Genomic DNA, 53,605 nt, shown 5'->3' on the forward strand with positions numbered 1-53,605 from the left:
TCGAAGCTGGCGCGGCAATGGTCACGCTCGATCGGCCGGAAGATCATGTCGGATCAGCGGGCGCAGGATGCGGCCGGCGAGCTTCCTTGGCGCTCCATCCGCCAGGCAGCCGCGCTGACTGTTTCGTCCGGCAGACCATCGCCCAGCGTGAGCGCCACCCACAGCAGTTGATCCATCGCGATGAGCAGGTGCTGGACGCGCGCCGCGTAAAGGGTGTGCTCATAGCGTCCGCAAGCCCGAAGATGTCCATCCGCCCGCGCCGGGCGTCAGCCCGAGCGCTGGCAGCATAGCCTCCACCATGGGGTGCGCGCGCTGATGGTCAGTGCGAACTCCCACCAGTCCTGCACGTCAGTGGCCTGCCGTGAGACGCCGCCTCCACCGCATCCCGCAGCCCAGCACGGTTCAGCGCCTGCCGGATCTGGCGCGGCGTGACGGCATCCGGCACCGGGACGGGCGCTGGCGGCAGCGGGTAGGCGAGCATGGTCCATTCCACGCCGGTCCAATTGGGGCTGTCCGTCCGGCCACGGGGCCGGTGGTGGGGCGATGGGCGTCTGGCGGCCCGCGATCGGCTGGTCGGACAGGAATCCATAATCATCGTAGCTGTACACGTTTCATCACGCCACCCGCATGTAATACGTACCTGGCGCTGCAGACAGCGCCGGCAGATACCTGTAGCCCGGCCGCGAGCGCGGCAGTCCAATCAGCGATGTGCCTGACGGCAGCTCAGACCATCGCCTCCTCCACGAGAGGCTGGTAGGCGACGGTGCCGCCCACCGACATCGGCAGTGACCATGTGATACCGCTGGCTCGCTGCTGGCGGTACGCCATGCTGACGCTAGTTTCACCCAGCGCCCGTCCGCATAGGTCAGCAGGGTCATGTACCCCAGCGTATGACTGCGCGCCGTCCAGGTGATGCCGTCGGGGCTGACACGCCACGTTTTGCCCCACCGCCATCAGCTCGCTCCCGACCAGGCGATGGCCTGCGGCGTCTGCGTCGTGCCGCTGCTACACTCGCCGTCCAGGTGATGCCATCGGGGCTGGTGATGAGCGTTCCTGCGCTGCCCACGGCCACGAACAGCCCCAGGCCCGCCACCCACACCACGCTGTTGAGCGTCTGCGTCGTGCCGCTGCTGCGCGCCGTCCAGGTGATGCCATCGGGGCTGGTGATGAGCGTTCCTGCGCGCCCACGGCCACGAACAGCCCACGCGCCGACGACCACGTCACGCTTGTAGAGCGCTGTGTCGTGCCGCTGCTGCGCGCCGTCCAGGTGATGCCGTCGGCGCTGGTGACGAGCGTTCCATTGTTGCCCACCGCCACCAGCAGCGCACCTGACCATGCCGTGGCGCGTAGAGGTTATAGCTGGTCCCCGATGTGCGGGTCGTCCAGGTCACGACGTCCTGCGCTGCGTGCACGACGCCGACACCCCCGGTCGCCACATATAGCGCCCCTACCCCTTGATCACCGGAATAAATCGACGCCCCGCTGCGGGTAGTGAACACCGCGCCAAGGGGCGGATCGTTCACCCCGGTCAGCGCCGGAACTGCGCAAGGTCCAGATACTGGCCGGCCATCGGCGCCACCCCGATGGTAATGCAGACCCAGGATGGGCGATCACGCCGCCCACGGGCACGCCGACTCCGGTGGGCGCCGCCTGCTGCCGGGGCCGTACAGGCTGCCTGCCAGATCGTAGAGGGCCATGGGTCACCTCGATGCCGTCAGGGTCACCGCATAGCCGGGTCGGTGATACCTGCCGCACCCAGACATACCCAGGCCCCAGCAGCCCACGGCCTCCAGCTGCGCGGCGGGCAGCACGAACCCGCGCACGGACGGCGGCGTCGGCGCATCGGTGGTGGCTCACCGAGCCGCATACGATCCGCCGCCCTGCGCCAGGAACCCCGCATCGGTATCCGCCGCCACCTGCACCCAGCCGCTATCCGGCAGCGGGACGTTGAGCGTCGCCATCGCTTATCCCTGCATGATCAACCGGCCAAACTGGCCGAGCGGGCCTGCGGCATCCTTGCTCACATCCGCCAGCACCCGGCCGGAGAGCTCGAAGCGCTGAAGTTCATCCGAGATCAGCGACAGGTCCTTGGTCGGGTTGAGCGCCACGCGGTGAGAGATCGAGGACGACAGGCTTGTTGCCGTCCGCCGTGTTGATGCCGTCGAAGCGCGCCGCCCCGGCTGCGGCGACTTGAACATCGCCGTGCGCTTGGCCGCACCAAAGCTGTAATCGACCCTTGAACGGCTGGGTGAAGCCGGTGACGTTGAACTCGATCGCGCCCTGCGCGGCAGGCACCTTGTAGTCGGTGCCGGCCGCGAGGGTCGCCGGCGTACTCGCCGAATCCGTGACCAGTACCGCCGACACGAACTGATTGGCCAGCAGCCGCACCTCCGCCTGCCACGATGCCGGTCGGCGCGTCTCGTCGGTCACCGTGCCGGCGGTCACGCTGGAGGTCTGGCCGAAGAGCGAGAGCTCCAGGTTCTCGGTGGAAATCTCGCCGAGCGTGTGGGAAAACTCCCCGTCTTGCTCTTGATCAGCTGCAGTCGGTGAGCCGCTGGCCGGAGTGGGACTCGCCAGTGCTCGATGGTCTCCACGTTGAGCGAGACCCTTCAGATCCGGCACGTTGCCCACCCAGCGCAAGGCGAGCGGGTTGCCGTTGGTATCGCGGGCGGCGAGATAGACGCGCCCCTGTCCGAAAAGTAGCTCATGACTTACTCCTTGCGGTTGATGATGTGGATGGCCTCGAATGCCAGCGGGTGAGCAGCACGCCGGTGGCGTAGTCCGGCTTCGAGTGGAGCGGCTGCCATCAGCGGCTTGTGGCCTGGCGGCTGCCAGCGGTACAGGCGCGCCATGACCTCGGTCGCCAGATCGGAGGCCGCATCGCGCGCGGCCGAGCCGCCTGGCGTCGCCCACATGGCGCACGGCCACGATGACCAGCCAGCGGCTGGCCACGGCGATGGCGCCGGGCGATTTGTCGTCCTCGACGCGGTAGCCGTCGGCACCGACGAACAGGGCCGGAAGCGCCCGCCCTGCCACGGCCTCCATGGACAGCTCGGCGACCGATGACACGCCGCCCGGCACGTCCGGGATGGCGGCCAGGCGGTCGCGGATCAGGCGCTCGATGGCCAGCATCACCAGCCCTCCATGCCGTCGCGTCCGAAACACCGGCGCCGGCCCGCTCTTGGCGGCGGCGAGCGACAGCGCCGGCTGGCTCGCGGGCGGAAGAACGGCCGGCAGGCCCAGACTCACGATGCCCTTGGCGATCGCCTCCAGCAGCTTGCGCGCATCCTCGTAGCGCGGCGCACATCGTCGGAGGCGACGTCCTCCCATAGCCGGTAGCGCGCGACGTCGCAGGCAATGCGCGCGAGCGCTGCCGGCACGGTCGGCAGCGGCAGCTTGTAGCGGCTGGCGATATAGCCGTCGATCTCGGCCTGCGCGTCGTCGAGGCGCACGCTGGGCCACGGCGGCATCGACCACGCTTGAGCCGGTGCGGTCGGTGCGCTGGGCGACTCTCATCCTCTACCGTAGCGGGTGATGAGGTCGGGCGAGCGTGGCGTAGGCCATGCCTTAATCCTTGACCTCGGCCACGGCCAGCATCGGATCTGCGCGCAGCGCCTCGCCTGCCAGGGCTCGGCCTCGATGAGCTTCGAAACGCGGCCGAAGGGGCCGATTGGCGCGGTAGCGCGGCATATCGCCCAGCGCCGCCACGGTGCGCACCGCATCAGGCGCACGGTGGAGGCGGCGGGCTGGGCGGCGGTTTTATCGGCGCGGGCCATGAGTCACCCTTAGCCAGCCACGGCGAGACGATGACCTCGACCGCGCGGTGGTAATCTGGGTTGCTCTCGCCGCCGGTGATCTGCGCCTCGATGAGCGAGGCGCCTGCGCGCGCAGGGTGGACGGCACCACCCCCTAGATGCGTGGGCTTGACGCCCATCGGCGGCCGCCGTCGGCCTTGATGCCCATCATCGCGGCCATCGCGGCGTTGAAGTTGGCGGCATCGAGCGCGGCCTTGCTCTTGTAGGCCAGCTGCCAGAAGCCAAAGCCGGCGTTGCAGCGATAGCGGATGCCGTAGCCGTACTCGTCGCCGCGCATGAACACGCCCTCGTCCTGGGGAGCTGGTCATGGACGCGACTCCGGCGGTGGTGCGCTCCTGGAAGATCAGCGGCTCTTCAGCGCCCGGCTGGCGTCGAGCAGATACCAGGCAGGATCGGTGCCGGCTTGCAGGTTGGCAACCAGCGCCGCCGTGCCGGTGCCGTCCACGTTCGGATAGACCGGGTGGTCGGTGTCGAAGAAGTTCTGGCCATCGAAGCACAGCGTCGTCTCGCCGGCGGCCAGCAGGGCGAAGACCAGTTCATCGGCGTGTGCCTTCGCCGCGCGCCCCATCTCGGCGAACAGTGGCGTATAGACGCCGACGTTGTCATCCTCGATGTCGGTGCGCTTGACCGCGACGGTGCCCTCGTAGAGACTTGTTCTGCACCTGGTAGGCGCTGGGAGGCCATGTCCTTGCCCAGCCGCGGTCGCCCACCCATTCGCGCAGCTTCGGGAACTGGGTTGAGCCAGCCGTAGGTGTTCGAGGTGTTTGAAGACGGAACGCGGGTTGCGATCTTCTCCCAATCGGTGGGGGTCGCGGCCAGCGCGTCCTGAAGGCTTTCGAGAAGCCGGTGCGCAGACTGATGATCAGCGCGGGGGTGATGATGACCATGCCTGTTTCTCCTTTGCGGTGGATTTCCGAGATGGGCGCAGCCTGCGCCGGTGATGCGGTAGCGGTCGCCGTCGCGGCGCACGAGCCCCTGCTCGGCCAGGGTGGCGAGCAGGAAGTCCACATGCGCGGCCAGGATCGGCCAGCGCGCGGCGCGGATGAAGCCGCCCACCTCCTGCTGGCTGGCGGCCATGCGCTCGACGTGAGGCCGCTCTAGAATCAGGCGGCGGCCTGCGTCGTTGTCGCGTTATGAATTTCACGCACGGGCGATCTCCTGCTTGTGCGCGGCGAACTCGGCCTCGCTCATGCCGAGCAGCTGGCAGGCGATGCGATCCTCCTCGGTGAGCCAGGGTGACCGTGCTCGCAGCCGAGGCGACGGAATGCGCATCCTTGTCCGGCGGCGACGATCACCGGCGCGGCCTTGGCGAGGCGGCGAAGCCCTGCGGGTCGCGGCTGGCGTAGGCGATGGCTTTCAGTCTTTCCAGTGCCGGGGGCGAGCTTGCCCGCGCTCATGGCGGCGTGCTCACTGCGGCCTCGGCCTTCTCCGCGGCGACATCCATCTGGAGCTTCGAAAGCTCCTCGGCCACCCTTTGTGCTGGCTCATGGGCACCCACTGCGCCCGGTCCGGCGCGGCCGGCTGCGCGGACTGCGCCGCCTGCGCGGCGGCCTCGGCGGCAGTGAGGCGGTCGACCAGCTTCTGCAGCTCGGCGGCCACCTCGTCGGCGTGGTCGCCGTGACCGGCAGGTTGAGCATGTAGATCAGGCGTTCCAGCAGTTCATCCACGGCACGAGCCTGCAGTTGGGCGCGCGGCGGCCGCGCGCAGGTGCAGGTTGGGGGTATGGGTCAGGCCGGCGCCGACCAGCTCGACGATGGCGCCGTCCTGGCGATGCATGAACACCGGCGGAGGTAGCGGTACTGCGCGCGGCCAGCAGGGCGGCGCGCTGCGGCGTCCAGGTGACGCGCGCCCACAGGCCGTCCTCCGCGCATGTCCAGCGCCGTGATCCAGCCCGCGGCCGGCACCGGGCCGGCCTTGTCGGTGGCCGTCAGGCTCTGGTGCTCGTAGTCGATCGGCAGGTCGGCGCCGTGGCGGGCGAAGGCCTCCAGCACGGCGGCGGCGTCGAGGGTGTAGGGGCCGCGGCCGTCGCGGCCGAGAAAACACCCCCGCCGGGATGAGATGCACCCACTCCGGCGGGGACTTCCCCACCCTGGAGATCAGGGTCTGCATGCAGCGATGGCCAGCACGTCCCGCGCCAGCAGACGGGCAGGGGATCGGGACGGACGTGGGACGGCGTGGCCATGCGCCCAGAATCCGGTGCCGCCGCGACCTGCAACAGGCCGACCCGGGTCGGCCCGCAAAGACAAAGGCCGCAGGCGCGGCCTTTGAAGGGGCGCCAACGGGGGTTGCGGTCAGGCCACGTGCGCCATGGGCAACGGCCGGCCATGGCGCCACCCCGTGACCGCGTTTGAAGTGCGTTTAAACGGGCGCTGGCGCGTTTTAGTCGATCCGGGTGGTACGTTGGTAGCGGCGGCGCATGAAATGCGCGCACAGCGCGTTCTACGCGGTTGGCGGTCAGGCGTCGGCCAGAATGCCCGGACGGCCTCCAGCACCAGCGCGCGCGCCTGCTCGTCCATCCGGCCAGCCTCGGTGATAGGCAGATAGCGCCGCGCCGGGTTTGCGTCTCAGCCGCCGGAAAGGTGCTCGCCGATGATCTCCAGGATGGCGCGCTTGTCATCCTCGCCCAGGGTGCGCGCCTCGGGGTCGGCCATGAGCAGGCCACGCCTTGGCATCTTCTTCGTACCGTACTCGTGGAAGACGGCATAGCGCAGGCCGAAGCCTACCTCGGCGACGTCGCGCCCGGCGCGGCTCGTTGCGCTGTCCAGCAGGTCGCCGGTCTGGTAGAGGATGCCGCCGCGCCCCTTTTTTCTGGCCAGCGTCACGGGCGACAGGGGCTGCCACGGGCGGCCCGCCGGGTCGCGCTCGGTCTCGAAGCGGTTGAGCGCCCGTGCCTCGAGCCCAGGCGATCTCCCGCATCGCGGGCGTCAGGTCGGAGACGCGCTGCTGGAGGCGCTCGGGCGCCTGGCGCACCTCGCGGTCGTCGATGTCGATCCTGATCATGGCGCCTCCATCATGCCAGCCAGACGGCGCGCTTTGACGCGCGGGGCGGGTAGGCTATACTGAGCCGTGGTGGTGGTGCGTTGCGCCCTGACAGGTAACGGGACCGCGCCAGCGGAGAATGTGTGGGTTCGAGTCCCACCGCGCATCACCAGCCCCCACAACACGCGCAGCTCCCCGGCCTTCAGGCGCCGGTTGAGCACATCCACCGATTGCAGGTAGGCCGACTTGGCCGCATTGGTCACGCGCTTGGGGCGGCCTGTCACGAAATCCACCTCCACCGCTAACTGCGGCGTGCGTGCATCCGCGCCGGGCAGCGTCACAATGGCTTGCCGCTCTTGAGATCGAGCACGAGCGCCACGGCCTGCCGCCACAGGCTGGGCAGTTCGCGCCATTGCGCATCGGCGAGCGCGTTGCCGTCGTCGCGATGACGGCCGGCCTTCGGTCCGTAGAGCAGGCCGGGGCGCACCATGACCTCGGCGCTTTGCGGTGCGATTCCGGCGGCCGCCAGATGCGCCAGATCGCGCGCGGAGATCACCCCGAGCCACCCCAGACGGTTGCGCTCCGTGCCGGCCAGCGCCGCATCCACCCAGGTTGCCAGTCGCGCTCGATGAGCGGCGCAAGGTCCTCGGCCATATGCGCCCGATGGCGGCGGCGTAGCCTGCCACCTTATCGCGCGCGGCATCGATCAGTCCCCGCCAGCGCAGGCTGGCGTCGCCCACGTTGTAGCCGAAGCCTGGGTCGATGGCCCAGGGAACGCGCCGGACTTCGCCGGTGCGCGGGTTGGTCCATTGCACATCCGGCTCCTGCGGCGCGGACTTCTTCAGATCGTCGCGCGCCTCATACTCCTCGCGCCGCATCGGCACCGCCACGCAGCGGCAGCGCCAGCCGCAGGGCGGGTAGTGCGTCCGCCACCACGGATCGTCCACCGGCAGCGTCACGCCGTGCCACGGGCGGTGGGACTGGCGCACGCGCTCGTCGGCGCGCGTGACATAGCGCAGATATGGGTGGCTCGCCTTGGCCGCCTGGATGCGCTCCCAGCGCCCGGCGGCGTGCGCCATGCGGGTGTTGACGTCGTAGATGAGTTGCAGGCGGCGGGGATTGAAGCGCGTCTTGCGCGCCTCGCCTTCTGGCCCGACGACGGTCTTCTCACCCCCACCATCCCGCCTGCTCGAGCAGCGCGCGCGCGTCGCGCATCCAGTCGCGGCGGGTCAGGTCGCCCGCCACCGAGCGGGCGAGCTGCTCATGGAGCGACTGCAACAGGTCGGCGCGCGCCAGGCGGCTCACCGTGAAGGCGCGCGCATGCTCGTCATGCCACAGCTCGTGCCAGTCGTAGGTGATGCGCACCGCGTCGCGCCCTTGCATGTAGCGCACCGCCTCCTCTGGCGGCAGCAGGAATGCGCGCGCGAACTCGTCCGGCGCAGCAGGCGCCATGATGGGCGCGTCAATCGGATCAGCGGCGATGCGCACGGGCATGCTTGCGCTCCCAGTCGTCGCGGCATTCGGCGCTGCACCATCTCAGGCTGGGCGCGAGCGGCTCGCCGCACCACAGGCATGCGCCGGTAGGCGCAGGGCCGGTGTGGCGACGCAGAGCGAGCAGGCTCGCCATCTCGCGTTCGATGCGCTCGGCGGCGATGTCGGCCTCGTCCATCACCACTCTCCCGCGCGGCTTGCAGGCCATGCACACCGGCCAGCCGCGCCGCGAACTGCGCGCGTCAGCCGCTCGGCCAGTGCGTCGATATTCATCTCGGGCAGATGCTGCGCCAGGATGTCGATGAGCTCGGCGGCGCTTGCTCCGCGCGCAGCCGCCTCATCGAGCAGCGCTTGCAGGCTGTCGGCGGCCGGCGCAAGTTGCGCCTCCCAGTCCGCGAGCGCTTCGCCCGCCAGCTCGTCCAGCGCGTCCGGCGCGCCGTCGGCACTGTGTTTCGTCGCCTCGAATGCGGACACGGCCATTGGCGAGCCCGAAGTTGCGGCGCGGTTCGCCATTCGGTTCGCCAATGGTTCGCCAGTCGGGTTTAACCCGGTTTGACCGGATTGAGCCGGAACGAGCACCGCCTCGCCCGCCGCCGCCGCCGGGATGCCGAACTTCTCCGCACCCACCACTGCGGCACCGGCAGCCCGGCCTGGGTGAGCTTGACGACCTGATCGGCCAGCGCCGCCATGTCCTCCGGCTCGTCCACGCGCAGGGTGAGGGATGGGCAGCGGCGCGTCCTCGCCAACGTTAAGCCGCACGATGGGCGCGATCAGGTCGCGGGTGAGCGTGGCGGCCATGGCCCGCGCATCCGCCCGCAGGATGTCGGCGCGCACCTCGGCGTGCACCCTGGCCTGGGCCAGGCTCGATCCATCGTCGGTGGTCATGGTCTGGCCGAGCACGGCCTTGCTGACCTGACGGTCGAGGTAGTCGATCAGCGTGTGGTAGAGGTCGGCGCTGGCGGACTTGCTGCCGCTCTCGATGAGTTCCAGCGCCATCTCCTGCGGGATCACGGCGGCGGCATCACTGCCGAGGCTGAAGGCCGCCTGTTTGAGCACGGCCACGTCGTCGGGGCTGGCGCCCTGGTGGTATTTGCCCACCCGGATGGGCTGGCCGAACAGCTCGCAGAACCGGGCCCAATCGCGCATTGCATACGATTTGAACACCCAGGCCCACAGCGCGCTGCGCGCCACCCCGCCCAGCAGCGGAATGCCGGCGGAAAGCGGCGGGGCATGGACGATCATGCGGTAGGGCGGGATCCCGGCCCCTTCCGCGCTGCCATCCACCAGGCGCAACAGCCGCCCGGTATCGCGGTCGAAGGCGAACCAGTGCGCCTCGCGCGGCACGATCTCGCGCGGGTACCACACGCCGCCAGCGGTCTCCCAGATGATCTCGGCCACGGCATAGCCCTTGGCCACCGCGTCCATGAGGTGCGCGATGATCCGGCTGTAGTCGCCATCTCGCAGCACATCCTGCACCAGATCTGCGGCGCGCTTGGCCTTGGCCGAGTCGTCCCAGGGCTGGATGTCCACCGGCAGGCCCGCCACCGCCAGCGCGCGGGTCTGCAGCACGGCGCGGTAGTGCAAGTCTTTTTCGCGGATGTCGTCGGCGGCGATCAGGAAGTCATGCGCATCGCCCATCGCCGCCCGGCGCAGCACGTCTGCCACCATGGCCGGGGTCATGCTGGCCAGCGGCCGCCATTGCCAGACAGAGCGCAGCCCCGTCTGCGACGGGCGGGCGATTTCGCCGGTCAAATCCTGTTTTCTCACGGTCACCATCCGGCCCACTCCTGGGCGCGTCCGCGCCCGTCAAGATCATCGAATCGCGGCGCGAAGCTCCTGCGCGCCACGCTCTCATACCGATACACCGGCACGCCTTCGCCGGCGGCGGCCACGGCCAGCGCCAGCGCCCAGAAGCGGTCGGCATGGCCCCGTCCGTCGCGCTCGGCCATGAGCTTGGGCACCCCGCCCGCGCCCGGCTCCATGCGCACGGCGCGCAGGTCGTCGATCAATGCATCACGTGCATTGCCATGCACATCAGGCATGAGCAGCCGCCTGGCCTGCATCCGGTCTTTGAGCGCCACGGCCATGTCCAGCTTGGAAGCCTGCGTGAAGATCACACCGGAAACGCGGTATTGCCCATGCCGCCGCTGCGCCTCCTGCACCGGCATCTCGCCCATGCCGGTCTGGTCGATGGCCACCCGCGCCACGCGGTATTGCCGCATCACGGCGTCCAGGCGCGCCAGCTGCGCGGCGAAGCTCTCCCCGCGCATGACCTGCATCTCGCGCAGGGCGAGCACCCCGCCGCCCACGTCCTCGAGCACGGCGATCACGGAGAGGTCGCCCCGCGCGGCGATGTCCATGCCCACATACACCGGCCGCCCGTCGTAGGGCGGCAGGGGGCGGCGCTTCCAGGGTGGCAAGGATCTCCTCGTAGGTGAGCCACTCGCGCCCGGCGGTATCCAGGAAGGTGCACTCGTATTCCTGCGCCCAGGTGTCCGGGTCGCGGGCGGCCTTTTTCAGCTCGTCGATGTTGCGCGGCAGGCCGTCGGCCACCGCGTCATGGATGGTCACGATGTGGCGGGAAAACAGCCCGTCGTCTGCCGTCATGATCTCGTGGAACATGTCGCCCACGCCGTTGGTGTGGAAATCACCCGCAGCTTGAGGTCGGGTCGGCTCACCACCGGCACCAGCGCGCCACAGCGCGCGGTTGTCCTTGTGGTGGGCGAATTCGTCGAGGATCAGGTTGTCGCTCATGCCGCGCGCCGTCTCGGGCCGGGCGGCAATCGCCCGGATGTAGCTGCCGCCCGGCAGGCGCACGCTGGCGGCCTGTTCCTCGGCGCCCATGTCCTCAGCCTCGATCATCTTGTAGGCCGCACCAATCGCCCGCATGTGCAGCGCCGCGCCGTTGCGGATGGCATCCAGCGCCCGATCGCGCGAGATGGACAGGATCGTCCAGCGGGCAATACGGCCCTCGGCCTCGGCCGCCGAGCACGTCCAGCACCGCCTCCAGGGTGGTGGTGAAGGTCTTGCCGGTCTGGCGGCTCCAGCACGCCGCCTTCCAGCGGCTTTTGTCCGCGAGATAGCGGCGCTGGTAGGGGTAGAGGATGGGGGCGGTCATGGCGTGATGATCAGCTCCACGTATTCGCGCCGCGCCGCCTGGTTGATGGCGCGCACACGGCGCACCTCCTCGATGCGGCAGTCGGCATACAGATCGCGGATCAGCGGGTGATCGCCATAAGTTGCGATCCATCCCCCTTGACGGCGCGCAGCCGCTCGCGCAGGGCGCGGTGGTCGACCTCCGCAAACGCATGGTCGTAGATCGACTGGTCGCCATCGGCATAGGGCGGGTCGCAGAAAAACGTCGTCTCCGGGACGTCGTAGAGGTCGAACACGCGCTGCCACGGCAGATGCTCGATGGTCACACCAGACAGACGGCGGGCCACCGCCCGCATCTGCTCGATGAGCGTGCCGACCGGTTTAATGCCAGTCGCGCGGCCGACAAAGAACCCTTTGCCAGCCCCCCTGAAACCCGGAATGTCGCACCATGATCCAGCGCGCGGCGCGCTGGATGTCCGTCTCGCCCGGATGTTCGTGCAACCACCGCAGCCTCTCTGTGCGGTGCACGAGCATCATCCCCAGCTCATCGGCCAGCGCGTCCGGGTGGTATTTAACGCAGCGCATGACGTTGGCCAGGCCGCCGTCGATGTCGTTCCACACCTCGACCTTGCTCTTGGGCTTTGCCAGCAGCACCGCGCCCATGCCGCCAAAGGGCTCCACGTAACACACGTGCGGCGGCAGACGCTCGATGATCCGCCGCGCCAGCCAGCGCTTGCCGCCTGCGTATTTCAAAAACGGCACGACGCGATCACCCCCCATACAACCACTCCCGGATCGTCTTGAACGTCTCGGCATCGAGCCGCTTGCCCGATTTCTGCGCGACGCGCTCCACCTCGTCGAGCCTCAACCGCACCTCGTCGGCCCATTTCTTCTGGCCGATGGATGCGCGGCTCGCCTCGGCGATCGCCCGCGCCGCGAGCGAGAGCACCTTGACCTGCTCGGCAGGGTCGGATTCCTCCGACGCCTCGGCCACCGGCTCATGGCGTCGAACAGCGCCGACTGCACCATGCGCAGCACGGCGGCCGAGTGCTCGTCGGCCTCGTCCGGGCTGGACTGGGCGATCAGCCGCGCCGCCTCGGTGCTGGCCTTGATGCGCAGCATCACGGCCTGCACGCGCCGGTCGTAGCGGTGCAGGCTGCTCTTGCCGATCTCGTAGCCCTGTTCCTTGAGCCAGGCGGCCAGCGCCTCGTAGCCGCCGTGGCTACGGTCGGCCAGCAGCCGTTCCAGCTGCGCCTTGAGGCCTTGCGGGAGCCTGTCCACCTTGCTGCGCCGGGCCATCTCACCACCTCGGCGGGCGCGCCAGCCCGCCGGGGCGTCGGCGCGGTAGTCGTACACGTCTTCGCCGTGGGCGGTCAGCCGCGCCGCCCACACCGGCGATTTGTCGCGCTCGATTTCTGCGAGGCTGTGGCTTGCAAGCCACCCCAGCTCCCTGCGTACAAGGTCGGAAGTGGCGTAGATGGGGATCTCATGCGCGCAGGACAGCAGCACCGTCTCCGTGGTGCCGTAGGGCCGCGCGTGCCACAGCGCGGTGAGCATGATCCAGCGCAGCGCCTCGCGCTCGGCGCGGGCGATGTCGATGGCGGCGTCGATGCGGCGTTCGGTCATTTGTTCCCCCCTCGGGCGAGCAGCTCGTACAGGCGGTCGAGCTTGGTGTTGATGGCGGTGAATTCGCGGATGGCGTCTTCGCGGCGCTGGTAGTGCAGCGGCAGTTCGGCCATCAGCCGCTCGAAGCGGTTTTCGAGGTCGTCGATGCGGGTCAGCCGCGCCTCGATGTCGGCAAGCAGCCGCCCGGCGAACCACTTGAGCAGCGCGAAGATGCCGCCCAGCAGCGCGCCGCCGATGGCCAGCATGGCCGGCCAGTTGATCGCGCCGATCAGCACATCACCTTCCATGCGCTCCCCCGTTCACTTGCTCGTCCCACTGGCGGATGGCGTCGATGCGGGCGCGGCACTGCTCGTAGAGCGCGGCGGCATCGAGCGCCCAGCCGGCGATGTCGGCATCGGTGCTGGCGCGCTCGCCGGGATCGGCGGCAGTGGCGGGGCCGGTTGCAGCAGGGCCGGCGGCAGGCGCGGGCACGGCGGCGAAGGCGGGCGCACGGTGGAGCACGCGGCGAGCATCGGCAGACAGGCACACGCGGCCAGTCGTAGCAGTGGCAAGGGCATGGCGCAGGTCCTCGGTGGTGGCAGCGGCACGGGTGAGCCGCTGCTGCAGGTCAGTGATGGCGGCGGCATCGGCCGCGCGGGCGCGGGCGATGGCCTCGGCGCGGACGCGCTCGGCGCCTGCCTGGGTGCGGGCCAGCTCCGTGCGCAGGCCGGCGAGCTGCCCGGCATCGCGCCAGCCGCGCACGGTCCAGCCGAGCAGGCCGCCGCCGATCCCGGCGGCGAGAACGGCGATCTCGGCATAGGTGGCCAGCGGCCAGGCGGGAGCAGGCGCGGCAGGCTCACGGTGCGGCCTCCTCGCCCAGGCACAGGCGCATCTCGGCGGCGCGGCGCGCCTCCAGCCCCGGCAGCCGGCGCCCGCCGGCATAGACCCAGCGCCCGATCTGGCGGCAGGCGCCGGCGTAGTCGGGCGGCGTCTGGTGCAGCAAACGCACGATGTTGCTGCTGCAAATGCGGTTTGCGCCCACGTTGTAGGCCAGGCTCACGTAGGCATCCCACTCGTGCTGGGCGAGCGGTACCGGGCCGATGCACTGCCGCAGCGCCGCCTCGGTGCGCCCGACATGCGCGCCCAGGGTGATCAGGGCGCGCACCGGCGGCAGGCGGTCGCCCAGCTGCACCGGAGTGGCGCCATCCGCATGCACGGTGGAGCCGAATCCAGCGGTGGGGATGCCCACCGGATCGCGATAGGCGGCCTCACGATAGCCCTCGTGTACCGCCACGCCGATCAGCGCGGCGGCGGACAGTGTGAGGAACGCCGGCAGCAGGCGTGGGCGGAGCGACATGCCGCAAGCGTGGTGCGCTGCGGCGCGCGGCAACAGGCCGACCCGGGTCGGGCACGCACGAAAAACCCCGGCGCATGGCCGGGGTGTCATCGTCTCATCCAGGCGCCCTGGGCGTCCTGGTCATGGCGCGTCTGGCGCGCCGCCGCTCAGCAGGCGCTGCACCTGGCGCACGTGCACATGCAGCGCCCGCGCGATCTGCGGCACCGACTGCCCGGCGGCGCGCAGGGCGTGGATGCGGGCGGCCAGCCGCTGGCGCATGAACTGCCGCCCCATCGGGATCACGATTCGGCAGCCGGCGTACAGCTGCACCAGGGTGCGTGCGGCCAGATCGCCAGCGGTCTCGGCCAGCTCGCGGCAGACCGCGCTGCGGTCGGGGTCGTACTGGCGCGGCAGATAGACGGACAGCCCGCCCATCTGCCGCACCAGCCGCTCCACCTGGTCGGCGCTGACCCCGGCGGCGAGCAGGTCCTCGATGACCTGGCTCATGCGGCACCGCCTGCCGGGCGCGGCCTGCGCTTGGCATCGTAGGCGAGCGCGGCGATCAGCGCCCGCAGCTGGCGCGGGGCGTGCCACTCCAGGCGCGCCGGGCTGAGCGCGCCGAACATCTTGCGGCTGATCCCCAGCGGATAGGCCGGATGCGGATAGCCGGCGGCGGCGCAGTCGCGCTCGATCCGCCACAGCAGGCGCGCGCGGTCGTCGGCGTGGCGCGGCGGCTGCGCCGGCTTGCCGGCCAGCCGGCGCAGCTCGGCCAGCACGTCGCGCAGCTGGCGGTCGGACATCGCCGCGCAGCTGGCATGCCCGCCGACCCGCTGCTGCAGGGCGCGGCGGGTGTCCTCGTCCAGGCCCAGCGCCTTGGCCTCGGCGTGGATGGCGGCCAGCAGGCGGCGGCGGTCAGGGCGCACTGGCATCGTCCCCCTCCTGCGCATCCGCGCGCCAGGTGTCCTCCAGCACGCGCGCGAGCGCGCGCGCCAGGCGGATGCGGCACGATGGACCGCCCGGCGACTGCTCCCAGCACTCATCCGGCAGGCTCAGCACGATGGCTACCTCTGCCAGCAGCTGCTGTACGCGCGCGGCGTCGTCCATATCCGCGAGGCCGCGCTCCATTTTCCCGATCACGTTCATGCCCCTCCCGTTCCACCCAGTACCACCAGGTATCCCCTGCCGCTGGCAGGCGATGCGCAGGCCGTTGGCGCGCAGCTCGGCGACGATGCTGTTCACCGCGCAGACGTTGGCCTCGCGCACGATGTCCAGCGTGGTGCGCGGGCGGCCGTCGGCCAGCAGCCGCGCCACCCGCTGCAGCCGCTCACTCGCGGCGATCCGCGCCGCATGCATGGCGCACCTCCTCGGGCGGCTCCGGCACCGGCATCCAGTGCGTGACCCGCCCGCTGATCTCGTCGTCACCTCCGCTGTAGCACCAGCGGCCCGGCTCGGTGTGCCGGCGCCAGGCCATCCAGACGCACGTGCCAAGGTCGTCCTCGACCACCACCAGCACGTCGTCCAGCGGTGTCGGCTCGGTGGCGCTCACGGTGTGCCAGATGCCGTTCATGCCGCGGCCTCCTCGCTCAGGTCGGCCAGCAGCCGCTCCAGCATGCGGTCCAGTTCACCCGCCACGTCCTTGACCACCACCACGTCGCAGTCGTCCTCGATGCGGATGCCCAGGCGCTTGAGGTCGCCGGCGGTGAGGTCGTAGACCGCCGGCTTGTGCACGGCCTCGCGCACGCGGATCAGCAGGGCGGCCTGCTCGGCGGGCAGCAGGCGGCGGATGCGCTCGATCACCTTGGCTTCATCGTCCCACTCGACCTTGCCGCGGCTCTTGGTCCAGCCGACGCGGATGCCGTGCACCAGGCGCGTGCGGGTGCGCCGCCACAGCTCGGCGGGGCTGGCCTCCACCGTCTGGCGCAGGTCGGTCTCCGCCTGCGCGCAGGCGGCCAGCGCATCGCGCAGCGCCGGCAGGTGCGCGCGCTTGATGGTCTCGATGTCCTGCTGGATGGCATTGGCCACGTCGCGCAGACGGTCGCGTGCGGCGCGCAGGGACGCGGCCTGCGCCTCCAGGGCCATGCTCTCGGCCAGCGGGGTCAGGGATTCAGCGGGGGCGCTCATGGTCGGGCTCCTGTGGTGTCGGGTAGGGGTAGGCGGGGAACAGCCGGCGGTGCATGTCGTGCAGCAGATCGAGGTAGCGCTCGCCCAGCCACGGCGACAGTTCGTCGTCGTCCTGGTCGGCGGGCATGGCGGTGCCGCACCAGCGGCGCAGGTGGCGCACGGCCAGCTGGCCGCGCGCGTGCGCCTCCAGCGGCTGCCAGGCGCCGGCGGCGATGGCGCGGCGGTAGTAGTCGGCCAGCCGTTCGGCGGCGGTCGGCGGGGTGAGGTCAGCGAGCCAGGCGTGCATGACGCGCCTCCTGTCGCAGTTCCATGAGGGCGCGCGCCGGGCTGACCTGGCGCAGCAGCGCCAGCGCGACCACCGCGCGGGCATGCGGGCGGCTGAGGCCGTGGCGGTCGGCGAACAGCTCGGCGGCGCGCAGGGTCACGAACAGGCGGGCGGGGTCGACGTGGATGGCCGCGTTCATGCCGCCCCCCGGTGAGGTCGGTCCAGGCGGCCTCGATGTGGGCAGTGCCGAGCACGCTGCCCTGACCGGCGGCCATCATCCGCGCCAGCCGCAGCACCTTGCCCACGCCGCGCAGGGCGCCGGCCTGGGCACCGATCTCCACCAGCCGGCGCACCGCGCCGGCATCCTCCACCCCGTGCGCCGCGGCCAGCCGCGCCACATCCTCGCGCGCCACCCGCTGCACCCGCAGGCGGCGGCCGATGCGGGAAAACAGCCGGTCCAGCCAGACCGCGCGGGTGCCGCCGGTCATCCGCGCGTAGATCAATTCGTTGCCCATCAGCGCCAGCCCGATGCCGGTGGCGTCGTGCAGCGCGCGCAGGGCGTCCAGCGCGGCCACGCCCAGGTGCTGCGCCTCGTCGATCACCAGCAGCCCCTCGCTGCCCTGCAGCCGGGCGATCAGCTCGCGCTGCATGCGCGCGCCGCCGCCGGGCAGCTCGCGGAAGCCCAGCGCCAGGCACACCTCCTCCAGCGCCGTCGTCACCCCGGCGGTGGCCGGGTCATGGTGGCGATCCAGACGTTCGGGTAGCGCCGCGCATACTCGCGCGCGGCGGTGGTCTTGCCCACGCCGGCGCCGCCATAGATCACCGCGATATCGCCGGCCATGTGCGCATAGGCCAGCGCGGCCAGGATGCGCTCTGCGGTGGGCGTGGCCACCCAGGCCGGCGCCGCCGGCATCGCCGGCATGGCCTGCTGCTGCGCCAGCCGCGCCAGCCACTGCGCCAGCCGCGTGACGAGCTTGCGCGGGTCGGCGGCGTAATGGCCGCCCAGCACCTGCGTCAGGCTGGAGGCGCTGATGCCCGCCTCGCGCGCCACCTGTGCCTGGGTCAGCCCGCGGCGCGCGATCTCCTCGCGCACCCGGACCAGCACCTCGGCCGGGTCCGCATCCACCTGCATCGCAATCACGTTGTCGTTCATGTACCCTTTCTCCTGGTTTGAGGGGCCTGCAAGGCCCGTTTGCACCGCCCGCCCCGTGGCTGCGGGGCGGGTGTTTTTTCGTCAGTCGATCGCCTTCAGTGGCCGCGGCCGTGCGGCCAGCGCCGCCAGCACCGCGCGGTCGGCGGCGGCCACGTACTCCGCCGTGTCCAGCGCCGCTGCCGCGGCCGCCCTGCGGCCACGCCGCGGCCCGTGCACCAGCTGCACGGCCGCCGGCGCCGGCGGCGCGCCAGGCGGGCTATCCGCCGCCGGCAGGCGGGCCACCTCTGCCAGCGCCTCCATCCGCACCGTGGCCGCGTGCAGGTCGCGCGCGGCGCGCTGGCGCGCTCGGTGGGCGCGGGCATGCTCGCGGGCGGTGTCGATGTCGTCGAAGCGCGCCGTGGTGCGCTCGGCGGCGCCGACGTAGGCGCCCTCCGGGGTGTAGACGTGCACCGGCTGGTCCAGCCGGTCGGGATCGAAGCGCACCACCACGTGCTGCCCGGCCAGGGCGCTGACCGCCTCGCCAAAATAGGCATTGCCGGCCAGCACCACATACCCCTCGCGGCGCACCTTCACGCCCTCGGCGGCCAGCAGCCACAGCCGGCGCTGCTCCGCGCTGGCGCGGCGGATCACGCTGGCGGCGTAGCTCTCATCGAACGTGGCATCGAAGCTGCGCCCGCGCGCGGTGGCGGTGCGACGGTCGGGGCGGGCGTTGTGCTCGGCGATGCCGGCGTCCACCAGCCGCACGAACTCGTCCCACGCCAGCGTCCGGCTGCCATAGTTGGCCGGCTTGGCCAGCGGGCTGTTGCCGGTATAGGCGCCGGCGGCGGCCGGGTGCCTGCTGATGCCCTCGCACAGGTCGCGGAAGGCGCGCTCGATCGGCTTGGCCTGCCCGTGGTAGGGCGTGGTCCAGTGCACCTGCACGCCCAGCTGCGGGAACAGCCCGAGCGGGTCTTCCTCGCGGATGCGGAAGCGGTAGCGCGTCCGGCTGCCGCCGGTCAGCAGCTGGATGCGAACTCGCGGCCGTTGTCCAGGTAGGCGTGCTCGGGAATGCCGTAGCGCTCCACCACATCCCCGAAGGTGGTCTGCACCAGATGGAGCGGAGAGCGTCTCCGCCACCCGCCAGGCCAGAATCTTGCCGCTGTAGATGTCCTGCCAGGCCACCAGCACCGGGCGCCCCACCGTGCCGCTGGGCAGCTGCACCCGCAGGTCGAACACGTGGCCGTCGGCATTGACCGCCTGCAGCGCGTGCAGATGGTCTTTGGTGCGGGTGATGTGCGGCAGCCGGCGCGCCAGCGCCTCTTTCCCCTCGCGCGCCAGCACCCGCACCTGCCACGGCAGCGCCTCGATCCGGCGCGCGATGGTGGCGTAGCTGGGCACCACCCAGCCGTGGTTCGGGGCCACCTCGCGCAGGCGGCGGTAGCAGGCCGCCAGCGCCGGCTGCTCCGGGCGCAGATAGTCGCTCTTGATGACCTCCCAGGCCTCCGGGCTCATCTCCGCCTCGTGGCCGCTGCCCTGATGCCGCGGCGTCAGCAGCGGCAGGTAGTCCGCCGGGTCTGCATGCGCCACCCCGGGGAAGCGGCCGGCGCCGTACCACCAGCGCCGCAGCGTGGCTTCCGGCAGGCCATGGCGCTCGGCCACCACGCGCAGCGCCTGCCGCGCCCGCGTCCCGCCGTCGATCAGACGGCGCACCGTCTGCACCGGCACCAGCCGGCGCCGGGCTTCGGCCTTCACCGTCTCCGGGCGGCCGTCGAACCAGCGCCACAGCGCCGCGCGGTCGGCCTCGCTCAGCGCGCGGCGCGCTCCACGCGCCCGGCGTACCCCGTCCGCTGCGTGGCCCAGCCCATCGCCATTGCCTCCGCCTCCCAGCGGGAGTGCAGCGGCGCCAGGGGCGTCGCGCCCAGCCGGACGGCGATCTCGCTCCACTGGACGTGGTAGCGCACCGGCGTCGCCGGCCGGCCGTTGCCCGTGCGCAGGATCGTGGCCACCAGCACCGGGCCGGCCAGGATGTGGGAGATGGCTTTCATGGGTGGACTCCTGGGTGAGGTGGAGGATCAGCCGGGCTTGCACGTCGGCGGGCAGGTCGGCCAGCCGGTACACCCGCCGCCGTCCGCCCCGGCAGGGAGGTCGGTGTGGGGCCAGTTCTCAGCGGCGGCCCTGCGCCGCACAGAACGCGCCGTCAGGCCGAGCGCGCGGCCGATGGCCTCGGCCTCAACCAGCTCGATCATTGAGCACCCCCTCCTTCAGACCGAGCAGGACGGCGATGTTGTGGGCCTGCCCCCAGCGCCCCTTTTTGCGCCCGCTGATGACCTCGTGGACGAGCCGCTCTGAGAACCCGTGTTCTTGGGCCCAGCCGCGGACGGTCATACCGCGCCGCTCGAGCTCGCGCCGCACATCAGCGCGACACGGCCTGGACTCGGTTGCCATTTCGGGACTACTCTGTGCCATACGGTGGCACCCTAGATGCAAATATGCATCCTGTCAATAGCCCTAGTTGCCTTTTTGCGACTTTTGCAACGTCCGACTTTCGGTTAGCTGGCTCAATGAGGATTCGCCTATGTTGTCATTGAATATCAATGAGTTAAGAAAAGTCGGACGCGGCGATCAGCGTCCGACTTATGCGTCCGACTTTCGGCCATGAAGTCGGACGCGGAACTTGGTCAGCGGCTCCGCGCATGGCGCCAAGCGCTTGGCCTCACGCAGGCACAGATGGCCGAGCGCCTTGGGTTGCACATTGGTGTCCTCAAGAAGTATGAGACCGGGCAGAACACGCCCGGAGGAGAGGCCCTCGCCGCCTACGCCCGCACGGGAGTCAACATGAACTGGCTGCTCACCGGCGAGGGCGAAATGTTCCCCCGCAAAGCGCCCGAGCCGCAGCCAGAAACATCGCAAGAACAGGCGTTTGCGGGCTTTCTGCCGCCCGACCACCCCCATGCCAGGCGCTGGGCCGCGCTGATCCAGCTGGTCGAGGAAGAGCCGGACGAAGCCCGCCGCGATGCCATCCTCGCCGAGCTGCTGACGCGCGCTCAGGAGGCGCTAGAGCTGTCCGAGCTGCGCCGGGCGGTGCACGCGCTGCGCGCCGCCTCGAAAGCCGCCCAGGGCTGATTTGCAGGCCGTTTGAATGGCCCTAGAACGCGGCGCCTGCTGCTGCGCGTGTCTCAAATCAGTTGCACAAATCGGCCCAAACCACGCAAAACCGATCCATCGGCGCTTCACTGATCTGAGACAGCTTGTCCATGTCAAACCATTGATCTTCCTGCAATTTCCCGCCTTATCCCGCGTCTTCCCATCTGTCTCAAATCAAGTGATCGCGCACAGTGATTTTGTTAAGGAATGCGTAGCAGCACCGAGGAAACCGTGACTGCGGTCACGGCAAGGGCCGCACTCAGGCGGCGCTGGCGACCAGCCCGTAGCCCAGCGTCGGGGCCGGCAGCGCCGGATCGGTGAAGCTCACCTCTTCCCAGGCCTCGGCATCGGCCAGCAGCGCGCGCACCAGCTGGTTGTTCAGCGCATGCCCGGACTTGTAGCCCTCATAGGCGCCGAGGATGGGGTGCCCGGCCAGATACAGATCGCCTACCGCATCGAGGATCTTGTGGCGCACGAACTCGTCCGCGTAGCGCAGGCCGTCCTCGTTCAGCACCCGGAAGTCGTCCAGCACGATGGCGTTGTCCATCGAGCCGCCCAGGCCCAGGTTGCGCTCGCGCATGTACTCGAGGTCGCGCATGAACCCGAAGGTGCGCGCGCGGCTGATCTCGCGGATGTAGTCGCCGGTGGAGAAGTCCAGGGTGGCGCGCGAGAGCGCCTCCGGGATGGCCGGATGGTCGAACTTGACCGTGAACTCCAAGCGGAAGCCATCGTACGGGGTGAAGCGCGCGAGTTTGTCGCCGTCGCGCACCTCCACCGGCTTGCGGATGCGGATGAAGCGCTTGGGCGCGTTCTGTTCGACGATCCCGGCCGATTCCAGCAGGAACACGAACGGGCCGGCCGAGCCGTCCATGATCGGGACTTCCGGCGCGGTCAGCTCCACGTAGGCGTTGTCGATGCCCAGCCCGGCCAGCGCCGACAGCAGGTGCTCGACCGTCTGCACCTTGGCGCCTGCGCAGCTCAGGCCCGTGCACAGGGTGGTCTCGGCCACCAGGGTGGCGCGCGCGGGGATTTCCACCACCGGCTGCAGATCGACCCGGCGGAACACGATCCCGGCATCCACCGGCGCCGGGCGCAGGGTCAGGAAGACTTTTTCGCCGCCATGCAGGCCCACGCCGGTGGCGCGGATGACGTTCTTGAGGGTGCGCTGGCGCAACATCGGCGCAATTTACCACGCAGCAGGCTGAACCTGAACGTAAACACTGCGTTGCGCGGATGATGCGGCAGCGGCCACGGCCGGCGCGTTCCCGGCACTGCGTGGAAAAGGCCGGCCAGCGCGAGGCTGGCCGACTGCAAGCCGGCCGGGGTGGCGCCCCCGGCGGGCGATCGGACACGGTACCGGCGCCCCGCGGGGCGCCGCGGCGGAATCAGTCCGCCTGCCGGCGCAGGGCGAGGGCTCGCGCCCGCGGGGCATTGCCCCGCGCGTGCCCGAGCGCCCGGCCACGGATGGCCGGGCGGGGCCATCCGGAGTCGATTGCCTGCGCCATGGACGGCCTTCAGTCCGCCTGCCGGCGCAGGAACGCCGGAATATCCAGGTAATCGTCCTTCGGCAGCTCGGCCGTCATCGGCGCGGCGTCCGCGTTGCGGCGCAGGCTGCCGGCGAGGCTGGACGGCGGCAGCGTGGCATACCCGTCGGCGACCGCATCGATCGGCAGGCCGGTGGTGCCGTCGCGCTTGGCCTGGGTGTTGATCAGCTCCACCTGCGGGCGGCGCGGACGCTCCTGGCTGGCCTCGAAGCGGTTGCCGCGCTGGCTGTCCAGCGGTGCCTGGCGCACCGCCGCGCGGCTGAGGCCGGTGGCGACCACGGTGACCTTCACCTCGTCCTGCATCGCCGGATCCAGCGAGGTGCCGATGATGACGGTGGCATCTTCCGAGGCGAATTCGCCGACCACGCGGCCGATCTCGTCGAACTCGGCCATGGTCAGATCGGTGCCGGAGGTGATGTTGACCAGCACCCCGTTGGCGCCGTGCAGGTTGACGTCGTCCAGCAGCGGGTTGCGGATCGCCGCCTCGGCCGCGGCCTGGGCGCGGTCGTCGCCGCGGGCCACGCCGGTGCCCATCATCGCCAGGCCCATCTCGCTCATCACCGTGCGCACGTCGGCGAAGTCCACGTTGATCAGGCCCGGGCTGACGATCAGGTCGGCGATGCCCTGCACCGCGCCCTGCAGCACCTCGTTGGCGGCGCGGAAGGCCTGGATCATGGTCGCGTTGCGGCCGAGCACGGTGATCAGCTTCTCGTTCGGGATCGTGATCAGCGAGTCGCAGTGCTGGCTCAGCTCCTCGATGCCCTTCTGCGCCACCTGCATGCGGCGGCGGCCCTCGAACGGGAACGGCTTGGTCACCACCGCCACCGTCAGGATGCCCATCTCCTTGGCCAGCTGCGCCACCACCGGCGCCGCGCCGGTGCCGGTGCCGCCGCCCATGCCGGCGGTGATGAACACCATGTCCGCCCCCTGCAGCGCGTCCATGATCGCCTCGCGATCCTCCAGCGCGGCCTGGCGGCCGACCTCCGGGTTGGCGCCCGCGCCCAGGCCCTTGGTGACATTGCAGCCGAGGGTCAGCTGCAGGTTGGCGCCGCAGTTCTTGATCGCCTGCGAGTCGGTGTTGGCGGTGATGAACTCCACGCCCTCCACGCCGCTGTTGACCATGTGCGCCACGGCGTTGCCGCCGCCGCCGCCCACGCCCACGACCTTGATGACCGCATTGGGTGCCACTTGGTTGATCAGTTCGAAATGTGCCATGTCCGTGTCCTTTGTTGTTGTCGATACCTTGCCAATCCCTGACCCGCCTGCCGTCCCTCGACCGCCTCGCCTACCCGCGCGCCGGCGCTCAGAACTCTCCGCGGAACCACTTCAACGCCTTGCCCAGAACCCCGCCCACCTTGCCGGTGGGCAGCACCGCGCGCTTCGGGCTCTCCATGCGCGCGCCCATCAGCAGCAGGCCAATGCCGGTGGCATGCACCGGGTTGCCCACCACCTCGCCAAGTCCGCCGACGTGCTGCGGGATGCCGATCCGCACCGGCATCTGCAACATTTCCTCGGCCAGCTCGACCACGCCCTCCATCTTCGCGGCGCCGCCGGTGAGCACCATGCCGGCGCGCACCCGCTGCTCGAAGCCGCTGCGCCGCAGCTCCGCCTGCACCATCTCGAAGATTTCCTCGTAACGCGCCTGCACCGCCTGCGCCAGCGCGTGCCGCGGCAGCCGCCGCGGCGGGCGGTCGCCCACGCTCTCCACCTGGATGCTTTCCTCCGCGCGCGCCAGCTGCGCCAGCGCGCAGGCGTATTTGACCTTGATGTCCTCGGCGTGCGGCGTCGGCGTGCGCAGCATGTGCGCGATGTCCTCGGTCACCTTGTCGCCGGCGATCGGCAGGCTGGCGCTGTGGGCGATCGCGCCACCCACGAACACCGCGATGTCGGTGGTGCCCGCGCCCATGTCCACCAGCACCACGCCCAGCTCGCGCTCGTCGTAGGTCAGCACCGCGTGGCTGGACGCCAGCACGCCCAGCAGCAGCTCGTCCACCTGCAGCCCGCACTTCTGCACGCACTTGCTGATGTTGGCGGCCGCCGCCGCGGCGCAGGTCACCAGGTGCGCATGCACCTCCAGGCGCACGCCGGTCATCCCGATCGGATTGCGGATGCCCTCCTGCGAGCCGTCCAGCACGTAGTCGCGCGGGACCGCGTGCAGGATCCGCTGGTCGGCCGGGATCGCCACCGCCTTGGCCGCGTCCAGCACGTGCGCGAGGTCGGCGTGGGTCACCTCGCCGTCGCGGATGGGCGCCACGCCCTGCGAGTTGCGGCACTGGATGTGGCTTGCCGGAGATCGAGACATACGCGCTGCTGACCTCGCAGCCGGCCATCAGCTCGGCCTCCTCCACCGCGCGCTGGATCGACTGCACGGTGGAATCGATGTCCACCACCACGCCGCGGCGCAGGCCGCGCGACTCGTGGGAACCAATGCCGATCACTTCGACCGGCTCGCCGGGCGCGTATTCGCCCACCAGCGCGGTCACCTTGGAGGTGCCGATGTCGAGCCCGACGATGAGGGTCTTGTCGCCTTTGCGGTTCATGTCCTGGAGCCAGTATTCGGAAGGGGGGTTGGCGCGCGCGCGGGCGACGCGGCCGCCTCGGGCACGGCCCAGCGCAGCGCGAAGCCATTGGTGTAGCGAAGGTCGGCGCGCAGCAGGCGGCGCTGCGGGTTCTGCGCGATCAGCTGCGGCAGCAGCGCGGCGAAGCGCTCCAGCCGGGAGGAGGGATCGTCGCGGCCGAGCACCACCTGGGTGCCGTCGGCCAGGGTGATCGACCAGCTGCCGCGCCTGTCGATCGCCACCCCGCGCACACCGCCGGCGTTGGCCAGCTGCTCGCGCGCCTGGTTGTACAGCGCCACCACCTCCGGCACCCGCGCCTCCGGTCCGTCCAGCAGCGGCAGCCCGGCAGGCACCTGCACCTTGCCCGCCGGGAACAGGTGGCCATGCGCGGACAGCAGCCGGGTCGCGCCCCAGCGCGCGAACGGGCGGTATTCGCTGATGCGCAGCTCCAGCACGTCCGGCCAGTGCTTGCGCACCTGTGCCTGCTCGACCCACGGCAGCCGGTCCACCGCGCGCTGCACCTGGCCCAGGTCCACCGCGAAGAAGCCGCGCTGTGCGTACGGCAGCACGGTGGCGCGCAGCTGCGCGCGATCCACGCGCTGCAGGTCGCCCTGCACGCGCAGGGTACGCAGCGGGAAGTGCGCGGTCAGCCACCAGCCGTCCACCACGCCCACCACCGGCAAGGCGACCAACACCAGCGCCAGCAGCTCAGACCACCGGATGCAGCAGCGCCCTCATGGCGCCTCCCCGGCAGCGATGCCAGCGTCTGCTCCAGGATCCGCCAGCACAGCTCCTCGAACCCGACCCCGATCTGGCGCGCGGCCTTCGGCACCAGCGAGTGGCTGGTCATGCCCGGCGCGGTGTTGACCTCCAGCAGCAGCAGGCGACCGTCCGCGCGCGCGCGCATCACGTCCACCCGGCCCCAGCCGGCGGCGCCGGCGGCGCGGAACGCGGCCAGCGCCAGCGCGCGGATGGCCTCCTCCTCGGCGCCGTCCAGCCCCGGGCACAGGTACTGGGTGTCCTCGGCCACATACTTGGCGGCGTAGTCGTACCAGCCGCCCTTGGGGACGATCCGGATCGACGGCAGCGCAAGCTCGCCGAGGATGCCCACGGTCAGCTCGTCGCCGACCACCATTTCCTCCATCAGCATTTCGCCGCCGTAGGCGCGCGCGACCGCCTCGGCGGCGGCGATGTCGGCCTCCGCCTGCACCCGCGCCACGCCCACGCTGGAGCCTTCGCAGGACGGCTTGACGAACACCGGCAGCCCCAGCCCCAGCGCCGCCGCGCGCAGGTCGGCGCCAGGCGCCAGCCGCACGAAGCGCGGGGTGGGCAGGCCGGCGGCGATCCACACCTGCTTGGTGCGGATCTTGTCCATGGTCAGCGCACTGCCGAGCACGCCGGAGCCGGTACAGGAATACCGAACGCCTGCAGCAGGCCCTGCAGCACGCCGTTCTCGCCTTCGCCGCCGTGCAGGATGTTGAACACGCGGTCGAAGCGGCCCTGCATCAGGCCCTCGCGCAGGGCGGCGATGCCGTCCACCGGCTGCGCGTCGATCCCGCGCGCGCGTAGCGCCTCGAGCACGTTGCGGCCGGAGTCCAGCGACACCGCGCGCTCGCTGCTGGTGCCGCCCAGCAGCAGCGCCACCCGCCCGAACGCGGCCGGGTCATGGGTGCGCAGCGGCGGCAGCGGCAGGCTCATGCGCCACCTCCGGCCAGGCCGTCGCGCGCCAGTTGCTGGGCGGCCGCGCCGATGTCGCCGGCACCCATCAGCAGCAGCAGGTCGCCGTCGCGCAGCACCCCCGGCAGCGCCGCGGCCAGCTCGGCCGCGCTCCCGACCAGCACCGGCTCGACCCGCCCGCGGGTGCGGATGGCGCGCGCCAACGACTTGCCGTCGGCACCGGCGATCGGCGCCTCGCCGGCCGGATACACCTCGGTCAGCAGCAGCGCATCCACCCCGGACAGCACCGCCGCGAAGTCGTCGAACAGGTCGCGCGTGCGCGAGTACCGGTGCGGCTGGAACGCGACCACCAGCCGGCGATCGGGCCAGCCGCCGCGCGCGGCCTCGAACACCGCCGCCAGCTCCTTCGGATGGTGGCCGTAGTCATCCACCAGCAGCACCTGCCCGCCGCCGGGCAGGGCCAGCGTGGCCAATTGATTGAAGCGCCGGCCGATGCCCTGGAAGCCTTCCAGCGCGCGCGCGATCGCCGCATTCGGCACGCCCAGCTGCCAGCCGACGGCGGCCGCGGCCAGCGCGTTCTGCACGTTGTGGCGGCCCGGCAGGGCCAGCGTGCAGGGCGTGCGGCTACCGTCCGGCAGGCACAGGGTGAAGTGCATGTGCGCGCCCTGCTGACGCACGTCGGCAGCGCGCACGTCGGCCTCCGGCGCGAACCCGTAGGTCACCACGTGGCGCGGAGTGGCGCGCGCCAGTTGCGCCACCTCCGCGTCGTCGATGCACAGCACGGCCAGCCCGTAGAACGGCAGCCGGTGCAGGAACTCGGAAAACGCCTGCTTGACCCGCTCGAAGTCACCGCCGTAGTTCTCCAGATGGTCGGCATCGATATTGGTGATGATCGCCGCCACCGGGTTCAGGCGCAGGAAGCTGCCGTCGCTCTCGTCGGCTTCCGCCACCAGCCAGTCGCCGCCGCCCAGGCGCGCGTTGGCGCCGGCCGCGAGCAGCTTGCCGCCAATCACGAAGGTCGGGTCCAGCCCGCCTTCCGCCAGCACGCTGGCGGTCAGCGAGGTGGTGGTGGTCTTGCCGTGGGTGCCGGCCACCGCCACCCCGCGCTTGAAGCGCATCAGTTCGGCCAGCATCTCCGCGCGCGGCACCACCGGGATGCGCTGCGCACGCGCCTCCAGCAGCTCCGGGTTGTCCTCGCGGATCGCGCTGGAGACCACCACGCAGTCGGCGTCGAGCACGTTGGCCGAGGCATGGCCCTTGTAGAGGGTGATGCCGAGCGAGGCGAGGCGGCGGGTGGTGGCGTTTTCGGCGCTGTCGGAGCCGCTGACCTGGTAGCCCAGGGTCTGCATCACCTCGGCGATGCCGCTCATGCCGACGCCGCCGATGCCGACGAAATGCACGCGCGGCAACGCCCGCGCAGGATCATCGAGTTGCCGCAGATACAAACGCTGTGCGCTCATCGAGCGTCCTCATGGGAAATTTCCGACAACACCGCCGCAGCCACGCGGTCGGCGGCATCGGGCAGCGCCAGCGCGCGCGCCGCGCGCGCCATCGCCAGGCGCCTGCCGGGATCGGCGGCCAGTTCGGCCAGCACCGCGCGCAGGCGCGCGGCCAGCTGTTCGGATTGCGGCAGCAGCACGGCGGCGCCGCGCTCCACCAGGTACTCGGCGTTGCGGGTCTGGTGGTCGTCCACCGCTTGCGGGAACGGCACCAGCACGCTGCCGACGCCGACCGCGCACAGCTCGGCCAGGGTCAGCGCACCCGCGCGGCAGACCACCAGGTCGGCCCAGGCGTACGCCGCCGCCATGTCGGCGATGAACGGCTCCACCTGCGCCGGCACCGCGGCCTCGGCATACGCGGCGCGCGCCTCGTCCAGCAGCTTCTCGCCGGCCTGGTGGCGCACGTCCACCGGCACGCCCAGCGCCGCCACCGCCGCCGGCACCGCCGCGTTCAGCGCACGCGCGCCCTGGCTGCCGCCCAGCACCAGCAGGCGCAGCGGGCCGGAATGGTCGAACCCGCGCTGCTCCGGCGGCGGCACCGCGGCGATCGCCTCGCGCACCGGATTGCCGACATGCACTTCGCGCGCGAAGGTCTGCGGGAAGCCGACCAGCACCTGCCGCGCCAGCCGCGCCAGCACTTTGTTGGTCAGACCCGCCGCCCGGTTCTGTTCGTGCACCAGCAGCGGGATGCCGGCCAGCCGCGCCGCCAGCCCGCCGGGACCTGCGGCATAGCCGCCGAAGCTGACCACCGCATCCGGCGCGCGGACGCGCAGCAGCGCCGCCGCCGCGCGCACCGCACGCAGCACCCGCAGCGGCGCGCCCAGCAGGGTGGCTAGGCCCTTGCCGCGCAGCCCCTTCACCGGCAGGGTGTCGATGGCGATTCCGTGCGCCGGCACCAGCCGGGTCTCCATGCCGCCGTCCGCCCCAGCTCAGCACACCTGCGCGCCGCGCGCGCGCAGCGCCTGCGCCACCGCCAGGCCTGGGAAGATATGGCCGCCGGTGCCGCCGGCCATGATCATGACGTTCGGTGCGCGTGCGTTCATCGCGCCCTCCGCAGTGCCGCCAGCGCCGGCGACTCCGGGCGCGCCGGCTTGCCCAGCACCGGCTCCACCCGCGCACGCGCAGGCTCCACCCGGGCGGAAGCCGCCGCGTACGCGGCGCCGGCCGTCCCGCCAGCGTCCGCCGCCGCCACCGGAGCCAGTGCGCCGGCGGCCTTGCGCCGCGCCACCTGGCGCACGGCGCGCTCGTATTCGTAGGAGACCCGCAGCAGCAGCCCGAGCGCGGCGCAGGTCATCACCACCGAGGAGCCGCCGTAGGACACCAGCGGCAGCGTGAGGCCCTTGGTCGGCAGCAGGCCGAGGTTGACGCCCATCGAGATGAAGCTCTGCATGCCCATCCACAGCGCGATCCCGAACGCCAGGTAGCCGGCGAAGTGGCGGCGCAGCTCGATGCACTTCAGGCCCAGCCAGAACGCGCGCCCGACCAGCAACCCGTACAGCCCAATCACCAGCGCGACGCCGACCAGCCCCAGCTCCTCGGCCACCACCGAGAAAATGAAGTCGGTATGCGCCATCGGCAGGTAGGACAGCTTCTGCACCGAGCCGCCGAGGCCCACGCCCAGCCACTCGCCGCGGCCGATCGCCATCAACGCGTTGCTGAGCTGGTAGCCGGCGCCGAGCTGGTCCTGCCACGGGTCCATGAACGAGGTGACCCGGCGCATGCGGTACGGCTCCAGGATCACCAGCGCCACCACCCCGGGCAGCAGCAGCAGGATCGGCAGGACCAGGCGCTTCAGCGGCGCCCCGCCCAGCACCAGCATCCCCACGGTGATGCCCAGCAGCAGCATCGAGGAGCCGAAGTCCGGCTGCAGCATCAGCATCCCGACCAGCAGCAGGGCCATGCCGGCCGGCTTGATCATCGCGTACCAGCGCTCGGCCACCTCCTCGCTGTAGCGCTTGAGGTAGCTGGCCAGCCACACCAGGTAGAACACCTTCACCAGTTCCACCACCTGGAAGCTGGCCGGCCCGAGGTTGAGCCAGCGGCGCGCGCCGTTGATGGTCTTGCCCACGTGCGGCAGCCACAGCACCAGCAGCAGCAGGAAGCAGGCCAGCAGCAGCTTCACTGCGCGTACTGCTCGACCTGCTTGAGCTCCATTCGCATCACCACCAGCGCGATCGCGATGCCGATGCCGAGATAGACCGCGTGCCGCACCAGGAAGTACCAGGGGCCGACGTTCTGGCCACCGCCGGCGATCGCGGCCGAGCCGACCATCACCACCCCCAGGCAGGCCAGCGCGACCACCGCGCCCAGCAGCCACGGGTCGAAGCGCCCGCCGATCTCGTCGATGCGGGTGGCCTGGCCGGAGACGTCGTAGCCGATCGCCGCCATCTCAGCGCACCTTCAACGTCGCCAGCCCGACCAGCACCAGCACCACGCTGATGATCCAGAAGCGCACGATCACCCGCGGCTCCGGCCAGCCCTTCAGCTCGAAGTGGTGGTGGATCGGCGCCATCCGGAACACGCGCTTGCCGGTGAGCTTGAAGCTGGCCACCTGGATCATCACCGACAGGGTCTCGACCACGAAGATCCCGCCCATCAGCACCAGCACCAGCTCCTGGCGCACGATCACCGCGATCGTGCCCAGCACCGCGCCCAGCGCGAGCGCGCCGATGTCGCCCATGAACACCATCGCCGGGTAGGTGTTGAACCACAGAAAGCCCAGCCCGGCGCCCGCGATCGCGGTGCAGATGATGATCAGCTCGCCGGCGCCCGGCACCCGCGGGATCTGCAGGTACTGCGCGAAGGTGGCGTTGCCGGAGGCGTAGGCGAACACGCCCAGCGCGCATGCCACCAGCACGGTGGGCATGATCGCCAGCCCGTCGAGGCCGTCGGTCAGGTTGACCGCGTTGGAGAAGCCGACGATCCAGAAATAGGCGATCGCCACGAAGCCCACGCCGGCCAGCGGCAGCGCCACCGTCTTGAACAGGGGCAGGTAGAAGGTGGTGGCCGCGGCGACGTCGGCGTTCACGTACAGGAAGATGCCGGCCGCCAGCCCCAGCAGCGACTGCAGCGCGTACTTGGTGCGCGAGCGCATGCCGTTGGGGTCGCGCTTGACGATCTTGATCCAGTCGTCGGCCCAGCCGATCGCGCCGAAGCCCAGCATCACCGCCAGCACCACCCACACGTACTTGTTGCGCAGGTCGCCCCATAGCAGCACGGAGGCGGCGATCGACAGCAGGATCAGCGCGCCGCCCATGGTCGGAGTGCCGGCCTTGGAGAAATGCGACTGCGGGCCATCCTTGCGGATCGGCTGGCCGCCGGCCTTGAGCCCGGCGAGGTAGCGGATCATCCCCGGGCCCCACCACAGCGACAGCGCGAGCGCGGTCAGCGCGGCCAGGATGGCGCGGAAGGTGAGGTAGTTGAACAGGTTGAAATGCCCGTGCAGCTGTTCCAGCCAGCGGGTGAGCTCAAGCAGCATCGGTTCCCTCCTCACTGCCGCATGCGGCATCCCGCGCCAGCAGCGCGGCCACGATCGTGTCCATCGCGCTGCCGCGCGACCCCTTCACCAGCACCCGCACGCCCGGGCGCAGCGCCGGCGCCAGCGCCTGCAGCAGCGCTTCATGCGTCTCGAAATGCGCCGCGCCGCGCCCGAACGCCGCGCTGGCATGTGCGCTCAGCGGCCCCAGCGTGTACAGCCGCGTGATCCCTGATTCGCGCGCACGCGCGCCAGCCTCGGCATGCAGCGCGATTTCATGCTCGCCCAGCTCGCGCATGTCGCCCAGCACCAGCCAGGCCTCGCCGCCGCCCTCGGCCAGGGTGTCGATGGCGGCCGCCAGCGAGTTCGGATTGGCGTTGTAGCTGTCGTCGATCAGCAGCGCGCCGCTGCGCAGCGGGCGCGCGACCAGCCGCCCGGCCACCCGTTCGCTGGCTTCCAGCCCGGCGCGGATCTGGTCGGGCCCGGCGCCGACCGCCAGCGCCATCGCCGCCGCCGCCAGCGCGTTGCGCACGTTGTGGCGGCCCGCCAGCGGCAGGGCGACCTCCACCTCGCCCGCGGGCGTCACCAGCACGAAGCGCGAGCCGTCGATCCCGGCCTGGATCGCGCGCGCGCTGACCTCGGCCGCGGCCTCGATCCCGAACCGGATCATCCGCCGCCCGCGCAGGCGCTCGCTGAAATACACCGCGAACGCATCGTCCGCGTTCACCACCGCCACCCCGTCGTCGGGCAGCGCCTGGTAGATCGCACCCTTGGTCTGGGCCACGCCGAGCAGGCTGCCCATGCGCTCCAGATGGGCGGCGCCGACGTTGTTGACCAGCGCCACGTCGGGCCGCGCGATCGCGCACAGGTAGGCGATGTCGCCGGGCTTGCCGGCGCCCATCTCGTACACCGCGAAGCGCGCGTCGTCGGGCGCTTCCAGCACTGCCAGCGGCAGCCCGATTTCGTTGTTGCGGTTGCCGGGATTGGCGTAGGCCCCACCGAGCTGGCGCAGGATCGACAGCAGCAGGGTCTTGACCGTGGTCTTGCCGTTGCTGCCGGTGACCGCCAGCACCTTGGTGGCACGGCCCATCTGCACCGCGGCGGCCAGGCTGCCCAGCGCGCGCTGGGTGTCGGCCACCACTACCTGCGGGATGTCGACTTCCTGCACCTGCGCCACCAGCGCGGCCACGCAGCCCCCATCGACCGCGGCCTGCACGTGCGCATGCCCGTCGAAGCGCTCGCCCTTGAGGGCGACGAACAGCGCGTCGCCGCCCGGCAGCGCGCGGGTGTCGGTGGCGATCGCATCCACCGTGCGGTCGGCGCCGTGCAGGCGGCCGCCGGTGGCCTGCGCGATCCAGCTGAGCAGGCGCGGGGTCATGCCGCATCCTCCCCGCCGCGCCGGCGCAGGCACTCGCGCGCCACCGCGGCATCCTCGAACGGGTGCTTCACGCCCGCGATCTCCTGGTAGGGTTCGTGGCCCTTGCCGGCCACCAGCACCACGTCACCGGGCGCGGCCTGGGCGATCGCACTGGCGATCGCGGTGGCGCGGTCGCGCTGCACCACCACCGCCTGCGGGGCGAGGAAGCCGGCGAGGATGTCGGCCACGATCGCATCGCCGTCCTCGCCGCGCGGGTTGTCGTCGGTGACGATCACCACGTCGGCCAGGCGCTCGGCGATCGCCGCCATCTGCGGGCGCTTGCCGGTGTCGCGCTCGCCACCGCAGCCGAACACGCAGACCAGGCGCCCGGCGGCATGCGCACGCAGCGAGGCCAGCGCCTGCTCCAGCGCGTCCGGGGTGTGCGCGTAGTCCACCACCACCAGCGGTTGCCCCGGCGCGCCGCCCAGCCGGTTCATGCGGCCGTCCACCGGCAGCAACTGCGACAGGGTCTCGGCGATCAGCGCCGGCGCCATGTCCAGCGCGAACAGGGTGGTCGCCACGCCCAGCAGGTTGTCCACGTTGAAGCGCCCCAGCAGCGGCGAGCGCACCGGGTGCGCCTGGCCGCCGGCATGCAGCAGGAAGCCGATGCCGCCGGCGTCCAGCACCAGCTCCTCGGCGCGCACGCTGGCGCCGGGTGCCCCGCGCGAGGAGAACCCCAGCGCGCGCACCTTGCCCTGCACCGCCGCGAACAGCTCGCGCCCGAACGCATCGTCCAGGTTCACCGCCGCCGCGCGCAGCCCCGGCCAGTCGAACAGCTTCGCCTTGGCTGCGCCGTAGCGCGCCATGTCGCCGTGGTAGTCCAAATGATCGCGGGTGAGGTTGGTGAACACCGCGACGTCGAAATGCACGCCGTCCACCCGGCCCTGGTCGAGCGCATGCGAAGAGACTTCCATCGCCACCGCCGAGGCGCCCTGGTCGCGCAGCTCGGCTAGCAGGGCGTGCAGGCGCAGCACCAGCGGGGTGGTGAAGCCGGTCGGCACCGCCTTCGGCCAGATCCCGGCCCCCAGCGTACCCAGCGTGCCCGCCTTCTGCCCGCGCAACGTCCAGGCCTGGGCTAGCAGCTGCACGGTCGAGGTCTTGCCGTTGGTACCGGTGACGCCGACGGTGGCCATTGCCGCGCTGGGATGGCCGTGGAAGGTGTCGGCCAACGCGCCCATCGCGCGCGCAGGCCCGGTACCGGGATCGCGTCGGCGGGCGCCGGCAGATCGTCCGGAGCCGGTGGTTCGTACAGCACGGCGGCGGCGCCAGCGGCCTTGGCCGCGTCCGCGAAATGCAGCCCATGCGCACCGAAGCCGCCGATCGCCACGAACGCATCGCCCGGGCGCACTTCGCGGCTGTCCTGCACCAGCCCGGTGATGGCCAGCTCGGCGGATAGCCCCTCGAGCTCGGGCAGCAGCTCGCCCAGCAGCATCCGGCGCACGTGTTCGGCACTCATTGCGCACCTCCCGCCGCCGCAACCGGCGAGGCCACCGCGGCGGTGGCCAGCACGGCGCGACCGTCGCCCTTCTGGCGCCGGGCCTCGGCGGCCTGCTGCGCGGCCAGCCAGGCCGGCAGGTCGTCGGGCGCCACGTCCATCAGGCGCAGCGCGCCTTCCATCACGTTGCGGAACACCGGGCCGGCGACCACGCCGCCGTAATAGCCCTTGCGCGACGGATCGGGGTCGTTGATCGCCACCGCCATCGCGAAGCGCGGATGGTCCACCGGCACCAGCCCGGCGAAGTAGCCGATGTAGCGGCGCGAGTAGCCGCCGGCGCTGGCCTTGCGCGAGGTGCCGGTCTTGCCGGCCACGTGGTAGCCGAGGATCGCCGCCTGGGTGGCGGTACCGCCCGGCTCGGTGACGGTCTGCATCATCTGCAGCACTTCGTGGGCGATCCTCGCATCCAGCACCCGCCGCGGCGGGTTGTGCTGGCCCTTCACGAAGGTCGGCTGGTGCAGCAGGCCGCCGTTGCCCAGCGCCGCATAGGCGGTGGCGATCTGCAGCGGGGTCGCGCTCAGTCCATAGCCGTAGCTCATGGTCTGCTTGCTGGTGCCGCTCCAGCGGTCGGGCGTGGGGAACAACCCGGCCGCCTCGCCGGGGAAGCCGCTGCCGGTGGACCGGCCGTAGCCGAAGCGGCGCACGAATTCGTTGAACTGCGCGTTGCTCAGGCGGCGCGCGATCAGGGCGGCGCCGACGTTGGAGCTCTTGCGGATGACGCCGGTGGTGTCCAGCACCCCGTAGTTGTGGGTGTCGGTGGTGCGGTAGGTGCCGTTCGGGATCCAGCCGGGATTGGTGTCGAACAGGGTGGCCGGGGTGATGACGCCCGCTTCCAGCGCCGCCGCCACGGTGAGCGGCTTCATGGTCGAGCCCGGCTCCATCAGGTCGGTGACGGCGCGGTTGCGGTGGGCGTCGCGCGGGCTGGCGCCAACCGCGTTCGGATTGAACGAGGGAATGTTGGCCATCGCCAGCACTTCGCCGGTGGCCACGTCCAGCACCACCGCCGAACCGCTGCTGGCGCCGGTCTCGGCCACCGCGTTGCGCAGCTCGCGGTAGGTCAGGTACTGGATGCGGCGATCGATGCTCAGCACCAGGTCGTGCCCCGGCTGCGCGGGTCGCACCAGGTCCACGTTCTCGACGATCCGGCCCTTGTTGTCGCGGATCACGCGCTTGGCGCCCGGGGTGCCGCTCAGCCAGTCGTCGAACGCCAGCTCCAGCCCTTCCTGGCCGCGGTCGTCGATGTTGGTGAAGCCCAGCACGTGCGCCAGCACCTCGCCCTGCGGGTAGAAGCGGCGGTATTCGCGCTGGCCGGCGACCCCGGGGATGTCCAGCGCGAGGATGCGCGCGGCTTCGTCCGGGTTGATCCGGCGCTTGAGATACACGAACTCGCGGTCGGCGCGCGCGCTCAGGCGACTGGCCAGCTCGTCCTGCGGCATGCCCAGCGCCTGCGCCAGCTGCGGCAGGCGCTCGGGCGACTTCAGCAGCTCCTTCGGGTTGGCCCAGATCGATTCCACCGGCGAAGAGATCGCCAGCGGCTCGCCGTTGCGGTCGGTGATCATCCCGCGCGAGGTGGCGATCGGGATCTCGCGCACGAAGCGTGCATCCCCCTGCTTGCGGTAGAACGCCTGGTCCACCACCTGCAGGTTGAACGCGCGCGCCAGCAGCGCCATCGAACCCGCCCCCAGCAGCACGCACACCAGCAGCAGGCGCTTGCGCAGGTCCAGCTGCAGGCGCGCGCGCTCGCGGCGCTCGCCGCTGCCGGCCACCCGCGGACGCTGTTTGCCGAAGCGGGTCATCGCCGCACCACCACGACGTCTTCGGTGCGCGGGAAGGCCATGCCCAGCTGTGCGCGCGCCACCTGGTCCACGCGGTTGCTCTCCGCCCAGGTGGCCTGCTCCAGCTGCAGCCGGCCGAACTCGATGTTGAGGTCGTCGCGCGCCTTCTCCAGCCGGGTCAGCGCGATGAACGCCTGCCGGTGCTCGTGGCGGTCGCGCACGATCAGCAGTGCGCTGGCGACGTTGGCCAGCACCAGCGCGGCGACGAGCAGGCCACGGATCATGCCGCCACCTCCAGCTTTTCCGCGACCCGCAGCACCGCGCTGCGCGCGCGCGGATTGGCCGCCAGCTCCGCCGCGCCGGCCTTCTGCGCGCCGCCGACCAGACGCAGGATCGGGGTGAACGCCACCGCCACCGGCATCCGCCGGTTGGCCGGCGGCGCCTTCGCGTGGCGGGCCATGAACTGCTTGACGATGCGGTCTTCCAGCGAATGGAAGCTGATCACCACCAGCCGCCCACCGGGCTTCAGGCGCGCCAGCGCGGCGTCGAGGCCGGCCTCGAGATCGGCCAGCTCGCGGTTGATGTGGATGCGGATGGCCTGGAAGCTGCGGGTGGCCGGATGGGTCTTGCTGTCGCCGCGCGGCATCACCTGCGCGATCAGCTCAGCCAGCTGCGCGGTGCGGGCGATCGGCTGCTGGCTGCGGCGGGCCACGATCGCGCGCGCGATGCGGCGGCTCTGGCGCTCTTCGCCGTAGGTCCACAGCACGTCGGCGATCTCCTGCTCGGAGGCGCGCGCCAGCCAGTCGGCCGCGCTCTCGCCGGCCTCGGGGTCCATGCGCATGTCCAGCGGGCCGTCTTTGCCGAACGAGAATCCGCGCGCGGCCACGTCCAGCTGCGGCGAGGACACGCCCAGGTCCAGCAGCACGCCGTCGAGGCCCGAGGCGGTTTCCTCCCAGCCGGCCAGGGTGGCGAAGCTGCCGCGCCGCCAGTGCAGGCGCGCATCGGCCGCGGCCATCCGCATGGCCTCCGCGATCGCTTCCGGGTCCTTGTCCATCACCAGCAAACGCCCTTGCGGCCCCAGCCGCTGCAACACCCCGCGCGCATGCCCGCCGCGCCCGAACGTGCCATCCAGATAGCGTCCATCCCCTTTCACCGCCAGACCGTCCATGACCTCGGCCAACAGCACCGGGAGGTGGGCGGACGCGCTGTCCGCGCCACCGCCGGTCACAACGGCAGGCCCAGCAGGTCGTCGTCCATGTCCTCGTCGCCGAGGACCTGGTGGACCTGACCCAGATGCGCCTGCTCGCTGCGCAGCTCGAACTTGTCGCCGCTTCCCTGCAACACGACCTTGCGATCGATCCCCACCGCCGCACGATGGCTGGCCGGCAGCGAGATGCGGCCACTGCCATCCGGCTCCACGAACGTCGCCGCGCCGACCAGCTTGAACTGCAGGATGCGGTTGGCGCGCTTGGCCTTGGGCAACGCGTTGACCTTCTCGCGCAGCGTCTCCCACACGTGGTGCGGATAGATGTAGAGCGCGTCGGTGTCGAACGGGCTGTAGGTCACCACCAGGCGGTTGCCGCACGCACGCGCGACCAGGTCCCGGTAGCTGGTCGGGATCGCCAGCCGGCCCTTGTCGTCGATGGTGATGGCGGTCTCGCCGTGAAACATTGCCTGTCGCCTGCCCCGTCTGCCACGGAGTTCGCCCCGAGAAAACCACTTTTTCCCGGTTTTCCCACGAAGCACCACATTAGCAGGCCTTCCCCGCCTGTCAACAACTTCGCGCGGGACATTTCCCAAGCCCGGTCAAGGACTTGCAGCAAACTTCAAGAACTTGTTCAAGCTTTATCCACAAGCTTATGTTCCGTCTCAAATTTTGAGACAGCACACGCTTCCGGGGCTGGCCGCATTCAGGCGCGCCCGCCATTTCGAACGATTGCTGCGGCGCAGCAAATCCCGTTGCCATGCGCCGGCACAATGCGCGCATGTGCGTGGTCGCCCTCGCCTGGAACATCCACCCGCGCTGGCGCCTGGTCGTGGCCGGCAACCGCGACGAGGCGCACGCGCGCCCTGCCGCGGCGCTTTCCCGATGGCCGGATCTGCGGATCCGCGCCGGCCGCGACCTGCAGGCCGGCGGCACCTGGCTGGGGCTGGGGCGGGACGCACGCATGGCGGTGGTGACCAATGTGCGCAATGGCCTGCCGCGCCCGTTCATCGGCCCCTCGCGCGGCGACCTGCCGGTGGCGTTCCTGACCGGCGCGCAGGCGGCCGCCGAGTACGCGGCGCAGGTGGCGGCGCAGGCGGCGCGCTACGCGCCGTTCAATCTGGTGCTGGCCGATGCGCACGACTGCCTGTACGTCGGCAACCATCCGGGACCGGCGTGGCGACGCCTCGCGCCCGGCGTGCACGCACTGTCGAACGGCCCGCTGGATGCCGACTGGCCCAAGGTACGCCGCCTGCGCATGGCGCTGCAGGCCTGGGTGGCGGCCGGCGACGACGACCCGCAACCGCTGTGGCAGGCACTGGCGGATGAAACCCCGGCCACGGACGCGGAGCTGCCGGACACCGGCGTCGGGCTGGCGCTGGAGCGACGGCTCTCGCCCTGCTTCATCCGCGGCGTACGCTACGGCACCCGCGCCAGCACCCTGCTGCGGGTGGATGCCGCCGGGCGCGGCCACATCTGCGAGCGCCGGTTCGGGCCGGGCGGGGTGTTCCTGGGCGAAACCACACTGGCCGACTGAAGGCGCGCGGACTGGCAGCGGCGCGAGGCGCCCGCTCAGGCCGCGAGCAGGCTGCGCATCGGCGCCAGCCGCACCCGCGCCTGCGCCAGCCAGTCGTCCAGCGCCAGGCCGGACAGCACGTCGAACTCGGCCTGGCGTGCCGCACCCAGCGCATCGCCGGCGCGGTCGCCGGGATGGCACATCAGCAGATCTCCGGGGCGCGCCGTCGCCAGCCAGCCGCGCAGCAGCCCGACATAGCGCGCCTGCCCGCCGCTGAAGCCGTACACGCCGAGAAAGCCGCGGTTCTGGCGGAACCCGGCGCGGCGCGCACTGGCCGCCAGCGCGCGCGCGCCCAGCGCCGCGATCACCCCCGCCTTGGCCGCATCCTGCAGGCCCGCCACCCGCATCGCCGCCCAGCGGCCGCGGGTGTCGCGCAACCACGGCCGCGGGCCGGACGCCGGATAGCGCCGCGCCAGTTCCTCCAGCAGCGCGCGCCGGATCACCGGCAGCTGGTGCACGTGCTGGTGGCCATCGACGAAGGCCGGCGCGCGCCCCAGGCCGTCCTCGAATGCGTCGAGCTGGGCGCAGATCTCGGCGCGCACCATCGCGGCATCCAGCGAACCTGCGTAGGATTGCGCGATCAGCGCCTGCAACCGGTGGCGCGCCCCCGGCGTCAGCGGCGCCTCGGTGAAATCCAGATGCAACCCGACCTCCAGCCCGCCGGCGGCGCCGTCGCGCAGCCAGTGCAACCCCTGCCGCCAGGCCGGCGCGCCCACCAGCGCGCCGGTGGCCTGCAGGCGGCCGCGCCCGGCCAGTTGCGCCACCGCGGCGTTGACCCCCCGCATCCAGCCCGTAATCATCGGCGCAGATGCACAGGCCGGTTTCCGGCAGTCCTGTTTCCATCCGTCTCGCCTCTTTAGCCCCTGACTCCGACATGGTGCACCACATCCCGCGCCCCTTGCGCTTCATCGCCGTCGGCTGCGCCGCCGCCGCCGTGCACTGGCTGGTGGTGGTGGCGCTGGTGGAACACGCCGGCCTGCCGCCGCTGGCGGCCAACGTGCTGGGCTGGCTGGTGGCCTTCGTGGTCTCGTTCGCCGGCCACCATCACCTGACCTTCCGCGGCCACGGGGTGCCGGTGCGCGATTCCGCGCGCCGGTTCTTCCTGCTCTCGGCCTTCGGCTTCGCCCTGAACGAGACCACCTACGCGCTGGCGCTGCACCTCAGCCGGATCGGCTACCAGCTGCTGCTGGGCGGGGTGCTGGTGTTCGTGGCCGGGATCACCTGGATGCTGAGCCGGCTGTGGGTGTTCCGGGACAGCCCAGCGCAGCCCTGACCGCCGGCTGCGCAGGTTCGATCCGCCACAGCGCGGCCTCGCCGCTGGCCGCCACCTGGCGCGCCTGCGCCAGCAGCGGGAACGCCTGCGGCGCGGCCCGCGGCCCCACCAGCCAGGCCACCGGCGCCCGGCACAGGGCCGGCGCCAGCTGCGATGGACGCAGCAGCAGGCTGCGCGCCAGCGCCGGATCGAAGTCGCCGGCATCGGCCAGCTCCTTGCGCCAGGTATCGCGGCGGCGGATCGCCGGATCGTCCCAGTCCAGCACGTAGGCCACCGGCTGCTCCAGCCGCGCGTAGATCGGCAGGTCGAAGTAGTACTCGCCCAGCAGGAACACCGGCGCGCCCGCCTGGCGCTGGGCGCGCAGCTCCAGCCCAAGCCCCTTGCTGGAATGCGGCGTGCGTGCCGCCAGCAGGCCGATCACCAGCACGCAGAACGCCACCGAGACGCCCGCGCTGACCCACCAGCCGCGTCCGAGGCGGCCGTAACGGCGGCGGTGCGCGGCGACCCCGTCCGCCAGCAGCACCGCCAGCGGCGGGATCGCCGGCAGGATGTAGCCCACCAGCTTGGACGCCGGCAGCGAGAAGAACGCCGCCACCACCACCACCCACAGCTCACATCAGCCGGCGCAGGTCGGCGCGCAGCGGATCCACGCCCTGCCCGCGGGCCAGCAGCGGCTTCAGCCAGGGCAGCCACGGCAAGGTGGCCAGCGCCAGCACCGCCGGGTAGAACCAGACCGGCTGCACGTTGTTGAAACCGGTTTCCGCGAAACGCTTAAAGTGCTGGACCACGAAGAAGTAATGCAGGAAGTCCGGGAACCGCTGCTGCATGGCGATGAACCACGGCGCGGCGACCAGTGCGAACAGCACCAGCCCCGGCAGCGACAGCAGGCGCAGCCAGGTGCGCCAGCGGCCGCCCGAGAGCAGCCAGGCGGTCACCACCAGGCCCGGCAGCACCATCCCGATCAGGCCCTTGGCCAGCACCGCCAGCGCGGCCGCGACGTACGCGCCCAGCAGCGCGCCGCGGTACGGCAGGCCGCGCTCCAGCGCCAGCGCCGCCTGCGCCAGCAGCACGATGGTGACGGTGATCGCGCCGGCCACCAGCATGTCGAGATTGGCGAACTGCGCGCCCAGATAGAACGCCGGCTGCAGCAGCAGCACCCACAGCGCCAGGCGCGCATCGCGCTCGCCCCACCAGCGCCGCAGGAGCAGAAACACCGCCAGCGCCCCGGCCCACGCACCGAGGATCGAGGCCAGCCGCGCCGGCCACTCCCACACCCCCAGCAGCTTCATCGCCGCCGCGGTGATCCAGTAGAACAGCGGCGGCTTGTGGAAGTACGGCAGCCCGTCCAGGGCCGGGGTCAGCCAGTCGCCACTGCGCAGCATGCCCCAGGCCACGCCGACGTAGCGGCCTTCGTCCGGCAGCATCAGCGGCCGCGCCCAGGCCAGCAGCGCCAGCCACACAAACGCCAGCAGCGCGACCTGGAGAGTGCCGCGCGGGGACGCCTGCACCGGCGCGCTCACTCGCCCAGCCCCTGGCCGCGCCGGCGCCTGACGATATACAGCGGCCGCCGCTTGACCTCCTCGAAGATGCGCCCGACGTATTCCCCGACCACGCCCAGCGCCACCAGCTGCATCCCGGCGGAGAACATCACGCCGACCACGATCGTGGTCCAGCCGCTGACCCCGGTGCCCGTGCAGCAGGTACTCGACCACCAGGAACAGGCCATAGCCGAACGCGAGCATGGCCAGCGTGAAGCCGGTGAGCGTGAGCAGGCGCAGCGGCCAGGTGGAGAAGCCGATCAGCCCGTCCAGCGCGAAGTTCACCAGCCGCATCGGACGGAAGTGGGTGCGCCCGCCGGCGCGCGCGTCCGGCATGTAGGGCACCGCCACCGCGCGGAACCCGACCCAGGCGTACAGCCCTTTCATGAAGCGGTTGCGCTCGGGCAGTGCCAGCAGCGCCTCCACCACCGCGCGGTCCATCAGCCGGAAATCGCCGGCATTGGGCGGGATCTCCACGCGGTCGCCCGCGTTCACCAGCGCGTAGAAGCCGCGCGCGCCGAGCCGCTTGAACAGGCTCTCGTCGGCGCGGCTGCTGCGCACGGCATACACGCTGTCGGCGCCTTCCCGCCACTTCTCCAGCAGGGTCGGGATCAGCTCCGGCGCGTGCTGGAGGTCGGCATCCAGCATCACCACCACCTCGCCGCGCGCGGCCTGCAGCCCGGCGGTCAGCGCCGCCTCCTTGCCGAAATTGCGCGACAGCTCGACCGTGCGGATGCCGGCGCGACGGGTCCATGCCGCCAGCCGCTGCGGGGTGTCGTCGGTGCTGCCGTCATCCACCAGGATGATCTCCCACGCCGGCGCCAGCGGCTCCAGCACCGCCAGCAGCCGCGGCAGCAGCAGGTCGAGGTTGCCGGCCTCGTTGCGGCACGGAATCACGCAGGAGATGCTGGGCCGCGCATGCACGCGCGCGGCCAGCGCGGCATCGCCGGCGGCCGGCTCAGGAGTCGGGGACGATTCGAAACGGAGTGCATGCGCCAGGCCTCATCGCAGCGCCGGACGGCCGACGCGAACGCCACTAGCATGATCGATCCGGCGTAAACCTGGCTCAGCCGAAACACAGCCAGGTGTTAAAGCCCGCCAGGCGTCCGCAAGAACTGCCGCACGGGGCGAACCCGTCATCCCGTTCGTGGTGGGCCTGTCGAACCACGGGCGGGAGGTCTGGAATGAAGGCGGCGGAGCCGGCCGATAAGCCGGGTTCTGTCGGCGCCTGCGCGCCGTGGCAGCCATTCCTCTAGGCGCCGCGTCGCCGCGACGCTCGAGCAACCTACCCGGAGACTCGGCGGGCCGCCTCATCGTCTCCCTATTTGGTCTTGCTCCCGGTGGGGTTTGCCGTGCCGGCCTGTTGCCAGGCTCGCGGTGCGCTCTTACCGCACCATTTCACCCTTGCCGTCCTGCCGAAGCAGTCTTGGGCGGTATCTTTCTGTTGCACTTTCCGTCGGCTCGCGCCGCCCAGGCGTTACCTGGCACCGTGCCCTGTGGAGCCCGGACTTTCCTCGGCATCCGCAAGGGATGACGCGACTGCCTGGCCGACTCCGCCGGCGCGGATTGTCGCACGTGCCGGCGCGGCGCGCCTCACTCCGCCCCGTACAGCGCCTTGCGTGGCGCGCCGGACAGCTCCGCCGCCAGCTTGGCCGCAGTGGACGGCGGCAGGTGCTCTTTCAGCCGGGCATACAGGCGCCGGCCTTCGGCCACCTTGGCGTCGCCATCCCCGGCGGCGCCCTGCACCAGCAGCACGAACTCACCGCGGCGCTGGTCGGGATCGGCCTCGACCTGCGCCAGCAGGCCGGACAGGCTGCCGTCCCGCACCGTCTCGAACAGCTTGGTCAGCTCGCGCGCCAGCACCGCGGGGCGCGCGCCGCCGAAGGCCGTCGCCATGTCGGCCAGGGCCTCCCCGATGCGGTGCGCGGACTCGTAGAAGATGAGCGTGCGCGTCTCGCCGGCGAGCGCCTGCAGGCGCTCGCGCCGGGCCGCGGCCTTGGCCGGCAGGAAGCCCTCGAAGGCGAAACGGTCGCTGGGCAGCCCGGCCACGCTGAGCGCGGCGATGAGCGCGCTGGCGCCCGGCACCGGACTGACCTTCACCCCGGCCGCGCGCCGCGCGCACCAGCCGGAAGCCGGGATCGGACACCAGCGGGGTGCCGGCGTCGCTGATGAGCGCCAGCGATTCGCCGGCCAGCAGGCGCGCCACGATCCGCTGCGCGATCGCGTCCTCGTTGTGCTCGTGCAGCGCCAGCAAGGGCGTCGCGATACCGAAATGCGCCAGTAGCTGGCCGCTGCGGCGGGTGTCCTCGGCGCAGATCGCCGCCACCTCGCGCAGCACCTGCTGCGCGCGCGGAGTGAAATCGCCCAGGTTGCCGATCGGTGTGGCGACGACGAACAGAGTGCCGGGAACCTGCATGGGTGCCTTCAACGTGGGCGCGGGTAGAATCCTAGCCGGTTCCCCCAGCGAGCGCCCCGCCCGTGGCCCCGATGCGATCCTTCCTGCTCGTCCTGCTGCTGGCGCTGGCCGGCTGCGCGAACGTGGCGCCGAAAGCCCCGCCGCCGCCGCCCTATGCCGAAGCCACCGTGCAGGCGCAGGCGCTGGCCGCCAACCACGCGCGCCTGACCGGGCCGGCGCGGCGCGCCAATGGCGAGGCCATCGAACGCCTACTGACAGCGCTGGACGATGCCACCCTGGCCCGGGATGCAGCGCGGCTGCCCGCCGAGGATCCGCTGTATGCCTTTGCCGGCCGCGCGCTGTTGCGGCGCGGGCTGCCGCTGCCGCATCCGTTCGCCCGCAGCGAGGCCGATTTCGGGGCGGCCCAACGCCCACCGGCCGAGGCGGACGGCTACCGCCCTCCGCTGCAGGTGGCGCTGCTGCTGCCGCTGTCCGGGCCGCAGGCACCCGCTGCGGCCGCCGTGCGTGATGGCTATCTGAGCGGCTATTACGGCGAAACCCGGCGCCGGCCGCAACTGCGCTTCTACGACACCGTCGGCGGTGCCCAGGCCGCGCTCGCGCGCGCGGCCGCCGACGGCAACGACTTCGCGGTCGGCCCGCTGCTGCGCGAGGACGTGGATGCCGTGTTCGCGGACGCCCCCCCGCTGCCGCTGCTGGCGCTCAACCGCGGCGACCGCAGCCCGACGCCGGGCAGCGCGGCGTTCTCGCTGTCACCAGAGGACGAGGGCGTCAGCCTGGCGCTGGCGCTGGCCGAGCGCGGCCGCCGTCACGTGTTGCTGATCGCCGGCAGCGAAGTTGCCCAGCAGCGCACCGCTCATGCGGCCGAAACCCTGCTGCGGCAGCGCGGGGCGCAGGTGACGCGACTGCCGGCCACGCCCGCGCTTGCCAGCGCACTCGCCGCGCTCACACCGGCGCCAGACGCGGTGCTGCTGGTGCTCAAGGGGCCGCAGGCGCGCAGCGTGGTGCCGCAGCTGGCGCTGGCCAACCTCGGCCAGCTGCCGCGCTACGCCAGCTCGCAGATCACCCAGGGCACCGGCAAGCCGGACGAGGACTCGGCGCTGGACGGCACCCTCTTCCCGACCGAACCCTGGCTGGTGGAACCAGTGCCCGGGCTGCCGAGCCAGGCCGTCGCCGCGGCGCAGGTGGTGACCGCCAAGGGGCCGGCGGCGCGCCTGTTCGCATTCGGCCTCGATGCCTGGCGACTCACCGGATATCTGCAGCATCTGGCCCTGCAGCCGAACGCTACCCTGCGGGGCGCCACCGGCCGCCTGCAGCTGGACGGCTTCGGCAACGTGCAGCGGCAGCCGGCATGGTCACAGTTCCGCGGCGGACGCCCGCTGTCGCTGCCCGATGGCGCGCCCTGAGCCTTCCCGCCAGCAGCGCGGCGCGGCGGTTGAAGCGGCTGCGCTGGCGTTCCTGCAAGCCCACGGCCTGCGCCTGCTGGCGCGCAACGCACACAGCCGCGGCGGCGAACTCGACCTGGTGATGGACGACGCCGGCAGCGTGGTGTTCGTGGAGGTACGCTATCGTGCGAATCCCGACTTCGGCGGCGGCGCGGCCTCGGTGGATGCCGGCAAGCGCCGACGACTGGTGCAGGCGGCGCAGGACTTCCTGGTCCGGCATCCAGAACATGCGCATGCCTCCTGTCGATTCGATGTCGTGGCCGCCTCGGGCGACCCGGCCGCGCCCGCGCTCACCCGGCTGCGCGACGCCTTCCGCGCCGACGAAGCGTGATTCGCATGCCCCTGCCCGCCGCCCTCGCCGCCGAGCTCGCCGCGCTGCTGGGCGACGGCTGGCACGTGGACGAAGCGACACGCGACGCCCACGGCGGCGACGACTCCCGCCGCCACGTGCCACCGCAGGCGGTGGCGCTGCCGCGCACGCGCGAGCAGGTCGTGGCCCTCGTCCGCGCCTGCCGCGCGCACGGCGTGCCGATCGTCGCCCGCGGCACCGGCACCGGCACCACCGGCGCGGCGGTGCCGACCCCCGAAGCGATCGCCGTGTCGTTCGCGCGCATGGACCGCATCCGGGCCATCCAGCCCGCCGACCGCTGCGCGGTGGTGGAACCGGGCGTCCTGAACGGTGCGCTGCAGGCCGCGCTGGCACCGCACGGCCTGTTCTGGCCGCCGGATCCTTCCAGCGCCGACAGCTGCACCATCGGCGGCAATCTCGCCACCAACGCCGGCGGCCCGCGCGCGGTGAAGTACGGCGCCACCCGCGACAATGTGCTGGGGCTGGTCGCGGTCACCGGCGCGGGCGAGCTGATCCGGGTCGGCGGTGCCTACACAAAGGCCTCGGCAGGCTACGACCTGACCCGTCTGCTGGTCGGCAGCGAAGGCACCCTGGCGCTGATCGTCGAGGCCACGCTCAAGCTGACCCCGCGCCCACAGGCGCAGGCCGGCCTGCGCGCGTTCTACCGCGACGCCGCCAGCGCCGCCGCGGCCGTCTCCCGGCTGATGGCGCAGCCGGTGGTGCCGGCGACGCTGGAGTTCCTGGACCGCCGCAGCCTCACCCTGCTGCGCCGCAACGGCAGCGACGTGCCCGAAGCCGGCGCAATGCTGCTGATCGAGGCCGACGGCAGCCTCGAGGCCCTGCCGGACATCCTCGCCACCTTCGGCACGGCCGCCGACAGCGACGGCCTGATCGATATGGACGTGGCGCAGGACGGCGCGGCGCGCGAACGCCTGTGGGCGGCGCGGCGCGCGCTGTCGCCGGCGCTGCGCACGATTGCGCCCGGCAAGATCAACGAAGACGTGGTGGTGCCGGTCTCGCGCATCCCCGATCTGGTGGCCGGCGTGGAGGCGCTGGCGGAAGCGCACGCGCTGACCATCGCCTGCTTCGGCCACGCCGGCAACGGCAACCTGCACGTCAACCTGCTCTACCACCCGGACGACGCCGCCGAGACCGCGCGCGCGCAGGCCGCGCTGCCGCAGGTGTTCGCGCTGGCGCTGGCGCTCGGCGGCACGCTCTCGGGCGAACACGGCATCGGCCTGTCCAAGCGCGACTTCATGGCGCACGCCTTCGATGCGGCCACGCTGGAAGCCATGCGCGCGATCAAGCGCGCACTCGACCCGGACGGCATCCTCAACCCGGGCAAGCTGCTGCCACCGCCCTGACGTAACCTCCCCCTGGCGTTGCGCTTGCCCATCCGCTGCTCCAGGGCGTTCACCGTGTAGGTCGTGGTCATCCCCTGCGCCGTGTGGCCGGCCAGGCGGCCGAAGGGATCATACGCCAGCGTGTGCGTGATGCCTGCGGCATCGGTGTACGCGGTGACATTGCCGGTGGCGTCGTAGGTGAACCCGCGGCTTACGCCGCCCGCCACCGCCTGCACCAGCCGGTTGCCGCTGGCGGCGTAGGCGTAGCCCGTCGCGCTCGCCGGCAGGGTATTCCCCAGGCTCACCCGGTTGCCCACCGCGTCGTACCCGTAGCTGGCCACGTTGCCGCCTGCGTGCTCCGCGCGCACCAGCCGCGACAGCGCGTCGTACTGGAACTGCTGCGTCTGCGCCGCATTCACACCATCGGTGATCGCGGTGATGCGGTCCAAAGCCATGGCACAGGAATTTTCTGCTTACGGCGAGAAAGTGAACCTGACCCCGATACGCGATACGCTACGCCCGAAGGGCGAGGCTTTTTGATTCTACACAACTCATTTTGGCAACTTTGCGGTCAAGCTAAAAATGATACCAACAACAAGCCCGATCATTGCTCCAACCGGAATGGTGCGCGCAAGTGATGGGGGGCGAAGGCTCAACTGCCAATAACCAACCCATATAGCCGAACCGAGAACAGCAGCCCCGATACAAACAAACGCCCAAGTCAACCAGCCTCTTGAACGAAGCCACAAAAGGTATGGCAGACCAAATAGCAACATTGCGCCATAACTAATGGGTAATCCGAACAAGAAAACGAACAGCATGGCGACAGGCAGATCACGGAGCCCGTAAACCCCAAAATTCGACAGCGCTTCCCAAGCCACAGCAAAAGTAATTGATAGCGGCACTCCCAATGGAGCAATCAGTGCCGCCTTCCAAATGGATGACTTGGTCACAGTCATGGCTGGCACGCCGGCGCACTGCACCATTTCCATCCACCCATATTGCCGATGACGGGAATATCACCACCAAAGACCGGGAATGGCCCCCATCCATCAGTAGCGCCATAGCTTCTGAAAACGGCGTTGTGGAAATCCGAAATGCTCTGCGCCGACACTCTGATTGGATTATTTGGCGTAGCGCCGGAGAGTTGGTTCACGCGAGCATTCATCAGGTCTTTTCTGATGTTCTCCATGTCCGCATCAGGGCAATTGCTACCCCCGCGCTTCAAAGAGTTGCGCAGATTTCCGTTGGTGAAAATGGCACCAACCATCGATGAAACACTGTTGCCTTGTCCTGTTGCCACGACCCTCGCTGCACAGGCATACGAATCTCCGCCCGCACAAGCCGCCTGGTAATAGACGCCGTAGTTCCCAGCGTTTGCATAACTCAATTCCACCGGAGTATTCCAGCAACCACGTTGGTTACACGCCAATCCCATGCGATCAGTGAGGTTTACAGGGTTCCCATAAACATACCCATACGTATTCACCCCCCCGCCAGCCCGATCGGGTCGGACTGCAGGTAGCGGCCCAGGTCCGCGTCGTATTCGCGGTAGCCGTTGTGCCACAGCCCCGATTCGGCATCGTAGTACTGCCCCGGGAACCCCAGGTTCAGCCCGCCGAGGGTGTCGCGCGTCACGCGGCGGCCAAATGCGCTATTCGCCGCCTTCCATACCCCCCTGCTGCCCGGCGTCGGTGACCAGCTGCGGTCTCCCCAGGTGGTCATTGTGCAGGTAATAGAGCTGATCATTGCGCACCAGGGCGATGGGCTCGCTGCCACGGTAGATGTAGCTCGTCCATTGCCCGTCGGTGTATTCGACCAGCAGCCGGTTGAAACCGGCATACACATACCGACTCTGGTGGCTGGCGTTGCGCTTGCCCATCCGCTGCTCCAGGGCGTTCACCGTGTAGGTCGTGGTCATCCCCTGCGCCGTGTGGCCGGCCAGGCGGCCGAAGGGATCATACGCCAGCGTGTGCGTGATGCCTGCGGCATCGGTGTACGCGGTGACATTGCCGGTGGCGTCATACGTGAACCCGCGGCTCACCCCGCCCGTCACCCCCTGCAGCAGCCGGTTGCCATCCGGCGCGTAGGTGTACGTGCCTGCGCTGACCGGGACGGTATTCCCCAGGCTCACCCGGTTGCCGACCGCGTCATACCCATACGTCGCCACGTTCCCGCCCGCGTGCTCCGACCGCACCAGGCGCGACAGCGCGTCGTACCGGTACTGCTGCGTCTGCGCCGCATCGACGCCGTCGGTGATCGCGGTGATCCGTTCCAAAGCCATGCATGCTGCAGGAGCTTTTTGCTTACGGTCAGGAAGTGAACCTGACCCCGATACGGCGCTGTGCTGCGACTACCGGGTGCTGGCCGACGGCCCCTACCGGATCGGCCTGAACGAAACCCAGGTCGGCCTGGTCGCGCCGGAAGGCATCCAGGCCCTGCTGGCGCGCGTGGTCGGCGCGCACCGCGCCGAACGCCTGCTGGTGGAAGGCGCGATGCCGGAGGCGCGCGAGGCGCTGCGGATCGGCCTGGTGGACGAGCTCACCGACATCGACGACGTCCCCGCACGCGCACGCGCCTGGCTGGAGCGGCTACTGCACCTGCCGTCGATGCCGATGCGCGAGACCCGCGCGATCGCCCGCCGCGACGTCGTGGCGGCGCTGGCGCCGGAGCGCATCGAGCTCGAACGCTTCGTCGAACAGTGGAGCCACCCGGACACCCAGGCCGCGCTGCGCGCGATGCTGGCGCGGATCGGAAAGTAAGCCAGCGCCCCTGAATGCCGAACGCCCGCTGTTGCTGCATCAGTGCGGGTTGTTCAGATTCCCTCTGGCATCGACTGGTACGGCTTAAGGGGGCAGGTCACTAGCATCACGTAATTACCATGCCAACCAACGCAATGATGATTGCCGCGACAACCAAGACCCACGCTACTTGGAACCCAGCGAAGAAGTACCCAACAGCCCATATTGCCGAAAGAATGACAATCCCAATAACCAGCCTCCTGAATATCGACATGGCTTCGCTATTAATCTTTACAAAAGCATGGCGAGCCATTGGATTTATTCACCGCATCTGCAGCCGCAGTGGCTGCAACTGCAGCGGCTGCACCACTATTCAAAGTCGCATTCGTTGCGGATGATTTCGACAAAACTTTTGCCGCATCAAATCCGTATTTTTCCATTTGCGCTTGAAAGCTTGGCTGCCTGATACCAGCAAAAACTGGCGCAAGTGGCCCACGGAACAAATCTTTTAACGAATTCCGAGCCGCCACCGCGAATGCAGCTTGCCCTATTGTTGTTGGCTCCAATGTAGCTGCAATCGCAGGGATAGCTTTTGCGAGCCCTGCATACACCAAGCGACCGCCGCCGAGAAGGTACGACTCTGGAGATACCGGTTCGAGCGCTTCGTTCAAGCCTGCCTGTGTGTAATAGCACTCCCGCAATCCGAACGGGTCAATGCGCGATATCGGATTCCCCCCAACATAGGCATACGTATTCACCCCACCCGCCAGCCCGATCGGGTCGGACTGCAGGTAACGGCCCAGGCCCGCGTCGTACTCGCGGTAGCCGTTGTGCCACAGGCCGGATTCGGCATCGTAGTACTGCCCCGGGAAGCCCAGGTTCAGCCCGCCGATGGTGTCGAGAGTGACGCCGCGGTCGAACGCCCGGTTGGCCGCCTTCCACACCACCTGCTGCCCGGCATTGGTCGCCAGTTGCGGCCGGCCCAGGTGGTCGGGGTGCAGGAAGTAGAGCTGGTTATTGCGCACCAGGGCGATGGGCTCGCTGCCACGGTAGATGTAGCTCGTCCATTGCCCGTCGGTGTATTCGACCAGCAGCCGGTTGAAACCGGCATACACATACCGACTCTGGTGGCTGGCGTTGCGCTTGCCCATCCGCTGCTCCAGGGCGTTCACCGTGTAGGTCGTGGTCATCCCCTGCGCCGTGTGGCCGGCCAGGCGGCCGAAGGGATCATACGCCAGCGTGTGCGTGATGCCTGCGGCATCGGTGTACGCGGTGACATTGCCGGTGGCGTCATACGTGAACCCGCGGCTCACCCCGCCCGTGGCCGCCTGCAACAGGCGGTTGCTGTCCGGCGCGTAGGTGTACGTGCCTGCGCCGACCGGGACGGTATTCCCCAGGCTCACCCGGTTGCCCACCGCGTCATACCCATACGTCGCCACGTTGCCGCCCGCGTGCTCCGACCGCACCAGGCGCGACAGCGCGTCGTACCGGTACTGCTGCGTCTGCGTCGCATCGATGCCATCGGTGATCGCGGTGATGCGGCCCAAAGCCATGGTGCAGGAGCTTTCTGCTTACGGCCAGAAAGTGAACCTGACCCCGATACAAACCTGACCCCGATATGGGTTGATACGCCACAGTTCACTTGACCTGGCAAACGGCATCGGCATTGCCCCAATTGACTTGCAGAGCGTATGAGCGATCCGATCCAAGCGGCGTTACTTCTGCAACAAGATCGCCTTTGCAGTAGCGCTCATAATTTCCATAAGCCACTCGCGCCTTGCGCCATCCATGTGCCTCCATCCGTTTCTGACTGTCATCTACTGCGAACACATCCCTTTCCCCCTTTATTTTCACCCGCGCAGATATGTAGACGGATTGTTTTTCAAACAGCTTTACGGCCGATGACTTTTCTCCACGAAAGGCCACGACTACTTCATCCAGCTCTCTACTGATCCTCTCTCGACTCGGCTTTTCTGATTTGCTCAAGTAACGCATGTGGCCAACGACCGAGTACAGGCAGAAGGCGATGAAAGCCAAGCCGAGCACATTTAAGAGGATGGATCGCGGCGTCATTATCTTCACCATCCCGGAAGTGACCATGGCGTCTGAGTGCCAACGGACCCTGGCGAAACCTCCACACCGGCACCCAAGCCGTAGAGGACCGCACCACCACTACCAGGGGAATATGCAACACCTCCACCAATCACGTCGTGTGCAGTGGCAGAATAGCCAAGACCGGTAAGGAACTTGTCGGTTTTAGCCCCTTGCTCTTTTGCATTGGGGCAGTACGACATCAAGTTCCCCGCATTCAACGAGACGCCCAGCCCGCGCACCGGGTTTGGATATGCCCTTCCGATACCACCAGATGTGAAGATATTGCCACTTCGACTCAGCGTGATGCTGCCGCCAAACACATATAGCGATGCCGACAACTGAATGAAATCTGGGGCTCGTCCTGTGTTTTGCCGAATTCCACCATCAGCAAGATAGATCGCTCTATATGCCGCCCCCGTCTCCAATCCAAGCGGATCAATAAGATTTACCGGGTTTCCAAAGGTATAGGCATACGTATTCACCCCACCCGCCAGCCCGATCGGGTCGGACTGCAGGTAGCGGCCCAGGCTGGCGTCGTATTCGCGGTAGCCGTTGTGCCATAGGCCGGATTCGGCATCGTAGTACTGCCCCGGAAACCCCAGGTTCAGCCCGCCGAAGGTGTCGCGCGTCACGCGGCGATCGAATGCGCTATTCGCCGCCTTCCACACCCCTGCTGGCCGGCGTCGGTGACCAGCTGCGGTCTCCCCAGGTGGTCATTGTGCAGGTAATAGAGCTGATCATTGCGCACCAGGGCGATGGGCTCGCTGCCGCTATAGACGTAGCTGGTCCACGCGCCATCGGTGTACTCCGCCAGCAACTGATTGAAGCCGGCGTACACGTAGCGGCTCTGGTGGCTGGCGTTGCGCTTGCCCATCCGCTGCTCCAGGGCGTTCACCGTGTAGGTCGTGGTCAGCCCCTGCGCCGTGTGGCCGGCCAGGCGCCCGAAGGGATCATACGCCAGGGTGTGCGTGATGCCTGCGGCATCGGTGTACGCGGTGACATTGCCGGTGGCATCGTAGGTGAACCCGCGGCTCACCCCGCCCGTGGCCTGCAACAGGCGGTTGCTGTCCGGCGCGTAGGTGTACGTGCCTGCGCCGACCGGGACGGTATTCCCCAGGCTCACCCGGTTGCCGACCGCGTCATACCCATACGTCGCCACGTTCCCGCCCGCGTGCTCCGACCGCACCAGGCGCGACAGCGCGTCG

General features: G+C 70.3%; 58 protein-coding genes, 1 tRNA gene, 1 other RNA gene and 9 pseudogenes (1 of these 69 cut by a window edge). 10 read left to right on the forward strand and 59 right to left on the reverse strand.

Annotated elements, in window-relative coordinates:
• Nucleotides 1–1,964 precede the first annotated feature (1,964 nt).
• The 4 genes and pseudogenes from LJB71_RS00005 to LJB71_RS00020 form a co-directional block, all read right to left on the reverse strand.
• Nucleotides 1,965–2,108: a hypothetical protein gene (locus LJB71_RS00005; protein ID WP_259302603.1), complete on the reverse strand. Its 144-nt coding sequence runs from the start codon at nucleotides 2,106–2,108 to the stop codon at nucleotides 1,965–1,967.
• Nucleotides 2,065–3,330 (reverse strand): hypothetical protein, encoded by a 1,266-nt coding sequence (locus LJB71_RS00010; protein ID WP_259302604.1) that lies wholly within the window; start codon nucleotides 3,328–3,330, stop codon nucleotides 2,065–2,067. Before LJB71_RS00010 ends, LJB71_RS00005 begins: the two co-directional genes overlap by 44 nt.
• Nucleotides 3,246–3,470: a phage protein Gp36 family protein gene (locus tag LJB71_RS00015; RefSeq protein ID WP_259302606.1), complete on the reverse strand. Its 225-nt coding sequence runs from the start codon at nucleotides 3,468–3,470 to the stop codon at nucleotides 3,246–3,248. The genes LJB71_RS00010 and LJB71_RS00015 overlap by 85 nt, the downstream gene beginning before the upstream one ends.
• 439 nt (nucleotides 3,471–3,909) lie before the next feature.
• Nucleotides 3,910–4,614 (reverse strand): annotated as a pseudogene (locus LJB71_RS00020) (Mu-like prophage major head subunit gpT family protein).
• Nucleotides 4,615–4,673: 59 nt separating this feature from the next.
• Here LJB71_RS00020 and LJB71_RS00025 point away from each other — a divergent pair.
• Complete coding sequence (locus LJB71_RS00025) at nucleotides 4,674–4,916, forward strand: hypothetical protein (protein ID WP_259302607.1); 243 nt, start codon at nucleotides 4,674–4,676, stop codon at nucleotides 4,914–4,916.
• A gap of 39 nt (nucleotides 4,917–4,955) precedes the next feature.
• On the opposite strand, the gene LJB71_RS00030 is transcribed toward LJB71_RS00025, so the two are convergent.
• The 3 genes and pseudogenes from LJB71_RS00030 to LJB71_RS00040 all read right to left on the reverse strand — a co-directional run.
• Nucleotides 4,956–5,087 carry a phage protease gene (locus LJB71_RS00030; protein ID WP_259302608.1) on the reverse strand — a complete coding sequence of 44 codons (132 nt, stop codon included), beginning with the start codon at nucleotides 5,085–5,087 and terminating at the stop codon, nucleotides 4,956–4,958.
• 455 nt (nucleotides 5,088–5,542) lie between these two features.
• Nucleotides 5,543–5,875, reverse strand: a complete 333-nt coding sequence (locus tag LJB71_RS00035; RefSeq protein ID WP_259304689.1) for a phage protease — start codon at nucleotides 5,873–5,875, stop codon at nucleotides 5,543–5,545.
• 504 nt (nucleotides 5,876–6,379) lie between these two features.
• Nucleotides 6,380–6,700: pseudogene (locus LJB71_RS00040) on the reverse strand (phage virion morphogenesis protein); the annotation flags it as partial.
• 189 nt (nucleotides 6,701–6,889) lie between these two features.
• Here LJB71_RS00040 and LJB71_RS00045 point away from each other — a divergent pair.
• A tRNA-OTHER gene (locus LJB71_RS00045) sits at nucleotides 6,890–6,966 on the forward strand.
• A 165-nt stretch (nucleotides 6,967–7,131) separates the two neighbouring features.
• On the opposite strand, the gene LJB71_RS00050 is transcribed toward LJB71_RS00045, so the two are convergent.
• From LJB71_RS00050 to LJB71_RS00145, 20 genes are all read right to left on the reverse strand, one after another.
• Nucleotides 7,132–7,401: a hypothetical protein gene (locus tag LJB71_RS00050; protein ID WP_259302610.1), complete on the reverse strand. Its 270-nt coding sequence runs from the start codon at nucleotides 7,399–7,401 to the stop codon at nucleotides 7,132–7,134.
• 560 nt (nucleotides 7,402–7,961) lie between these two features.
• The gene (locus tag LJB71_RS00055) at nucleotides 7,962–8,282 is read right to left on the reverse strand and encodes a hypothetical protein (RefSeq protein WP_259302611.1); all 321 of its coding nucleotides are present in this window, start codon (nucleotides 8,280–8,282) and stop codon (nucleotides 7,962–7,964) included.
• A complete protein-coding gene (locus tag LJB71_RS00060) occupies nucleotides 8,266–8,463 on the reverse strand; it encodes a hypothetical protein (protein ID WP_259302612.1) in 198 nt (65 codons plus the stop codon). The genes LJB71_RS00055 and LJB71_RS00060 overlap by 17 nt, the downstream gene beginning before the upstream one ends.
• Entirely contained in the window at nucleotides 8,463–10,061 is a 1,599-nt protein-coding gene (locus tag LJB71_RS00065; protein ID WP_259302613.1) for a DUF935 domain-containing protein, read from the reverse strand. The genes LJB71_RS00060 and LJB71_RS00065 overlap by 1 nt, the downstream gene beginning before the upstream one ends.
• On the reverse strand, nucleotides 10,055–10,705 hold the full coding sequence (locus LJB71_RS00070) for a hypothetical protein (RefSeq protein ID WP_259302615.1): 651 nt from the start codon (nucleotides 10,703–10,705) through the stop codon (nucleotides 10,055–10,057). Before LJB71_RS00070 ends, LJB71_RS00065 begins: the two co-directional genes overlap by 7 nt.
• A gap of 428 nt (nucleotides 10,706–11,133) precedes the next feature.
• On the reverse strand, nucleotides 11,134–11,403 hold the full coding sequence (locus tag LJB71_RS00075; RefSeq protein ID WP_259302616.1) for a hypothetical protein: 270 nt from the start codon (nucleotides 11,401–11,403) through the stop codon (nucleotides 11,134–11,136).
• A 100-nt stretch (nucleotides 11,404–11,503) separates the two neighbouring features.
• The gene (locus tag LJB71_RS00080; protein WP_259302617.1) at nucleotides 11,504–11,737 is read right to left on the reverse strand and encodes a hypothetical protein; all 234 of its coding nucleotides are present in this window, start codon (nucleotides 11,735–11,737) and stop codon (nucleotides 11,504–11,506) included.
• A 25-nt stretch (nucleotides 11,738–11,762) separates the two neighbouring features.
• A complete protein-coding gene (locus LJB71_RS00085; protein ID WP_259302618.1) occupies nucleotides 11,763–12,161 on the reverse strand; it encodes a DNA adenine methylase in 399 nt (132 codons plus the stop codon).
• Nucleotides 12,151–12,330 (reverse strand): DUF3486 family protein, encoded by a 180-nt coding sequence (locus LJB71_RS00090; RefSeq protein WP_259302619.1) that lies wholly within the window; start codon nucleotides 12,328–12,330, stop codon nucleotides 12,151–12,153. Before LJB71_RS00090 ends, LJB71_RS00085 begins: the two co-directional genes overlap by 11 nt.
• Nucleotides 12,246–13,007: a DUF3486 family protein gene (locus LJB71_RS00095; RefSeq protein WP_259302620.1), complete on the reverse strand. Its 762-nt coding sequence runs from the start codon at nucleotides 13,005–13,007 to the stop codon at nucleotides 12,246–12,248. Before LJB71_RS00095 ends, LJB71_RS00090 begins: the two co-directional genes overlap by 85 nt.
• Entirely contained in the window at nucleotides 13,004–13,294 is a 291-nt protein-coding gene (locus LJB71_RS00100; protein ID WP_259302621.1) for a hypothetical protein, read from the reverse strand. The genes LJB71_RS00095 and LJB71_RS00100 overlap by 4 nt, the downstream gene beginning before the upstream one ends.
• Nucleotides 13,284–13,748, reverse strand: a complete 465-nt coding sequence (locus tag LJB71_RS00105; RefSeq protein ID WP_259302622.1) for a hypothetical protein — start codon at nucleotides 13,746–13,748, stop codon at nucleotides 13,284–13,286. The genes LJB71_RS00100 and LJB71_RS00105 overlap by 11 nt, the downstream gene beginning before the upstream one ends.
• 94 nt (nucleotides 13,749–13,842) lie before the next feature.
• Nucleotides 13,843–14,343, reverse strand: a complete 501-nt coding sequence (locus LJB71_RS00110; protein WP_259302623.1) for a lysozyme — start codon at nucleotides 14,341–14,343, stop codon at nucleotides 13,843–13,845.
• Between the two features lie 120 nt (nucleotides 14,344–14,463).
• Nucleotides 14,464–14,829, reverse strand: coding sequence for a helix-turn-helix domain-containing protein (locus LJB71_RS00115; protein WP_259302624.1), 366 nt, complete (start codon nucleotides 14,827–14,829; stop codon nucleotides 14,464–14,466).
• Nucleotides 14,826–15,251 carry a regulatory protein GemA gene (locus LJB71_RS00120; protein WP_259302627.1) on the reverse strand — a complete coding sequence of 142 codons (426 nt, stop codon included), beginning with the start codon at nucleotides 15,249–15,251 and terminating at the stop codon, nucleotides 14,826–14,828. The genes LJB71_RS00115 and LJB71_RS00120 overlap by 4 nt, the downstream gene beginning before the upstream one ends.
• Nucleotides 15,235–15,675: a hypothetical protein gene (locus LJB71_RS00125; protein ID WP_259302628.1), complete on the reverse strand. Its 441-nt coding sequence runs from the start codon at nucleotides 15,673–15,675 to the stop codon at nucleotides 15,235–15,237. Before LJB71_RS00125 ends, LJB71_RS00120 begins: the two co-directional genes overlap by 17 nt.
• A complete protein-coding gene (locus tag LJB71_RS00130) occupies nucleotides 15,647–15,889 on the reverse strand; it encodes a DUF551 domain-containing protein (RefSeq protein ID WP_259302629.1) in 243 nt (80 codons plus the stop codon). The genes LJB71_RS00125 and LJB71_RS00130 overlap by 29 nt, the downstream gene beginning before the upstream one ends.
• A complete protein-coding gene (locus tag LJB71_RS00135; RefSeq protein ID WP_259302630.1) occupies nucleotides 15,886–16,443 on the reverse strand; it encodes a host-nuclease inhibitor Gam family protein in 558 nt (185 codons plus the stop codon). Before LJB71_RS00135 ends, LJB71_RS00130 begins: the two co-directional genes overlap by 4 nt.
• Complete coding sequence (locus LJB71_RS00140; protein WP_259302632.1) at nucleotides 16,427–16,729, reverse strand: hypothetical protein; 303 nt, start codon at nucleotides 16,727–16,729, stop codon at nucleotides 16,427–16,429. The genes LJB71_RS00135 and LJB71_RS00140 overlap by 17 nt, the downstream gene beginning before the upstream one ends.
• Complete coding sequence (locus LJB71_RS00145; RefSeq protein ID WP_259302633.1) at nucleotides 16,710–16,907, reverse strand: hypothetical protein; 198 nt, start codon at nucleotides 16,905–16,907, stop codon at nucleotides 16,710–16,712. The genes LJB71_RS00140 and LJB71_RS00145 overlap by 20 nt, the downstream gene beginning before the upstream one ends.
• Here LJB71_RS00145 and LJB71_RS00150 point away from each other — a divergent pair.
• Entirely contained in the window at nucleotides 16,894–17,472 is a 579-nt protein-coding gene (locus LJB71_RS00150) for a hypothetical protein (RefSeq protein ID WP_259302635.1), read from the forward strand. The genes LJB71_RS00145 and LJB71_RS00150 overlap by 14 nt on opposite strands.
• Here LJB71_RS00150 and LJB71_RS00155 read toward each other — a convergent pair.
• The 4 genes from LJB71_RS00155 to LJB71_RS00170 all read right to left on the reverse strand — a co-directional run bounded on the left by LJB71_RS00155 (nucleotide 17,424) and on the right by LJB71_RS00170 (nucleotide 20,086).
• Entirely contained in the window at nucleotides 17,424–17,861 is a 438-nt protein-coding gene (locus tag LJB71_RS00155) for a helix-turn-helix domain-containing protein (protein WP_259302636.1), read from the reverse strand. The genes LJB71_RS00150 and LJB71_RS00155 overlap by 49 nt on opposite strands.
• Before the next feature lie 81 nt (nucleotides 17,862–17,942).
• Nucleotides 17,943–19,592, reverse strand: coding sequence for a transposase domain-containing protein (locus tag LJB71_RS00160; RefSeq protein ID WP_259302637.1), 1,650 nt, complete (start codon nucleotides 19,590–19,592; stop codon nucleotides 17,943–17,945).
• Between the two features lie 53 nt (nucleotides 19,593–19,645).
• Entirely contained in the window at nucleotides 19,646–19,885 is a 240-nt protein-coding gene (locus LJB71_RS00165; protein WP_259302638.1) for a hypothetical protein, read from the reverse strand.
• Nucleotides 19,886–19,912: 27 nt separating this feature from the next.
• Nucleotides 19,913–20,086, reverse strand: a complete 174-nt coding sequence (locus LJB71_RS00170; RefSeq protein ID WP_259302639.1) for a hypothetical protein — start codon at nucleotides 20,084–20,086, stop codon at nucleotides 19,913–19,915.
• 409 nt (nucleotides 20,087–20,495) lie between these two features.
• On the opposite strand from LJB71_RS00170, the gene LJB71_RS00175 reads away from it, so the two are divergent.
• Nucleotides 20,496–20,963: a helix-turn-helix transcriptional regulator gene (locus LJB71_RS00175; protein WP_259302640.1), complete on the forward strand. Its 468-nt coding sequence runs from the start codon at nucleotides 20,496–20,498 to the stop codon at nucleotides 20,961–20,963.
• 280 nt (nucleotides 20,964–21,243) lie between these two features.
• Here the strand turns inward: LJB71_RS00175 and lpxC are convergent, their stop codons facing one another.
• From lpxC to LJB71_RS00250, 15 genes and pseudogenes are all read right to left on the reverse strand, one after another.
• A complete protein-coding gene (lpxC, locus tag LJB71_RS00180; protein ID WP_114959828.1) occupies nucleotides 21,244–22,161 on the reverse strand; it encodes a UDP-3-O-acyl-N-acetylglucosamine deacetylase in 918 nt (305 codons plus the stop codon).
• 337 nt (nucleotides 22,162–22,498) lie between these two features.
• Nucleotides 22,499–23,743: a cell division protein FtsZ gene (ftsZ, locus tag LJB71_RS00185; protein ID WP_259302642.1), complete on the reverse strand. Its 1,245-nt coding sequence runs from the start codon at nucleotides 23,741–23,743 to the stop codon at nucleotides 22,499–22,501.
• Between the two features lie 88 nt (nucleotides 23,744–23,831).
• Nucleotides 23,832–25,068, reverse strand: a pseudogene (gene ftsA / locus LJB71_RS00190) (cell division protein FtsA).
• Nucleotides 25,065–25,781 (reverse strand): cell division protein FtsQ/DivIB, encoded by a 717-nt coding sequence (locus LJB71_RS00195; RefSeq protein ID WP_259302643.1) that lies wholly within the window; start codon nucleotides 25,779–25,781, stop codon nucleotides 25,065–25,067. The pseudogene ftsA and the gene LJB71_RS00195 overlap by 4 nt, the downstream one beginning before the upstream one ends.
• Before the next feature lie 65 nt (nucleotides 25,782–25,846).
• Nucleotides 25,847–26,784, reverse strand: a pseudogene (locus tag LJB71_RS00200) (D-alanine--D-alanine ligase); the annotation flags it as partial.
• Complete coding sequence (gene murC / locus LJB71_RS00205; protein WP_259302645.1) at nucleotides 26,781–28,223, reverse strand: UDP-N-acetylmuramate--L-alanine ligase; 1,443 nt, start codon at nucleotides 28,221–28,223, stop codon at nucleotides 26,781–26,783. The gene murC and the pseudogene LJB71_RS00200, both read right to left, overlap by 4 nt.
• Nucleotides 28,220–29,305 (reverse strand): annotated as a pseudogene (murG, locus tag LJB71_RS00210) (undecaprenyldiphospho-muramoylpentapeptide beta-N-acetylglucosaminyltransferase). The gene murC and the pseudogene murG overlap by 4 nt, the downstream one beginning before the upstream one ends.
• Nucleotides 29,302–30,650 (reverse strand): annotated as a pseudogene (gene ftsW, locus LJB71_RS00215) (putative lipid II flippase FtsW). The pseudogenes murG and ftsW overlap by 4 nt, the downstream one beginning before the upstream one ends.
• A gap of 1 nt (nucleotide 30,651) precedes the next feature.
• A complete protein-coding gene (gene mraY / locus LJB71_RS00220; RefSeq protein WP_114959836.1) occupies nucleotides 30,652–31,740 on the reverse strand; it encodes a phospho-N-acetylmuramoyl-pentapeptide-transferase in 1,089 nt (362 codons plus the stop codon).
• Nucleotides 31,730–33,115 (reverse strand): UDP-N-acetylmuramoyl-tripeptide--D-alanyl-D-alanine ligase, encoded by a 1,386-nt coding sequence (gene murF / locus LJB71_RS00225; RefSeq protein WP_114959837.1) that lies wholly within the window; start codon nucleotides 33,113–33,115, stop codon nucleotides 31,730–31,732. The genes mraY and murF overlap by 11 nt, the downstream gene beginning before the upstream one ends.
• Nucleotides 33,112–34,586 (reverse strand): annotated as a pseudogene (locus LJB71_RS00230) (UDP-N-acetylmuramoyl-L-alanyl-D-glutamate--2,6-diaminopimelate ligase). The gene murF and the pseudogene LJB71_RS00230 overlap by 4 nt, the downstream one beginning before the upstream one ends.
• 20 nt (nucleotides 34,587–34,606) lie before the next feature.
• Nucleotides 34,607–36,445, reverse strand: coding sequence for a penicillin-binding transpeptidase domain-containing protein (locus LJB71_RS00235; protein WP_114959838.1), 1,839 nt, complete (start codon nucleotides 36,443–36,445; stop codon nucleotides 34,607–34,609).
• The gene (ftsL, locus tag LJB71_RS00240) at nucleotides 36,442–36,705 is read right to left on the reverse strand and encodes a cell division protein FtsL (protein WP_114959874.1); all 264 of its coding nucleotides are present in this window, start codon (nucleotides 36,703–36,705) and stop codon (nucleotides 36,442–36,444) included. Before ftsL ends, LJB71_RS00235 begins: the two co-directional genes overlap by 4 nt.
• The gene (gene rsmH, locus LJB71_RS00245; protein WP_259302647.1) at nucleotides 36,705–37,652 is read right to left on the reverse strand and encodes a 16S rRNA (cytosine(1402)-N(4))-methyltransferase RsmH; all 948 of its coding nucleotides are present in this window, start codon (nucleotides 37,650–37,652) and stop codon (nucleotides 36,705–36,707) included. The genes ftsL and rsmH overlap by 1 nt, the downstream gene beginning before the upstream one ends.
• Nucleotides 37,649–38,095: a division/cell wall cluster transcriptional repressor MraZ gene (locus LJB71_RS00250; protein ID WP_259302648.1), complete on the reverse strand. Its 447-nt coding sequence runs from the start codon at nucleotides 38,093–38,095 to the stop codon at nucleotides 37,649–37,651. Before LJB71_RS00250 ends, rsmH begins: the two co-directional genes overlap by 4 nt.
• 314 nt (nucleotides 38,096–38,409) lie before the next feature.
• Between LJB71_RS00250 and LJB71_RS00255 the strand changes: the two genes are divergently transcribed.
• A complete protein-coding gene (locus LJB71_RS00255; RefSeq protein ID WP_259302649.1) occupies nucleotides 38,410–39,165 on the forward strand; it encodes an NRDE family protein in 756 nt (251 codons plus the stop codon).
• A gap of 35 nt (nucleotides 39,166–39,200) precedes the next feature.
• Here LJB71_RS00255 and LJB71_RS00260 read toward each other — a convergent pair whose 3' ends face one another.
• On the reverse strand, nucleotides 39,201–39,989 hold the full coding sequence (locus LJB71_RS00260) for a ChbG/HpnK family deacetylase (RefSeq protein ID WP_259302650.1): 789 nt from the start codon (nucleotides 39,987–39,989) through the stop codon (nucleotides 39,201–39,203).
• An 89-nt stretch (nucleotides 39,990–40,078) separates the two neighbouring features.
• Between LJB71_RS00260 and LJB71_RS00265 the strand changes: the two genes are divergently transcribed.
• Complete coding sequence (locus tag LJB71_RS00265) at nucleotides 40,079–40,477, forward strand: GtrA family protein (protein ID WP_259302651.1); 399 nt, start codon at nucleotides 40,079–40,081, stop codon at nucleotides 40,475–40,477.
• Here the strand turns inward: LJB71_RS00265 and LJB71_RS00270 are convergent.
• The 4 genes and pseudogenes from LJB71_RS00270 to rsmI form a co-directional block, all read right to left on the reverse strand.
• Nucleotides 40,422–41,081, reverse strand: coding sequence for a hypothetical protein (locus LJB71_RS00270; RefSeq protein ID WP_259302652.1), 660 nt, complete (start codon nucleotides 41,079–41,081; stop codon nucleotides 40,422–40,424). The genes LJB71_RS00265 and LJB71_RS00270 overlap by 56 nt on opposite strands.
• Nucleotides 41,082–41,088: 7 nt before the next feature.
• Nucleotides 41,089–42,939: a glycosyltransferase gene (locus LJB71_RS00275; RefSeq protein WP_259302653.1), complete on the reverse strand. Its 1,851-nt coding sequence runs from the start codon at nucleotides 42,937–42,939 to the stop codon at nucleotides 41,089–41,091.
• A gap of 267 nt (nucleotides 42,940–43,206) precedes the next feature.
• An RNA gene (rnpB, locus tag LJB71_RS00280) (RNase P RNA component class A) lies at nucleotides 43,207–43,570 on the reverse strand.
• A 38-nt stretch (nucleotides 43,571–43,608) separates the two neighbouring features.
• Nucleotides 43,609–44,431: pseudogene (gene rsmI / locus LJB71_RS00285) on the reverse strand (16S rRNA (cytidine(1402)-2'-O)-methyltransferase).
• A 71-nt stretch (nucleotides 44,432–44,502) separates the two neighbouring features.
• Here rsmI and LJB71_RS00290 point away from each other — a divergent pair.
• The 3 genes from LJB71_RS00290 to LJB71_RS00300 are packed head-to-tail and all read left to right on the forward strand — an operon-like array spanning nucleotide 44,503 to nucleotide 47,586.
• Entirely contained in the window at nucleotides 44,503–45,834 is a 1,332-nt protein-coding gene (locus LJB71_RS00290; protein WP_259302654.1) for a penicillin-binding protein activator, read from the forward strand.
• Entirely contained in the window at nucleotides 45,821–46,204 is a 384-nt protein-coding gene (locus tag LJB71_RS00295) for a YraN family protein (RefSeq protein WP_259302655.1), read from the forward strand. Before LJB71_RS00290 ends, LJB71_RS00295 begins: the two co-directional genes overlap by 14 nt.
• Complete coding sequence (locus tag LJB71_RS00300) at nucleotides 46,204–47,586, forward strand: FAD-linked oxidase C-terminal domain-containing protein (protein WP_259304690.1); 1,383 nt, start codon at nucleotides 46,204–46,206, stop codon at nucleotides 47,584–47,586. Before LJB71_RS00295 ends, LJB71_RS00300 begins: the two co-directional genes overlap by 1 nt.
• 530 nt (nucleotides 47,587–48,116) lie before the next feature.
• Here LJB71_RS00300 and LJB71_RS00305 read toward each other — a convergent pair.
• The 4 genes from LJB71_RS00305 to LJB71_RS00320 form a co-directional block, all read right to left on the reverse strand.
• The gene (locus LJB71_RS00305) at nucleotides 48,117–48,524 is read right to left on the reverse strand and encodes a hypothetical protein (protein ID WP_259302656.1); all 408 of its coding nucleotides are present in this window, start codon (nucleotides 48,522–48,524) and stop codon (nucleotides 48,117–48,119) included.
• Entirely contained in the window at nucleotides 48,521–48,961 is a 441-nt protein-coding gene (locus LJB71_RS00310; RefSeq protein ID WP_259302657.1) for a hypothetical protein, read from the reverse strand. The genes LJB71_RS00305 and LJB71_RS00310 overlap by 4 nt, the downstream gene beginning before the upstream one ends.
• An 89-nt stretch (nucleotides 48,962–49,050) precedes the next feature.
• Entirely contained in the window at nucleotides 49,051–49,203 is a 153-nt protein-coding gene (locus LJB71_RS00315) for an RHS repeat-associated core domain-containing protein (protein ID WP_259302658.1), read from the reverse strand.
• Nucleotides 49,204–49,219: 16 nt separating this feature from the next.
• Complete coding sequence (locus tag LJB71_RS00320; protein WP_259302659.1) at nucleotides 49,220–49,849, reverse strand: hypothetical protein; 630 nt, start codon at nucleotides 49,847–49,849, stop codon at nucleotides 49,220–49,222.
• 55 nt (nucleotides 49,850–49,904) lie between these two features.
• On the opposite strand from LJB71_RS00320, the pseudogene LJB71_RS00325 reads away from it, so the two are divergent.
• Nucleotides 49,905–50,327, forward strand: a pseudogene (locus tag LJB71_RS00325) (enoyl-CoA hydratase/isomerase family protein); the annotation flags it as partial.
• Between the two features lie 263 nt (nucleotides 50,328–50,590).
• Here the strand turns inward: LJB71_RS00325 and LJB71_RS14450 are convergent.
• The 4 genes from LJB71_RS14450 to LJB71_RS00350 form a co-directional block, all read right to left on the reverse strand.
• Nucleotides 50,591–51,853 (reverse strand): RHS repeat-associated core domain-containing protein, encoded by a 1,263-nt coding sequence (locus LJB71_RS14450; RefSeq protein WP_310649367.1) that lies wholly within the window; start codon nucleotides 51,851–51,853, stop codon nucleotides 50,591–50,593.
• A 91-nt stretch (nucleotides 51,854–51,944) separates the two neighbouring features.
• The gene (locus tag LJB71_RS00340) at nucleotides 51,945–52,391 is read right to left on the reverse strand and encodes a hypothetical protein (protein ID WP_259302660.1); all 447 of its coding nucleotides are present in this window, start codon (nucleotides 52,389–52,391) and stop codon (nucleotides 51,945–51,947) included.
• Nucleotides 52,385–53,032, reverse strand: a complete 648-nt coding sequence (locus LJB71_RS00345) for an RHS repeat-associated core domain-containing protein (protein ID WP_259302661.1) — start codon at nucleotides 53,030–53,032, stop codon at nucleotides 52,385–52,387. The genes LJB71_RS00340 and LJB71_RS00345 overlap by 7 nt, the downstream gene beginning before the upstream one ends.
• On the reverse strand, nucleotides 53,029–53,605 hold the 3' portion of the coding sequence (locus LJB71_RS00350) for a hypothetical protein (RefSeq protein WP_310649428.1). 290 nt of this gene lie beyond the right edge of the window; the window shows 577 of its 867 coding nt (coding positions 291–867); its start codon lies off the right edge, out of view — the gene reads right to left on this strand; the stop codon is at nucleotides 53,029–53,031. The genes LJB71_RS00345 and LJB71_RS00350 overlap by 4 nt, the downstream gene beginning before the upstream one ends.

It is taken from the genome of Thermomonas sp. S9 (assembly GCF_024704365.1).
Lineage (GTDB): Bacteria > Pseudomonadota > Gammaproteobacteria > Xanthomonadales > Xanthomonadaceae > Thermomonas.

Coding starts and splice junctions, on each gene's coding strand:
- LJB71_RS00010 (WP_259302604.1), bottom strand. CDS start 3,330: ATGGGAGGACGTCGCCTCCGACGATGTGCGCCGCGCTACGAGGATGCG.
- LJB71_RS00015 (WP_259302606.1), bottom strand. CDS start 3,470: ATGCCGCCGTGGCCCAGCGTGCGCCTCGACGACGCGCAGGCCGAGATC.
- LJB71_RS00025 (WP_259302607.1), top strand. CDS start 4,674: ATGATCAGCGCGGGGGTGATGATGACCATGCCTGTTTCTCCTTTGCGG.
- LJB71_RS00030 (WP_259302608.1), bottom strand. CDS start 5,087: ATGCGCATTCCGTCGCCTCGGCTGCGAGCACGGTCACCCTGGCTCACC.
- LJB71_RS00060 (WP_259302612.1), bottom strand. CDS start 8,463: ATGGACGAGGCCGACATCGCCGCCGAGCGCATCGAACGCGAGATGGCG.
- LJB71_RS00065 (WP_259302613.1), bottom strand. CDS start 10,061: ATGGTGACCGTGAGAAAACAGGATTTGACCGGCGAAATCGCCCGCCCG.
- LJB71_RS00075 (WP_259302616.1), bottom strand. CDS start 11,403: ATGACCGCCCCCATCCTCTACCCCTACCAGCGCCGCTATCTCGCGGAC.
- LJB71_RS00080 (WP_259302617.1), bottom strand. CDS start 11,737: ATGCGGGCGGTGGCCCGCCGTCTGTCTGGTGTGACCATCGAGCATCTG.
- LJB71_RS00085 (WP_259302618.1), bottom strand. CDS start 12,161: ATGGGGGGTGATCGCGTCGTGCCGTTTTTGAAATACGCAGGCGGCAAG.
- LJB71_RS00095 (WP_259302620.1), bottom strand. CDS start 13,007: ATGACCGAACGCCGCATCGACGCCGCCATCGACATCGCCCGCGCCGAG.
- LJB71_RS00100 (WP_259302621.1), bottom strand. CDS start 13,294: ATGGAAGGTGATGTGCTGATCGGCGCGATCAACTGGCCGGCCATGCTG.
- LJB71_RS00110 (WP_259302623.1), bottom strand. CDS start 14,343: ATGTCGCTCCGCCCACGCCTGCTGCCGGCGTTCCTCACACTGTCCGCC.
- LJB71_RS00115 (WP_259302624.1), bottom strand. CDS start 14,829: ATGAGCCAGGTCATCGAGGACCTGCTCGCCGCCGGGGTCAGCGCCGAC.
- LJB71_RS00120 (WP_259302627.1), bottom strand. CDS start 15,251: ATGCCAGTGCGCCCTGACCGCCGCCGCCTGCTGGCCGCCATCCACGCC.
- LJB71_RS00125 (WP_259302628.1), bottom strand. CDS start 15,675: ATGCATGCGGCGCGGATCGCCGCGAGTGAGCGGCTGCAGCGGGTGGCG.
- LJB71_RS00130 (WP_259302629.1), bottom strand. CDS start 15,889: ATGAACGGCATCTGGCACACCGTGAGCGCCACCGAGCCGACACCGCTG.
- LJB71_RS00135 (WP_259302630.1), bottom strand. CDS start 16,443: ATGAGCGCCCCCGCTGAATCCCTGACCCCGCTGGCCGAGAGCATGGCC.
- LJB71_RS00140 (WP_259302632.1), bottom strand. CDS start 16,729: ATGCACGCCTGGCTCGCTGACCTCACCCCGCCGACCGCCGCCGAACGG.
- LJB71_RS00150 (WP_259302635.1), top strand. CDS start 16,894: ATGGCCGCGTTCATGCCGCCCCCCGGTGAGGTCGGTCCAGGCGGCCTC.
- LJB71_RS00145 (WP_259302633.1), bottom strand. CDS start 16,907: ATGAACGCGGCCATCCACGTCGACCCCGCCCGCCTGTTCGTGACCCTG.
- LJB71_RS00155 (WP_259302636.1), bottom strand. CDS start 17,861: ATGAACGACAACGTGATTGCGATGCAGGTGGATGCGGACCCGGCCGAG.
- LJB71_RS00165 (WP_259302638.1), bottom strand. CDS start 19,885: ATGAAAGCCATCTCCCACATCCTGGCCGGCCCGGTGCTGGTGGCCACG.
- LJB71_RS00170 (WP_259302639.1), bottom strand. CDS start 20,086: ATGATCGAGCTGGTTGAGGCCGAGGCCATCGGCCGCGCGCTCGGCCTG.
- LJB71_RS00175 (WP_259302640.1), top strand. CDS start 20,496: ATGAAGTCGGACGCGGAACTTGGTCAGCGGCTCCGCGCATGGCGCCAA.
- lpxC (WP_114959828.1), bottom strand. CDS start 22,161: ATGTTGCGCCAGCGCACCCTCAAGAACGTCATCCGCGCCACCGGCGTG.
- ftsZ (WP_259302642.1), bottom strand. CDS start 23,743: ATGGCACATTTCGAACTGATCAACCAAGTGGCACCCAATGCGGTCATC.
- murC (WP_259302645.1), bottom strand. CDS start 28,223: ATGAGCGCACAGCGTTTGTATCTGCGGCAACTCGATGATCCTGCGCGG.
- mraY (WP_114959836.1), bottom strand. CDS start 31,740: ATGCTGCTTGAGCTCACCCGCTGGCTGGAACAGCTGCACGGGCATTTC.
- murF (WP_114959837.1), bottom strand. CDS start 33,115: ATGACCCCGCGCCTGCTCAGCTGGATCGCGCAGGCCACCGGCGGCCGC.
- LJB71_RS00235 (WP_114959838.1), bottom strand. CDS start 36,445: ATGACCCGCTTCGGCAAACAGCGTCCGCGGGTGGCCGGCAGCGGCGAG.
- LJB71_RS00250 (WP_259302648.1), bottom strand. CDS start 38,095: ATGTTTCACGGCGAGACCGCCATCACCATCGACGACAAGGGCCGGCTG.
- LJB71_RS00255 (WP_259302649.1), top strand. CDS start 38,410: ATGTGCGTGGTCGCCCTCGCCTGGAACATCCACCCGCGCTGGCGCCTG.
- LJB71_RS00260 (WP_259302650.1), bottom strand. CDS start 39,989: ATGCGGGGGGTCAACGCCGCGGTGGCGCAACTGGCCGGGCGCGGCCGC.
- LJB71_RS00265 (WP_259302651.1), top strand. CDS start 40,079: ATGGTGCACCACATCCCGCGCCCCTTGCGCTTCATCGCCGTCGGCTGC.
- LJB71_RS00290 (WP_259302654.1), top strand. CDS start 44,503: ATGCGATCCTTCCTGCTCGTCCTGCTGCTGGCGCTGGCCGGCTGCGCG.
- LJB71_RS00295 (WP_259302655.1), top strand. CDS start 45,821: ATGGCGCGCCCTGAGCCTTCCCGCCAGCAGCGCGGCGCGGCGGTTGAA.
- LJB71_RS00305 (WP_259302656.1), bottom strand. CDS start 48,524: ATGACTGTGACCAAGTCATCCATTTGGAAGGCGGCACTGATTGCTCCA.
- LJB71_RS00320 (WP_259302659.1), bottom strand. CDS start 49,849: ATGGCTTTGGAACGGATCACCGCGATCACCGACGGCGTCGATGCGGCG.
- LJB71_RS00340 (WP_259302660.1), bottom strand. CDS start 52,391: ATGGTGAAGATAATGACGCCGCGATCCATCCTCTTAAATGTGCTCGGC.